The sequence below is a fragment of the Pseudophaeobacter sp. TrK17 genome (assembly GCF_042192375.1).
Classification (GTDB): Bacteria; Pseudomonadota; Alphaproteobacteria; order Rhodobacterales; family Rhodobacteraceae; genus Pseudophaeobacter.
In genome coordinates, this window is the sequence record NZ_CP071704.1 from 1 (window position 1) to 56,369 (window position 56,369).

Below are 56,369 nucleotides of genomic sequence, written 5' to 3' on the forward strand. Positions count from 1 at the left end.
ATGAACAAGACTTTCGTGCATCAGGACCTGAACGCGGTCATCCGCCAGCATTCCGAGTGGCTGGCCAACCAGTTGCATTCGCAACGCGAGAGCCTGTTTCCCCCTGACGCCACAAAGGAAATGCGCAAATTCACCTCCGGCGAGGCGGCAGCGCTTCTTGGTGTGAACGACTCATACCTGCGCAAAATCAACCTTGATGGCAAGGGCCCTTCGCCTGAACTGACGGCCGGCAATCGTCGCCTGTATTCCGCGCAGGACATTCAGGCCCTGCGTATCCTGCTGGAAAAGACCGCGCGCAAGCCTGGAGACTATATCCCCGGACGGCGTGATGGCGATCACCTGCAAGTCATCGGTGTGATGAACTTCAAGGGAGGCTCGGGCAAAACGACGACTTCGGCACACCTTGCACAACGGCTGGCCTTGCGCGGTTATCGCGTCCTGGGCATTGATCTTGATCCGCAGGCCTCATTCACGGCGTTACATGGCGTACAGCCCGAATTCGATCTGACAGATGGCGGCACGCTCTATGACGCGATCCGCTATGACGACCCAGAGCCGATCCGCGCTGTCATCCGCAAGACCTATATCCCGAACCTCGACCTGATCCCGGGCAATCTGGAACTGATGGAGTTCGAACACGAAACGCCGCGTGCTCTTTCACAAGGCAACGCAGGCCTGTTCTTTTTCCGCGTGAAAGAGGCGTTGGCGCAGGTTGACGGCGATTACGATGTTGTGGTCATCGACTGCCCGCCGCAACTGGGCTTTCTCACCATGTCCGCACTTTCGGCCGCCACCGGCGTGCTGGTCACAATTCATCCGGAAATGCTCGACGTGATGTCGATGTCGCAATTTCTGCGCATGACGGCTGATCTAATGGACGTGATCGCCGAAAGCGGTGCGGACATGTCCCACGACTGGATGCGCTATGCGCTGACACGCTATGAACCTCAGGATGCACCACAAAACCGGATCGTCGCCTTTCTGCGCACCATGTATGGCGATGCGGTGCTCAACTCGCCAATGCTCAAATCCACGGCGATCTCCGATGCAGGTCTGACAAAGCAAACCCTATACGAAGTCGAGCGGAGCGCCTTTACCCGCACGACCTACGATCGCGCCCTTGAAAGCCTGAACGCGCTGAACGATGAAGTCGCTGTTCTTATTCAGAAAACGTGGGGGCGGTCATGACGAGTGGCAAGAAAAAACGGATGTCGATGCTCGACAATCTCGCGGCAGCCGGTGGCCCGGCCCCTACCCCTCAGGCTGGTGCCGCGACCCCTATGATGACGTCCAACCGCGCCCTGCGCTCGGCCCGTGATGCGGTCGATTCACATCATGTCTGGGAACTCGACCCGGCCAGTATCGTCGACGACCGAATGGCCGACCGGCTTGATCCAGCCGATGTACATGATCTGCGCGCCGCAATCGAGGCGAATGGTCAGACCGTACCAATTCTTGTGCGCCGGCACCCGTCAGAGGCGGACCGCTATCTGCTCGTCTATGGTCGCCGGCGGCTCGAGGCGATCCGCCAGTCAGACAAGGTCGCCAAGGTGCGCGCACTGGTTGCCAATCTGGATGATGACAGTGCCCTGCGTGCGCAGATTTCCGAAAACATGGCGCGCCGCGATTTGTCCTTCATTGAAAAGGCGATTTTTGCGCAAGAACTCGTATCGTCGGGTTTTGGAAATCAATCACAGGTTGCAGAAGTTCTGACCGTGACCAAATCTTCGGTGTCCATGGCCATCGCCATCGCCGACATGGTCGGTACAGACCTCATCCGCGCCATCGGTGCTGCACACGGCATCGGCCGACCCCGGTGGGAGGCCATGGGCCGTGCCATCGCGGACAACGACCTGGATCGGGGCAGCCTGATCCGCCTTGCTGAGGAAACCCATGGCAAGGCCGATGTGGCCATGGTGATTGATGCCGCACCTGCGACCGACGACCCCTCTGTGCAGGCGTTCGAGGCCGTGTCGAAGGTTGTCACAAGGTTAGTCAAACCGGCCAAGGCCCCCTCCCCTTCTGCTGCATCCAGTCAGCCGCTCAGGATTGGGGGCAAACGTGGCGGCACGCTCAAACGCACCGCCAAAGGGATCTCGATCGAGTTGCAGAATAGTAAGTTTGCCGACTGGGTAGAGTCTGAAGCCGATGATTTGATTGAAGAACTTCACGAACGCTGGAAGCAGCGTTCAGAAGACTGAGGAAGAGCAGAAACCAAAAACAGGAGGCACGAAAAAGCCAAAGAAAAGGTCCCGCAAAGCGACCGCCCTACGAGACCCTGACTTGTTCTTAGCACTCTCAAGTTAGTCTCGGACGCCGTTTTTCGCAAGTCTTAAGTGATTCGCGGACCGTGATTTCTTTGTCTTCGTGAATGTAAAATGGACTACACCCCCGTAACGCCTTTCAGGCGACCCATAAATGCTGCCATTCTGCACTATCAGGCAGCGGCGCAACAGGACCTCCCGCCTTCTGGCGTCAACAAATGGGAAGCACTTCGCGAACTCGCCGCTGCCCGTATCGCCTTCGGCTTGTCCGACCGTGATTTGAGCGTGCTTCAGGCATTGGTCAGTTTCCATCAGGCCACGATCGTTGGCGGGAACCATAGTGAAACTGTCGTGCATCCGTCCAACAAGGCTATTTGTGAGCGCCTGAACGGTATGCCCTGCTCGACCATGCGGCGGCATTTGGCGAACCTGGTGCAAACCGGTTTCGTCGTGCGTCGCGACAGTCCCAACGGCAAGCGTTACACGCGCCGATATGGCGACGAAAAGATCGCTTTCGGCTTCGATCTGGCCCCCCTCGCCCAACGCTTCGTCGAAGTGTGCGAAGCCGCAGAGGCTGTCCGTGCTGCGGAGGAGCGCTACAAGCGGCTTAGAACCACTGTAAGCCTCATGCGCCGTGATCTAGCGGGTCTCGTCGACTACGGCCGCTCTCTGCGCCCTGACCACGCCATCTGGGACCAGGCGTCCGACCTATGCGTCCTGACGGCGCGTGACCTTCGTCGCAAGCTCGACTTTGCAGAGTTGCAGCAGATGGAATCTACGTTGTCCGAAGGCCTCAACGCAATTAGGGACCTGTTGGAACCAGTGCAATCACAAGATATGAGCACCAATGAAGTCACAAATGAGCAGCACTATCAGAGTTCAAATAAAGACTCTTATGATTTTGAACCACGCTTAGAAAAAGCGCAGGGCGAGGGCAGCGCCTCCGATCCGGCGACAGCACTGGTTGCAGAGGGTAGTACTGATGAGCCTGTCTCGGTCGACAACAATCTACCTAGAATACCCCTCGGTCTCGTTTTGGCCGCTTGCTCTGAATACCGAACTTATGCTGAACGACCTGTGCGCCACTGGCATGATCTAGTAAGGGTTGCCGATGTAATAAGACCTATGATGGGCGTCTCTCCTTCAGCGTGGGATGAGGCCAAAAAGTACATGGGCCCGGAAGAGGCATCGGTGGTCATCTTGGCAATGTTGGAACGCTTCGGCGACATTCGGTCACCTGGTGGGTATTTGCGGTCGCTGTCTGCAAAGGCTGCGCTCGGTGAATTCTCCTGTGGTCCCATGATCATGGCCCTTATGAGAAAGGACGCTGCATGAAAAGTTCACAGCTGTGAACTCCGTCTTGTTTCGTCGCGCAGAAGACAGGTTCACAGCTGTGAACTCATTGCTTAGGGGATTCGTCCACTTTCTCCCTGGGCCCGCTTTCCTGCGCAGAGCGCGGACTAACGAAAATCACTCAGTCAGGTCACCATCTCCAAAAAGGTTTGGAAAGAGCCGCTCTCGATAGTCCAACGGAAACGCCAACCGAACTGGCGTCTTCGGCGAGGCGGACGTCAGGTATCCAGCGGCGGTCAGTTTACTCAGCGTGTTGCGAGCAGTACGCTCGGACGTCTTGAGGACAATCTGCGCGTCGCCTCGTTCCAGTGCCCCATGACGAAGAACCGCCGAGATTAGTTCCGGCGCTCGCTTGTCATCGATGGTATCTGCAACAAGACGACGATACCGCTGATCCAGTCCGCCGAGATCGAACAATCTTGCTGAGAAGGTGATCTGGTCGAGCGTCACCTTTAGGAACCATTCACTGAACGTCTTCAGTGCCGCTTCTGACAGGTTGCCGCGCCCGTCGCGGTCTCCGCGGCGTGGACTGTCGGCCAGATCCATCATCCGTTTGTACTCGCCCCGATCGGTTAGCCCGCGGGCCAGCCCACGTGATACGGACCAGAGCCCTTGGCCACCAATCCCCGCTGTGAGGGCCATGGCATGAGACATCAGTCTGCTGACACGGCCGTTGCCATCCGGGAAAGGGTGAATGTAGTTCAGCCGGTGATGTGCAGACGCGATCGCGATGATCCGTCCGCTCGAAGACCGCGCCGCAATCTGAAATCGTTTGTCGAAATGGTCCATGAATGCCGCGACGCGCGACGATGAAGGAGGTAGGTGGCGCCCGACCGCAACTTCCCGATCGTCATCCTGGCGCATGCGTCCCGGAACGATGGGTTCTTGTGTGCCGTCGGGATGTTCGATGACCCGAAACTCATCCGGCATCTCGTCGTAGAAGCTCTTATGGACCCAAGTCAGGAATTCGACGGATGTAGGGCGGGGCAGGGTGCCTATGCGATGCATCTCATCGATGGCCCGTTGAACGATGACGTGCGCCCGGGCCTCAAGGGCGAGAGGGCGGGTTTCTTCCTCAAGCTCGGCACCAGCCAGCGCCCTTTCGATGTCGCGGGGGCGCGTGTTGTGTCCTTCGATCAGGTTGGAGTAGTAGCAGTTCATCACACGGACGAGATCGGCAAGTTCGGCTGCGCTGTCAGGATGCAACCCTCGTCCCAGCCCGGTGGCTTCCCTCTGGATGTCGACCGAAAGGTCTGCCAGTTCTGTAGGAATATGCTCCTCGAAGAAGCAGGGTTCGATCCTGGCGGGTGTTTCCAGCATTTTGCCGATCTTCCATGTTTGCAAAGTAATTGAAAAATAAACACATTTCGTACTTTCAAGCAAGGTTTTGCCGATATGCGTTGCCGATCTTGGCTGCCGATCTAGAATTGCTGCATGAAATCAATGACTTCGGCAGATGTGCCGGGCGTTTCGGTTTTGTTGTGTGCCCAAAGGGGCCGGAAAAAGGGAAAGTGCCCTTCGGGTTTTGTGACTGACGGATGAGGGCCTTTGGGGTCCCTCAGATGGGTCCGGGCCGGGTTCCGGTCTGCCGTTCCTGATGAAGGACATTCCCATGCAAACAGGTGTCTTGCGCGTGTTGCGCGCGACCGCTGCCTCCTGGTGGCGGCATAGAGAGCTGCGCAGAACTGGCCAGACGGCGCTGGCACAGCGGCTCGAACGCCAGACCGTCCTGCGTGATCTCGGCTATCTGAAGCAGGCGGCGTCATTGCCAAACGCGCATGTGATCTGCGGGGATGGTGGGACGTTCCTCCATCTCGGCTGGACCACCGTGTCGACCTTCGCGCCGATCGAGCGCTTTCCCTTGGCCGCCCTCGCGGTCGCACGAGGAACCCCGTTCATCGATATCCGACCCATCAGTGACGTCATCGCCTTCGCGAACTTGCCGTGCGTGGCGCGGGACGGATCGGTTGACCCTGACCCTTGCGGTCCTGGCAGGTCCGTCTCGCTGACCACCTACATCGACATGGTCGAAGCCCTCGGTGCCAGGATCGCCAACGATCCGCGCCCCCGCCAGTCAACCTGATCACCAATCCCTCTCACCAAAACTCGAAAGGAGGCCAGCCATGGCCCGATCCCGCACGCCCAAATTCGATGCCTCCGAGGTCATCACAAACGAAATCATCCGCATTATCGAGCGCGGCGTCCTGCCGTGGCGCAAGCCCTGGACCGCAGGTGGCAGCTCTCGTCCCCTGCGCGTGGGCGGTGAACCCTACCAGGGAGTGAACAACTTCCTGCTGACCATGCGGACCGTGATGGCGGGCCACAGCTCTCCCTTCTGGATGACGTTGCCGCAAGCCAATGCGTTGGACGCAAAGGTCCGTAAGGGCGAGAAGTCTGCTGTCGTCGTTTATTACGGTCAAAGCCGGAAAGACGCGGGCCGCGAGGACGACCGCAGCGACGGGGATGATCGCTCCGAGGAAGCCCGCATCTTCCGCTTCCAGAAATCCTACCGCGTGTTCAATGCCTGCCAGATCGAGGGCTTGCCCGACAGCTTCTTCCCCGACCCGGAGCCCGCGCCCGAGCATCCGCCGTCCGAGCCCATCCCGCACATGCAGGCGTTTTTCGATGCCATCGACATCACGACCGTCTTCACGGGCACGGAGGCGTACTATTTGCCGCCCGTGGACAAGGTCTACATGCCGTCCATTACGCGGTTCCAGGACCCACGCAATTTCTACGGGGTCTGGGCGCATGAGCTGGCCCATAATGCCGCGCTTCGGATTATGCCGCACTTGTTCGGACGAGGGCTTGTTTCCTACGGTTCTTGTCGTTTTCCGGCTGCATAAGACTGTAGTTCAGAACCGCCATGTGAGCGTGGCGAACTGCGCAATTGGGGCCGGCGATCTGCCATTGGTGCAACCTTCAACCACATGAAGGAAACACTCATGAGAAATGACACACCATCAGGCCAGACAACGAAGCGAGAACAACAAGTGGGCAACCATGCCGGTCGCTTTGCCCTACAGATCGAGGCTGAGGGATACAGTCTCCGCTCCATCGCCAATTACAGGGCCACAGCCGATGCGCTTTGGGCAGCGATGCAGTCCGCAAACCTCGGTCCAGCTGACCTGACCGACAATCGCATGGAACGACTGACGGTGCCGATCATCGACGCCGCGTCTGTGAAAGACAAAAAACACTGTCGGTACCGCGTCAATCGGTTCAGGGATTACCTGGTTGAGAATGCGAGCGCACCGCCGCGTTCAGCGCCGCCCCTCGACATGTCTCCGAGGGCAGTGCTGAAACGTGAATACGAAACCTACCTTCGCAGTCAGCGCGGCTTGTCTCAGGACACGATCTATCACTGCCTGCGGTTTTGTGACCGGTTCCTGACAGCGAAGTTCAGCACCGGTTTGGGTGATCTGAATACGATCAAACCCGGTGACATCACCGGGTTCATCCTTCGACTGCGTGAGGCGCAAAACGCGCCACGCGACAAGACCGGCCCGTCACATCTGCGTAATCTGTTCCAGTTCCTGTTCTGGAGCGGCAAGACGGAGCGCAACCTGAGCAACGCCGTGCCAAAGGCGCGGCAGCCGAAACCGACAGGCATTCCGAGGTATCTGGAGCCGGAACAGGTCAACCGGCTCATTGAGGTGGTGCGCGGCCACAAGAAAACGGGCCGACGCAACTATGCAATGCTGATGCTGATCGCCCGGCTGGGCCTACGGCCCCCAGAGGTGACGGCGATAGAACTGGACGATATCGACTGGCGCGCCGGTGAAATCCTGATCCGCGGCAAGAGGCAGTTGCATGATCGGATGCCGATGTCGGCGGAGGTTGGTGAGGCGATTGTCGATTACATCAAGAATGAGCGCCGGGGCCCGGACCGCGCGCTGTTTGTGTCGGTGAAACCGCCGTTCAAGAGGTTCAAGGACGCTCAAATCCTTCGCTGGATTTTGCGGGATGCCTATGACGCGACCGGCATCTGTCCGCCACAAGCCTATATCGGCACGCACATTCTGCGGCACAGCCTAGCCACCGACATGCTGCGAAAAGGTGCGTCGCTGGCCGAGATCGGGGATGTGCTGCGACACCGATCTGCGATGACCACTACAATCTATGCGCAACATGATGTCGATGCTTTGCGCTCGATCTCGCGTCCCTGGCCGACGGCGGAGAAAATACAATGAAGACGCTTTCTCAACGACTTGACGAGTATCTGGTTCTTCGGCGTTCGATGGGTTTTGATCTATCCTTCGATGAACGGGTCCTCCGCAAGTTCGTCAGCTTTGCCGACGACAACGGGTTCCAAATCATCTCGACGACCTTGTTCCTTGATTGGAAGGCAAACTACGGCAGCGCGGACAACAACACTTGGTCTCATCGCCTTGGTATGGTGCGCAGGTTTGCCTTCTGGCTTGCGGAGCACGATAATCAGACCGAAATCCCGTCCAGCCAACTTGTCACAGGCCGATACCGACGACGGGTGCCCTACATTTACGCGCCCAGTCAGATCGCAGACCTTGTCGCCGAGGCCGGTCGGCTGCCGTCACCCTATGGCCTTCGGGCTGCTTTATGGCAGACTCTGTTCGGCTTGATCGCGGTGACGGGCATGCGGGTGAACGAAGCTTTGTCTCTGGATCAGAAGGACGTCGATCTTGACCGCGCCGTGCTAACGCTCAGAAACACGAAGAATGGCAAGGATCGTCGGCTGCCCGTCAACGGTGATACCGCCCATCGGCTTGCCCGCTATGCCGAGTTGCGGGATCGGCTGGTCGCGCAGCAATCGCCGCGGTTCTTCATCAAAGAAGATGGCGACCCGGCGGGAGATTGCGGGGCACGCTACAGCTTCGCGCAGGTCAGTCGAAATATCGGCCTTCGATCGCCGCAAGCCTTCAACCGCCACGGCCATGGACCACGCATCCATGATTTGCGGCACACATTTGCCGTCCACACCATCCTGGACTGGTTCCGCGATGGCCGGGACATCGAGGCCGAAATGTACAAGCTCAGCACCTATCTCGGCCATTCCGAGCCCAAGCATACATTCTGGTATATCGAAGCCGTGCCCGAGCTGATGCAGTTGGCGGCAGAGCGGGCCGAACGACGGGTACTGGAGGGCGCATCATGATCGCGACCTACCCATTGCCCATCTACGTGCAACGGTTCTTCACCGAACGGCTGTTGACCCAGATGCAGGCCAGTCCAAACACGATCGCCAGTTATCGCGACACCTTCCGGCTCTTGCTGAAATACGCGACAGCAGAGACCAGGTTGCCGCCGACTGAGCTGCATGTAGCCCACATCGATGCCGACATCATCGGGCGGTTCTTGACCTTTTGCGAGGAGAAACGCGGCAACAGCGCGCGAAGCCGGAACACGCGGTTAGCAGCGATCCGTTCGTTCTTCAAATATGTCGCGGGCTGTGAACCCCAGTTGTTGCATCATTGTCAGAAGGTGCTGGCGATGCCTTCCAAACGGCATGAAAAACGCGTCGTGGACTTCCTGACCCGTGACGAGATGGAGGCCTTGCTGAAGGCACCTGACCAGACGACCTGGTTTGGGCGGCGTGATCGGGTGTTGCTCCTCACGATGCTTCAAACAGGCCTGCGCGTATCAGAGATGATTGGCCTTCGTATTGGCGATGTCGAGCTTGGCACCGGAGCGCATCTCAGATGCATGGGCAAAGGCCGAAAGGAACGCGCAACGCCGCTTCGGACAGACAGTCGGGATGCATTGAAGGCATGGCTTGCGCAGTGCCGGACTGAGCCCAGCGATCCCCTGTTCGCAACCATCCGTGGCAGGCCGCTCAGCAGAGATGCGGTTGAGCGAATTGTTCGAAAACATGCGGCCACCGCCGCCTCGACCAGCTCGACGTTCAGATTGAAGCGCGTCACACCGCACGTCTTGCGCCACACCGCTGCAATGCAGCTTCTACAGAGCGGTGTTGATCGGACAATCATTGCCCTTTGGCTGGGCCATGAATCGATTGAGACGACACAGGTCTACATCCACGCCGATATCGAACTGAAAGAAAGGGCGATGGCTCTGACAAAGCCGGTTGACCAGATGGGTGGTCGATATCGACCGGGTGACGAACTCCTGGCATTCCTCGAAGCGCTCTGAATTATGCCGACGCGCCGCGCCGATCTAACTGAAACGCAACTGGTCGTTTGGATCGGCGCGGCATAATCCGAAGCGCGGCATTATGGGCCTTATGCCGATGTCGGCATAAGGCCCATGCCACAAAAGCCCCGCATCGGCTGAACCGTGACTTCGGGTTCTCGAAGTTTGGCAACACATCCTATGCGCGCGAGGAGATCGTCGCGGAATTGACCTCGGTGTTCCTGGGTCAGACGCTCGGCTTCACGGCCCATACGCTCGAGATGAATGCGGCCTACCTGCACAACTGGTTGCGCGTTCTTCGGTCGGACAAGTGTGCGATCTTCAAGCACGCCGCGGACGCGCAGCGCGCCTGTGATTATCTGATCGCCAGATCGGAGGTGGGCAGGGCAGGTCGCAGTGCCGAGGCCGCCTGACCGCACGGAGAACGCAGACACCCATGTCACGTAGGGAACCCAAAATGCTGCGGGTGGCCTGCTTCAACGACGGCCGCCGCAAGATCATCACCTTCAAGCGCGGTGCCTATTGGTGGAGCGCTGCCGAGGGCGCTTATCCGCTCTCGGCAGCGCTCGAGAGCATCAAAGAACAAGGCGGCTGGATCGAAACCATCCCCAACCCGAATTACAGACCCAAAGGGCTGTTCGGGTAGGGCGCCTTCGGCCTCGATTCATCCGCCAAGCGGAAAAGAAAAAGCGGGCTTTGAGAAGGGTGTTTCAAACCTCTCAAAGGAGATCCCCATGTCCATGAATGTTCAACCCCAGCCAGACCGTCCGGATCCAAGCGTGATCGCGGCGCAAAACGACGCGTTTCGAAAGCTCGCGTGCCTCGGAGTGGCGCCCGCCCAGCCCACCCAGGGCCGAATGCATGTCACCCGCTCGCTTATGGAGGCCGGTGACGGCTTCATGGCCGAGGCGGTAAAGGCCACCGGTGCGTTCGATACATTCGAGCCTGAGAATGATCCCGAGGGATGGCACGATTTTGGCGCGGTCGAGATCCGGGGCGAGACCGTGTTCTGGAAAATCGATCTGTATGAAGCGGATTCCGACTTCCGCTATGGGGCTGAGACCCCGGACAATCCCGCCACCACCGTCCGCGTGCTCACCATCATGCTGGCGCGCGACTGGTAGAAGGGCAGGGGACGCCTCCCCGTGACATCTCAGACGACTAAGGCCAGCTGCCCCCAAAAAAGGCAAAGCGGGCCTTTTTTCGTGGTGATCCCCGAAGCCGGGGATTGGTCCCGCGCGTAGAGGCGCGGGCCACACCTAACCCATCTGGAAGGATATCCCATGACCACAAGTTTTGCCCCCCTCACCGTCGCCATCGGCGATCTGGTCCCGCATCCCGCCAACGTGCGCAGCAACTCCCCGGAAACTTATGAGCCCGAGAACATCGCGCATCTGAAGGCGAGCATCGCTGTGCTGGGCCTGCTCCAGCCGCTTCTTGTCCAGAAGCTCGACGGCAAGTGCGCCGTCCTCGCCGGCGGCCGGCGCCATGCAGCCCTGAAGGAGCTGATCGCCGACAATGCCAGCAAGGGGTTCACTGCGAAAACCAAGGTCGACTGTCGGCTTGTCCCTGACGACTGCGACGTCACCACTGCCCTGTCGCTCGCCGAGAACATCACCCAGGCGCCGATGAACGCCATCGACGAGTTCGAGGCTTTCGCCCGGATGATGGAAGTCGACGGCCAGACGCCCGAGACGATCGCAAAGACCTTCGGTACCACGGTGGCCGCCGTGAAAGGCCGGTTGCGCTATGGCCTGATCCACCCCGACATCCGCGCCGCGGCCCGGGCCAAGGTGATCACGCTCGACACGATGAAGGCCTTTGCGGAGCATCCGAGCCAGGAGGTGCAGCGCGAAGTCTTCGAGGCGCTCACCAAGGAAGATAGCTACCTGCAGGCCTATACGGTCCGCCAGGCGCTCAAATCCCGCGGCGTGCAGGTCAGTGACGATATCGGGGCCTTCGTGCGCGCGGACTACGAGGCGCGCGGCGGCGCTGTCGCCGCTGACCTTCTGGAAGAGCATTCCGTGCTCGAGGATGCGGCACTGGTCGAGACCATCCTGCTCGAGAAGCTCGGTGCCGCCGCCGAGGAGGCCCGTATGAGGCTGGGCTTTGCCTGGGCCGATGCGATGGTGCGCTATGATTACGCGACCATGGCCGACTACGGCCGCGTCTATCCCGGCCCGATCGAGCCCGACGAGACCGCCCGGAAGCGCATCGATGAGATCACCGCCGAGCTTGAGAAATTGCAGCTCGAGATGGAGGATGAGGGGCTCGAGGACGCTGCCTACAATGCCCTCTACGACCGCGTGGACGCTCTGGAAGAGGAAGCGCGCGATCTGCAGGAGGCCTACAGCGCCGAGGACCTAGCGCGGTCTGGGGTGATCGCGTCGTGGCAGGGTGGGCAGATCACGCTCCATGTGGGCCTCGTCCGCCCGGAAGACACCGTCAAAGAGGAGGGCGCGCTCGGCTCCTCGGCTAGCCCGACTGGGGATGAGGCCCCTGACCCGGACGAAATCACCTATCCAGCCTCACTGGCTGAGGACCTCAAGACCGAGCGAGCCATGGCGCTTGGGGCCGCGATGGCGCTGCATCCGGAAGCCACACTCGATCTGACGCTCTTCAAGCTGGTCAGTGACGTTCTGGCCAGCGGCATGAGTGTCACGCAGGCGATCAAGATCGATGCCCGCAAGGAATACCGCAGCCATGCCAAGATGGACGAGATCGACGAGACCTCGCTCGAGCAGGTGGCGGCGGCGCATGATGCGCTTGATCTCTCCTGGCTCGATGACACCCGCGCGCCCGCCGATCAGTTCGCGGCGTTTCGCGCGCTGGAGGCAGGCGAGAAGGCCAAGCTCGTCGCCTTTGCAACCGCCAGCACCACGCAGTCCTGCTTCGCGCGGGACCGCCAGCGCGACAGCCTGATGCATGCGTTCGAGATCGAGATCCTGCCCGACATCCGCGCCCACTGGACGCCGAATGCGGCGCTCTTCAACCGCTTCAAGAAGGCCTGGCTGCTGAAGATCCTCGGTGAGGATCTGGGTCTGGCCCAGGAGGCGGTGACGCTGGCCTCGTCGAGCAAGAAGGAGATCGTCGCCTTTTGTGACAAGCTCTTCGCCGAACCCTTCGCCACACTCACGGACGCGCAGCGCGCTGCCGTGGCCGCCTGGTGCCCCCCGATGATGCAGACCGCCGGTGTCGCCTTTGACGAGGCGGAACCCACTGCGGAAACCCCGGAGCCTGACAGCGAGGTCGCGCAAGCGGCCTGAGTCCTCACGCGATCCGCGCGAGGCGTTCCCCGCGCGGGTCGACCATTCCACACCCAACGGAAAGACATCCCCATGGCTATTCTCAAGTTCTCTGCCTCCGCAGTAGCGGCGCAGATAGCCCATGCGCGCGCCTGCAAAACCTTCCTGCCCAACTGGAACGGGCCCGTGGACAGGCCGGCCCTGATCCTCATCGTCGGCAATGGTGTGCATCTGCGCTCGAACGGCATCGATGGGACGACCACCCGCATTGTCACAACCGAACAGGCCGATCCCTCCTTCGCCTTCGCCGACGGCATGAACCCGTTTCGGGATACCGACTGGATGGCGCAGCGCCGCATGGCGTTTCGCGATCTGACCGGTCAGTTCTACACCGACATCCTCGACGATGTGCAGGTGCTCATCGACCGGGGGCGGGGGGCCATCCGGCTCGCCACCGATGGTCACAGCATCCGCGTCTTCGTGCGCCGGGCCTCGGATTATCTCATCGGCGGGACCTACGAGGTGCCGTCAGGCCTCGGCGGCACCTTCCGGGTCATCCTCAAGGATGCCTGCGATACCTTCGCGATCGTGCAGAACTGCGGCAATTGCGAGGATTTCGACGCGATGCAGCCCTACCGCGTGCCGCTCGATGCGCTCATGGAGCTCGATGATCGGAGGGCGGCGTAACGCGCCCTTTCTCAGACTCGCATCGCCAATACCCTGCCGCGCTTCGCGCTCTCGGGACATTGGCGACACATAATTCCTCCAGAGAGAAAGGACTCTGAAATGGGATGGCTTTTCTACACCGACCGCCGTGTCCAGACCTACGCGGATGAGAAAGCGGAAATCGCCCGGCTCTGCACCTCTCATGGCGATACGCGCAGAACCGAACTGGTCAAGGCATGCAAGGTCGGCTTCACCTGGTACGCGGCGGCAAAGGTCACAAGTATCGACGGCTCGCCAGTCGAAGACACGACCTATGTCACCGATGCGGATGGCTCCATCACTTTCGGGGCTGTCTTCCTCACCCGACACGATGACGGCTGCTGGGGCTACAAGGACATGGAGGAAAGCGCTGGCCCGAACGAGTCTCGTGCGCCGCTCAACCTTCTGGCGCTGCTCTCCGAATTGAAAGACCCAGACAGCTATGCTCATGCCTGGCGTCAGCGCTGCCGGGATTGGGCTGCGATCCCGGACTATGAGGAAGGCGACAAGATCAGGCTCGCCACGCCTGTGACGCTCACCGATGGCAGCACCTGCCAGGTCGTCACCGCGACCCACTACAGGCGGGGGCGGCAAAAACGCCGCTGCTACCGCATCGAGGAAACCGGCGGGCTCGTTCGGCTCTCGAAGGCCTCGCTTGCCGGCTCGGAGCTGCTCAGCTCCGCGAAGGGCGCGGCCAGTCCTGTGCTGGCGGAGTTCCTGGCGGGGCGAGAATAGGTGCTGCGCCGGACAGTTGATCGACCTGCCCGGGGACAGCAGATCCTGCGGCTTGTCTTGACAGGGCAATGCAAATGCATTACCTATCGCAGGCAGCAAAGACCCCCATTCTTTCAGGAGACTGCCATGACAGCGCTCGCACAAGATGTCTCGAAACTCACGGATCGATATCAGACGACCGTGCCGGCGGGTGTGCGCAAGCAGCTCAAGCTGGGCAAGGGCGACCAGATTCGCTACTGTACCGAGCCGAGTGGCAGGGTCTATATCGAGCCCGTGCGCGGCGACGAGGAAGATCCCGTGCTCGGAGCTTTTCTCGATTTTGTCGAGGCCGATATCAAGGCGCATCCGGACCGCATTCGGGCGTTCGATGGGGCTTTGCATGACCGTCTTGCAGCACTGGTCGGAGACGTTGACGTCGATCTCGATGCGCCGCTATCGCTCGAGGATGAATGAGCGGCGATAGCGTGCCCGCCCAAGCGCCCCTTGTCGTAAACGGGTGGTCGATTTATGCGCATCCGCTCTTTCTGGACCAGCTCGAAGGGCTGACCCTGGAGGTCGAGGCGCGTAAGGCACGCGATCCCAAGACCTGGCACAAGAAAAATTCCACGAAACGGCTGGCCGCCATCTTCAAGCTGGTGACCGAGGCCATACCGGCGGATCCGGGTGCCGCAGCCTTCCGGCAAGGCGGCACACTCGGCGATCACCGCAAGCACTGGTTCCGGGCGAAATTCTTCCAGCAGCATCGGTTGTTCTACCGGTTCAACAGCGATGCGAAGGTCATCGTGGTAGCCTGGGTGAACGACGACAAGACCCTGCGCGCCTATGGCAGCAAGACGGATGCCTATGCGACGTTCAAAGGGATGCTGGAAGATGGCAATCCACCTGACAATTTCGACGCGCTCTTGAAAGAAGCAGCGGCGGCGAACAAGCGGTTCGAAACTTCCCTTGATGCGGTGCCTGACCGGTAAGTGAGATCGAATGCCGGAGGGGGCGGAAACCCTCGTTAAGGCTGCCAGTAAGGGGGTCGTTCTGCGTTTCAATCTCCCTTCACCATTCGGCCGAGTGAAATAGGCGACATTGGTTTATCACATGGCTGGTAGGTGAAATTCTCAGAAGTCCCAGCATATCAGTACACCTGCCGTTCGCTGCATCGTGTACGAACTGGTAAGATGCGGGACAAAGGATGAATTCGCTGCAACTGCAAGTTTGGCAGCAATACCATTCATTGCGGAAGTTGACTCTGCGTGTCTGAAGTCAGCACGTTTTGGACAGATTTGAGGATTAGAACAGCGGCTGAGTTATGGTTCATCATCGTTTTCAATGAGTGAAGCTGAGCAAGACCATCCGCCGGAAGAAAACATCCGCATTGATTTCAAAAAAGATATCGAACCGGATGTACTTCGCTAAACCTCAACTACCTTGGGTTTTGCTGCCTTGTATATCCGAAATCACCAAGGCTTTTGAGCGATAGCGTGTCTTCGCTATGGGGACGAAATTTTTAGCCAGCTGCAACCCCGAAAACCGTACCCACAATAGCAGTCGCGGCCATGGCAAGCGCCCCCCAGAATGTCACGCGTACGGCCCCCTTGATGATCCCAGCTCCTCCAGCAGATGCGCCAAGCCCACCCAGAACGGCCAACGCAACAAGAGTTGTCACAGCGACGACCGAAGTGATCTGTGCCGTTGGCGACAGCGCGGCCATGATCAGGGGCACAACCGCGCCAAAGCTGAAGGTAGCCGCAGAAACAAGGGCTGCTTGAATGGGATGCGCTACGACTGTCTCTGATATCCCAAGCTCATCGCGCACATGCGCGCCCAATGCATCCTTCTTGGTCAGTTGAACAGCAACCTGGCGTGCGAGCGTTTCATCCAGCCCGCGCGCAACATATATCCCGGTCAATTCCTCCAACTCAGCCTCAGGCGTTTCCGCCAACTCCTTGGTTTCGCGCGCGATATCTGCCTGCTCCGCATCGGTTTGCGAACTGACCGAGACATATTCACCTGCCGCCATGGACATGGCACCCGCTACAAGCCCCGCAAGTCCAGCGATCAGAATCTCGGGGCGTCCCGACCCCGCAGCGGCCACGCCGACCACGAGGCTCGCCGTCGAGACAAGGCCGTCATTTGCACCAAGGACCGCGGCCCGCAGCCAGCCGATCCGATGCACCATATGGGTTTCCGAGTGTGTCAAGCGGCTCATGATGCTTTACCTTTTCGTTCAGTTTGATTTGGAAACCTATCGATCAAGTCCCGAAATGCCCTCTGACGGCTGTTCCGAAAACAGGCGACCAACGGCTTTGCTGTGAAAGCCGTTCTGGTCATCGCGCACCAGAAACAGCACATCCAGTCCACGTTGCTCGGCTAGCGTCGCCCCTGCATCAACCCCAAGAACCATCAGCGCAGTGGCCCATGCATCGGCTTCGGCACAGGTCTGCGCGACCACGGTCACCGAGGCGGGCGGCGCAAGGAGCGGCGCACCTCGTGAAGGGTCCATGGTATGCGACAGCCGGCGGCCCTGCACTTCGACCCAATGGCGGTAATCGCCCGACGTGGCGACGGCGGCGTCTTGTAATGCAAGCACCGAATACGGCGCGCGGCGCGCAGGGTCAGGTGCTTCGACGGCGATGGTCCATGGCGAGCCATAAGGCCGCAACCCCACCGCGCGCATTTCACCGTCGATCCCGACCAGAGCCGCCGGAATACCGAGCGCAACCAACGTATCAGCCAGACGGTCAACCCCATATCCCTTGGCGATACCGTTCAAATCCAGTGTAATATCGGCGGTCTTGCGGACACGGGCGCCAGCAACATCAATCTCGAGCGCAGTCTCAACTCGACTACGCGCCATCGCAGCCCTGATGTGCGTAGGGTCGGCTTCATCCGCGCCGAAACCCCAAGCCGCCACCGCATCACCAAGCCCCATGTCAAACGCCCCGCCAGAGGCCCGCCCGACATCGCGCCCGAGCACCAAGACATCCAGCAACCGCGCTGGGACCGCCTGCCATACGCCGACAGGTGCCGCATTCAGGCGCATCAGGTCGCTGTCGGGTTTCCACGTGGACATCTGTGCGTCCACTTCATCCACTGCAGTCTGTAGCGCCCCGCGCGCGGACTCCGGATCAAAGCTTGGGTCTGCATGGAACTGCGCTGACCAGCGCGTGCCCATTGTTGGCCCATGCAGCGCGTAGCGAGTTGGATCAGTAGACATCTTCGACATAGCGGCCCTCTGCCCTCAACGCCTGCGGCGTCAGTCCCATTGGTTTCAGAATATCAGCCAGCGCATCCGTGACGCCGGTCGCCATGCCGCGCCCGCCGCAGACCATGATGCGTGCTCCGTCTCGGATCAGGCGGGCCACTTCGGTCCCTTCAGCACGCAGCGTGTCCTGCACGTAGCTTGGGTTGGCCGCGCGAGAGACCGCGGTGTCCAGACGGGTCAGACGACCCTCGGTCTGCCAATCTGCAAGGTCTTGCCCGTACAGAAAGTCATTCTGTGGATGGCGCATGCCAAAGAACAGGTGAATAGGACGATGTCGTTTGTTGCCACGAATGAACCCCGCCAGCGGGCCGATGCCCGTGCCGGCACCGATCAGGATCAGAGGCGCGCGGCCCTTGCCCGGTTTGAAGCCGGGATTGCGACGGATATATCCCTTGGCCGTATCCCCTGGCGCAAGCTGCGTCAGTTGCGCAGAACACAGCCCGCTTGGCTGACGCTTCACGACGATCTCGACGAACCCGTCGCGCCGGTCAGAAGCCAGAGAATACAGACGCGGGATTGCGGAACCTTCTGGCACGATACCCAAAAGGTCACCCGCCTCAAACCGGGCAAAGCCTTGCCCTGTCAATTTTTGCCAAAGTGTCACGCGTGGCAGTGCAAAGCGCAGGATTGCGGTAGGTGCCTGCATTTCCGCCCCGTAGTCGCGGCGCGAAACCAGGGTCAGCATCTCGGTTGGGGGCACAATGGGCTGGTGGACCAGTTCAAGGTTAATGCCAAGCGCCTGACCCAACAGACGCCCCCAGCGCGCGAAATCCTGCGGCGACTGGCGGTCGATGGTGTCGAAGGGCAAAAGCATGTTCCAGCCCCGCGTTTTAGCCATTTCCGCAACCCTTTGGGCGTAGCCGCAATACTCCGGATAGCTGCGATCGCCAAACCCAAGCACTGCAATCGGTGCTGCGGGCGCGGTTCCCAGCGCTTTCAGACGATCAAGGAACCCTTTGGCGGTTTCCGGCGCATCGCCGTCGCCATAGGTTGCCGCAAGGATCACGAACCGCTGTGCCTTGGCGTGGTGCGCCAGATCAAAGTCGGACATTGGCCCGACATGCACTGTTTGCCCTGCCGCTCTCAGCGCCTGATGAAGCGTCGCCGCAAAACCCCAGGTGCTGCCCCCTTCGCTACCTACCAGAAGGATCGTTTCCGCCTTGGCGGCAGGCAGGTTGCCGGGAATGCGCGGTCTGCTGCGTCGTCCTGCCAGCCAGACAAGGACACCCGTGACCCCCAACACTGGTACGCCCAGTGCCATCAGTCCTAGGAGGATCCCAAGAAAGGCCGCCCCCTGACCGGTATGCAGCATGTAGATCGTTTCCGACACATTTTCCCAACCGGTCAGATCGGTCCAGCCCAACGCCGCACCTGTCCCCTGATCCAGATATCCTCTGCCCTGATCCGTCTTCAGGGTGAAGACGTCGCTGGCATCGCCCGGATAGGGAAAGTTCAGTTCGCGCAGTTCGGCCACAGGGGTCTGTCCCAGCAACTCGATGGATGTAATCGATATTCCAGTCTCGCCGCTGACATCATTCGGGAAAGCCGGTGCGGATGACGTGATGGGAAGCAGGTCGAAGGTCGAGGCCGACATCCAAAGCGCCGTCATCGACGATAAGGCAAGACCCAGAACCGCGACGCGCGCAATCTCGACATGCAGTCGTCCTGACAAAGGGCCGCGCAAAGGCGCGAACCAGCGCCGCCAGCCTCCGGCACGGCGCGCAACGAGGACAGACCCCGAAACGGAAAGGATCAGCATCGCCGCCGCACCAAGGACCATGGCAATCCGACCGCCATAACCCAGAAACAACGACCGGTGCAGGTTGGTCAGCCAGCGCTCGACCTGATTGGGGTCGGCAGACCCCACGCCCGCGCCCGTCGCCGGATCAATCACCGCCGCCCCCGGCGTGCCATCCAAAAACCAATATGCCGTGATCTGACCCGGCGGGGACCGCCGGATCTGCTCGACACCGGGATAGGCGGTCTGGATGCGGGCCGCGAGCGTCGCCACGCTCAGCCCGGTTTCCGCCTGCGGCGCGGTCAGGCGCTCTGCCGCCGGAAAGACCGAAAGCGCAGCCCCACTCAGCGTCAGAACAATGAGAAGGGCAGCGGCCAGAAGACCCGGCCAACGGTGCAAAGCGCGGATCATCGCCGGGCCTCCTTACATGTCGTAGGTGAAATCAGCGATGTAGCGGCGCCCTGTGATCGGCGTGCCTGCACCGCCTGTCGTCAGGGGCACCGCGACCTCGTTCGGGCTGTCGCGCATGTCCTCGACGGCGGCGTCGATATGAAGAGTATAGCCCGCATCAAACAGCGCATCAGCCAGATCAAGCGTGATTTCAAGCGTCCGTCCGGCCCCGACACTGGCCCCGGTGATCCCGTTGATTTGTGCGGTGTCACCGGCGGTGGCCCGGTACCACTCGCTCAGGTGTTCATAGTATTTCGACTTGCCGCCAGCCATCCAGAGGCTGCCAGCGTAGGCCCCCGCGGCATCAGTGACATAAAGCGCAAGATAGGCCCCATCGCCTCCGTAATTGTTCATCGTCGTGGTCAAGGTCACCGGACGCGCCATTGCGAGTCCGGGGAGCGTGAGCGCCGTGGTCAGCGCCAGTGTTGCAAGAAGTGATTTCATGGGGAATGTGCCTTTCTAAGGACATGGGAATGTAAGGATAAGCGTCAATTCATTTGAACGACTGGCGGAGTGCCATTGCCGAACAGGCCATTTTGCGGCGGAGGGGTGGTGCCTGCGGGTGCTGCATTGCGGGCGCTGTTGCCGCAATCTTCATCTTCATCTTCATCTTCATCGTCGTCGCAGTCATCATCATCGTCGTCGTCTTCATACCGCGCGCCATTGTGATATTCGCGGTCGTCATCATCATCGCTGCTGGCAAAAATCAGCGGCATGGCGTCCTGATCGGCTTCGAGAACTGCTGCGAAAGGTAGAAATTCGCTATTGCTTGTGCGCATCGCGCTCCAGGCCGGTGCGGTGATGGCTGCGGATAGCGCGGTTGTTGCTGCAAGAAGGGCGAGTGTCTTTTTCATGGTCATGTCTCCGTTTGTGTGCTGAGAACAATCTGGAGACACCACCTGAGGTCTTCCTGACGTGACACGGTTTTTTGCTTCAGCTTGCCGTCAGAAAGACGTCAGAACGACGCCGGAAAGTAAAAAGGCCCCACCTAAGATAGCGGGGCCAGGGAAGCGTCGAAGGGACATTCGGCGCGGGGGAACGTTCAGGAAATATCGCCGGGCTCTGGCGCGCGCTTGTCGCCGGTGACCATGGACCGCGCGAGGTTTTCTTTATGGCGGAAAGAGGTCAGCACAACCCCGCCGACATGGACGGCGATCAGGAACAACATGACGTTAGCCAGCACCTCATGCGCCTCTTCGACGGCTTCCGACCCGCCTCCGCCATACCCTTCTTCGTCGCCATCGGCATAGGCCGGAGAGACAATCTGTGGCAGGTCAGGCAGCATTGCAAAACGGCCCTCATCTTCAAGCAGCCACCCCGTAAAGGCGGTGCCTGCGAGTGTCAGGAGCAAGGCGACGGTCATTGCGGCGCCAGCAGGGTTGTGGCCAAGATACCGATGCTCCTTGCCGCGCACGACATCTCCGATATAGCCAATCGTTTGCGACGGTCCCCGCAGGAACTGCGAGAAACGGGCGTATTTGCTGCCGACAAGGCCCCAGATCAAACGGAACGCAATCAGTCCGGCGACAATGTAACCCGCGATTTCGTGCACCGTGCCAAGCTCCTCGGCGCTCAGATAGGCCACGACAAACGTGACAACCAAACTCCAGTGAAAGACCCGGACCAAAGGATCCCAGACACGGACCTTGGCCGTAGATCCTTGCGCGGTTGAAGACGCATCATGTGCAGAGGTCTCAGTCATCGTCGTCATCCTCGTATTCGAATTCGATCATTTGAAGGGTCTGCGGATGAACGGTCACTTCGATCCGACGCCCCTGTGCATCGCGGCCATCAATTTCGTAACAGCCATCATCGATCTTGATCCGACGCACGGTCCAACCGTTGTCCAACGCCATCTGCGCCACCGCTTCGCGCGGCTGCCAGTCGGCCATGGGGACAAAACAGTCATCATCGTCGGCAATCGCAGCGCCCGCCGAAAGCGTGGCGAAAACGGCGAGCATTGTCAGTGTCTTCTTCATGCGGCAAACTCCGGATTGCGGCCAATTTCACCAGACCATGCGCCACCAACCTGACAGGTTCCTGAAGCTCGCGGGCTGATGTGCGTCAGTCTCGCGTAAGCTGGATTGTTCAAGATGACTTGTGAAACAAAGGAATCCGACACCCATGCGCATTCTGCTGATCGAGGATGATACCGTTCTGGGCACCGCCGTGCGCGACCAGATCGCCGCCGATGGCCACTCCGTGGACTGGGTGACACGGCTTGATGCGGCGGGCGATGCAATGGCGGTTGCCGCCTATGATCTCCTGCTGCTTGACCTCATGCTGCCCGATGGTCGTGGCATTGGATTTCTGAAGACGATCCGAAATCGGGGGGACGTGACCCCGGTGATCATCCTGACAGCCCTTGACCAGATTTCGGATCGGATCGAAGGGTTGAATGCGGGGGCTGACGATTATCTGGTCAAACCGTTCGACCTGTCGGAACTCACCGCCCGGATCGGATCGGTCGCGCGCCGGTATAGCGGCAATCCAAACCCGATCATCACCCATGGCGCACTCGACATCGATCTTGCCTCCCGCAGCATCCACCGGAACGGCAAACCGGTCCAACTGACCGCGCGCGAATGGGCGCTGTTCGATGCGTTTCTGGCACGCCCGGGTCAGCTGCTGTCGAAAACGCAGCTTGAAGACAAACTTTATGCCCACGGGGCCGAAATCGAAAGCAACACCATCGAAGTCCATGTCAGTCGCCTGCGCAAGAAACTTGGGGCTGACGTGATACAGACCGAGCGTGGCATGGGTTATCGTCTGGGACCTTCATGAGACTGCCACGTAGCCTCCAGGCCCGTTTGGGGCTGTCATTGGGTATCGGGTTGACGCTTCTGTGGATCGCGACCGCCACGGTGACGGCGGTAAACCTGCGCCACGAAATGGATGAGGTCTTCGACTCCGCCCTGCAAGAAACGGCGCAGCGCCTTCTTCCGCTGGCCGTGCAAGAGATTGTCGGCCGCGAAGATGACGGTGTGACCCAACGCCTTGGCGCGATCCGCGAACATACCGAGTTCTTCACTTACATCGTGCGGGACGCGCGGGGGCGCATCCTGCTGCAATCGCATGCCGCCGATCCGGATATATTTCCTGCCTATAACGGGACGGGCTTCCGTCAGACAGCAACCCACAGGCTTTACAACGAGGATGCCTTGCAGGGCAGCGTTCGCATTTCGGTGGCCGAACCGCTGGACCACCGCGCCACGGTCGCGCGGGAAATCCAGATGGGGCTGGGCCTGCCGCTTCTGGTAGTAATACCGCTTGCGCTGCTCGCCATCGTGCTGGCGGTCCGGGCAGGCCTTGGACCCATTCGCCGTTTTCGCGAACGCTTGGAGGCTCGGGATGCGCGCGACCTTTCACCTGTTCCGACGACAGGAATTCCGTTGGAAATTGTTCCGATGGCGACAACCCTGAACGGACTTCTTGGGCGCTTGAAAGAGGCGTTCGACGCCGAACGCAGCTTTGCCGCCAATGCCGCACATGAGTTGCGAACACCGCTCGCCGGAGCCATCGCGCAGGCGCAACGGTTGCAGTCTGAAACAGGTGACCCGGCTGCTGCTGCCCGAGCGGCAGACATCGAAGCCACGCTGAAACGGCTAACACGCCTGTCGGAACGCCTGATGCAACTGGCCCGCGCCGAAGGAGGTCGCCTGCGGCTGGACCAAACCTCGGACCTGCGCGGCATCGCGCAAATTATCGTGGACGAGATAGAGCGCACCATATCGCCGGGGCGCATCGTGCTGACGCTTCCCGACGGACCGGTCGTTTCAGATCTGGACCCGGACGCCTTTGGTATCCTGTGTCGCAACCTGATTGAAAATGCGATCCGGCATGGCGCAGAAACAGAACCCATTGATGTTTCGCTGTCACCAGATGGCACATTGCGCGTGGCAAACGCAGGACCCGTCGTGCCGAAAGAGAAACTGGAGAACCTGACCACCCGTTTTGAACGTGCAGGCCCGAACACCATCGGAAGCGGTCTCGGCCTTACGATTGTCGCGGCAATTTCGGAACGGATCGGGAGCCAGTTCATCTTCAATTCCCCCCGCGTGGGCAAGGAGGATGGTTTCGAAGTGTGCATCAAGCTTCCGATCGCTGGTTCGAGGCGTTAGCGCTCAGCGATCAAGAGGCATTCTGTCGCCGCAATCGCAAAGCAAGACCGAGTGAGACTCCGATCACGATGGTGAGGTCCGCGAACGCGGTCAAAGCAAGCTTTAGAAATAGAAGGGTGCGATCCGACGCCTGCGTCTACATTTGACCACGCCATTTGCTCGGCTCGCGACAACGTATTTTTGGGTCGAACGACAACTTTGGACCGCTTTTCCGACCTCGGTTGTTAGCGCAGCATCCGGTGGTTTGGGCTCTGAGTCAGATTTCGCCGCGCTTTCAATGAACGGCGGCTTTGAGCTTCACGTAGGATTCTGCCCCCTCCGGCATTCGATTCCTAAGTGGCCCGACTTGATTTGACCACAATGGCATTGCCGTTTATGCCACCACGCTGGATGATGTAGTAACAACCCATAGTAAAGTGGGAGAAATCGCAATGGACCCAACGGATAAGGAAGGGCCGGATTTCGGCACTGATGAACAAGGCGCGCCTCATCTGACGGGGCACCGTTTCCCAATTGATGTGCGCGTTGCAGACATGCCCGATGACCTCGGCAAGCTGCTGGATATGGGTCTTGAAGAGCATTTCCGTGGCTGCTGAAGCGGACGCGTATGACGCGTGGTTTTGCGCGCAGGTACAGGCCGCGCTGGAGGATGCACGCTCGGGAACATCTCAGGTTCAGGTGATGCAGGCTGCACAGGCATTGATTGATGCGAAGCGGCAGGTCGAACCCAAGTCCTGACCAAGCCTTGGAGGTCAGCGCGGTCTGACCCCCGTCACCCTGAAAAGCGAAAGCGGGCTTTTTGTCCTTTGGAATTCAGACCCTGATCCAAAGGAAAATCCCCATGTCCAAGCCCAAACCGGCAAACCCGGCTTTCCCAATCTCTGACACTGATCTCGCAAATGCCATCGCGCAAATCGGCGCGGAGATCGACCACCAACCCCTACGTAGCTCAGCGCTCGCGCGCATCATGCGCGAGACGTTTCATGGCAGCGCTGCTGGCGGTTCCTGGGACTGGCGCATGGCATATGACCTGATGCAGGCCGCGGCTGTCCAAGTGCTGCTGCGTGGGAACGGCGTGGCAGATGACATCGCCGCTGCAAAGCTGCTTGCCTCGCGGCTGCTGACGGAAACCCGCCGGTCAGAGCAGCAGATCCGGCTGCAGCAGTTTTCCACGCCGTTGCCTTTCGCGGCAATGGTCGTGCGGGCGGCCGCCATTCGCAAGGGCGAGACTGTGCTGGAGCCCTCGGCTGGCACCGGTGCCCTGGCCGCCTTCGCCGCCCGGGCCGGTGCCACGCTTGTGCTCAATGAAATCGACGCCTTTCGCCAGCGCCTCCTGCGCGCAGTTTTCGGCGGCGAGGTCACGGCAAAGACGTGATCGGTGAAGCCCCCGGTGTCGGCATACTGCTCTGTGATCTTCCGCCCCGTCTCGTTCATCAGCAGCCCATCCAGGATGTAGGGTGCCTCGCTCACGGTGGCCGGAATGTTCTGGGTTGCGAAGGGGCCGAACTGGTCGGAGACATGGGTATAGGCCTTGAGGCCCGGCTCGGAGCCGTATTTCGCGTTGATGAGGTTCATGGCTTCGCCCTGCCGGGCGGCGGGGAAGAATTGCCCGTCACTGGACGCGGTGACGCCCCCGCCCCAGAACTGGGCCATGGGCAGCTGGGCCTGTGCCTCGATCACCATGGCGAGGGCCTGGTTGATGGCCTCGCTCTCTACGTGCCATCGTGACAGGCGCGAGAGCTGGAAGTAGTCGTGTGTGCTGGTTGCCTCGGCCATCTTGCTGAGCCCGAGGTTCAAACCCTCAGCCAGCAACACCGTCAGCATGCCGATCTGGTCTTTGCAGGGTGCGCCGGTCTGCAAATGTGTGAAGGCTTCCGTGAAGCCGATATCCGCATCGACCTCCTGGAGCAGCTCCGTGATCCGTATGGCCGGCAACCGGTCATAGAGATCGAGTACCAACTCGTCCGCCTCTTGCGGCACCGCCGCACTCAGGCGGTCAATTTTCAAGACGCCATTCTCGATCGACCCGCCCGGGATGGTCCCTGCGCGAGCCGCCTTTGCCAGTCGCGCGAGGCCATCCGTCATGCGAGCCTTGCGATCGGCAAGCCAGGTCTCCGGGTCGAGCGGCACCGTCAGCCTTGGCGCGCCCTCTACCGCCTCCGCGGGAACTAGGGCCTGCTTCAGATCGGCGAAGCGCCGGGAATGGGGGAGCCAGATGTCACCCGACCGGAACGCCTCCCGCAAATGAAACAGCACCGCAACTTCCCAGAGCCGATGGCCGTCACCGTCCTCAGCGTTCAGATGGCTGTGCCATTTCGAACCTCGCCGTAGAAAGCCAACTGGCCATGTCTCGGGCTTCTGATCATGTGCGATCAGCTCGGCCGCCTGAAGCAAGGGAGCCGCGACACCCGCCGCCTCGATGTCGAGAACGCGCAGCATGCGCGGGGCATAGCGCCGGAACCGATGATAGCCTTGGCCAACATGGGCCAAGGGGTCAGCGGCCATCGTGTTGGTCAACTCGGCGGCGGTGGCGACCAGCCCTTCGAGTTGCTCCCATCCACAGGCCAGTTCTGTCGCCTGATCCAGGGAAACCCCATCGCTTCTGGCGTCCAGCAGGGCCGACCCGAGAGATTTGAAGGCGCGCAGCGTGTCCTGCACCGCCGCCTTTGCATCAGTGATTTTGGCGTCGCACAGCCTCTTCGCGCCCTGCCATGTCTTGCCGACGATGCGGTCATGGGTCTCGACCACCGCGTCGGAAATCGCGGCACGCCACTCGACGGCGCAAACCGCGAGAATGGCCACGCGACGGTCGCTGCCGATGTCACGCAGGCCATCGGCAAAATAGCGTTCGCCCTGACGCCGCAGGCGGGTCACCCGATGGGTTGGAATACCAGCGAGGATATCCGACGAGACGTTCAGGCCCCGCAGAACCTCGAGCCGATCGAGGAGACGGCCAACATCGGCCGAGTTCTGCCCCACCTCGAATTGGCGTAGCCAGACGAACCGGCTGACCGTAGCGTCGACCATCTCCGTGAGCAGGGTGCCCAGGCGGGTCTTTGTCTCCGCATCCAGCCGGGCCACGATGGCGCTTTCGAGCCGGCGTTCCGCCGCCACGAGCGCATCCGCGCAGAGGCGTTCAATTACGGACACGCCCGGCAGGATGGTCTGGGTCCGGCGACACTCTTCGATAAACCGGCGGGCCAGATCATGGTTGGAGGTTGCCACTTCCGCCTCGCCTGACAGCCAGGCTTTCAGTTCCCGCGCGCGATGCCCGGAGAACATCCTGAAGCCGTAGAACTGGCGCAAGTCGACCAGATGCCTACGCCGCGTTACGTCGGTCTCAGCGTAATGGGAAAGCTCTTCCATCTCTTCGCCAAGCTGTGCGGCGATGAAGCGACTGACGGCCTCCGGAATGACTTCACCCGACGCCAGCAGTCGGCCAGGATACCGGAACGCACAAAGCTGAAGGGCAAAGCCGAGGCGATTGCGTGCATGGCGACGGGTTCGAATGAATTCGAGGTCATCGTCCGCCAGTGTGTAGTGGTAGAGGATGGTGGCTTCGTCTGTTGGCAGATCGAACAGCGCCGCACGTTGGCGCGCGGTCAGAATAGAGCGTCTTGGCATGTGGGATTGTCCTTGTTAGTCATTAGTCTGTTCAGGACAAAATCCGCACCAGCAATATCAAAGGCTTGCAAGGCCAAATTCCGAGGGGGTTCAACTGGGACACATCCTCAAGCAGCAGAGCGATAGGATATGAACAACCGTGCAGCCATCTACGCCAGAGTTTCGACTTCTGATCAGTCCTGTGAGCGGCAGGTCGCGGAACTGACCGCATTTGCGGAACGCGGCGGCTATGACGTTGTCGGCATGTTCAAGGAAACGGCCTCCGGGGCCTCAGCCAATCGCGCCGCCCGCAATCAGATCCTCAATCTCGCGCAGGCCCGGCATATAGACGCCATTCTGGTCAGCGAGCTTTCCCGGTGGGGGCGCTCCACTCAGGACCTGCTCGATACCCTCAATCGGCTCGCAGGCTGGAAGGTCTCGGTCGTGGCTATGAACGGCATGACCTTCGAACTCGACACGCCACATGGGCGGATGATGGCCACAATGCTCGCAGGGATTGCCCAGTTCGAGCGCGACCTTCTCAGCGAGCGTGTGAAATCCGGTCTCGCCGCTGCACGGGCCCGCGGCAAAAAGCTTGGGCGACAGCCGGGACAGCGACCCAAGTCTGATAAGCTAGCCCCGAAGGTGCTGCAGGCCGTTCAAGACGGCAGATCATACCGATGGATTGCGCGCGATCTCGGCATTTCCAAAAACACCGTCACTGACATCGTTAAACGGCACAGAGATCACGCTTAGGGCGTCATCTAGGGTCTGCCCCAAAATGGTGCGCGCCGAAGCCCATCTCCCGGTCCATCGGTACAAGACCTGTTTCGCCTTGTGTTATTCTCTCTTCCCCTACTGCCCCAAACGCACCGCGGAGAAGCCCCCGGCGCCGACAAGTTGCACCATCCTGCGAGAAGAAGACACCTCGGTGTCGCCGCCGCTGCTGGATCAGGGGGGACGGTTTACCGTCGCCATACCCTGCTAAGGGCAGGGTGATCCCGGAAGGAGATTCCGAAGATTTATTTTTGTATTTTCACGGTCATCGAAGAAACTTGCTGTGTAGCTCAAGGATAGCATCATGGCACTCAAAACGGAACATCTGAAAGAGGCAAAGTCAGCCCTCAAATCCATGTCGAAGCGACGGGAGAAGAAACTGACGAAGGCGGATTTCGTCGCCAGCCTGATCCAGGACATCCACACAAAGATGACGACTGGGTTCTCTCTGGAAGAGATCTGCGCGGAACTCAACAAGACCCTTCCGGACGGCGAACAGCTCAACATGAATACATTCAAAACATACGTTCGCCGCGCTCGGACCCAGGCCGGAATTGCGCCGACCAGGTCATGGACGCGCCGGGTCAGTACCGCAGAAACAAAGATAAATACCATCCCGGACAAGGGGAGAAAAAAGGTTCAGAAAGAGTATCCAGGATCGGATTTTCGTGATCAAGGAGGTGAACTGTGAAACATATTTTTTTCATACACGGCGACAAAGGGGGCGTCGGCAAAACCGAGGTCGCAAAGCGCATGGCCGCGGTGATGCTCCAAGCCAAAGAACCGGTCACCCTGATCGATGGCGACAATAAAAACCCGGGCCTTCACGCCGCGTTCCAAAACGGTGAACTGGATGTTCACTGTATCAACGTCATGACACCCGCTGGCCGCGATGCCCTCTTTGACATCATTGCGGAAAGTCCCGGCGATGTCCTAATTGATCTTCCCGCGCGCGGCTCTGACGTCACGGAGAGGCTGACCGAGGACGGTGCTTCCGAGGACGGGTTCAGCCTCGAATTGCTTCTCGCCGAGATCGAGGCCGAACTGACCATCATCTTCGTCATCGATCAGACCAGGTCGCCGCTCGTGGCGCTCAAGGATGAGCTGGCAGCCCTACCGGATGCCACCCGCTGGATCATCGTGCGCAACTGGCGCGAGGACCGTGAATTCACATTGTTCGACACGACCAAGATCAAAGCCGATCTCGAAGCGCGCGGGGCCGCCGTTATCGACATGGTCCGGCTCGACCCCCGTGTGAATGACATTCTCGAAAATGCCAGCCTCAACCTGATCACGGCGCAGACCTCGGACAAGCTTTCCATGCTCCAGAAGATGCGCGTAAAGGCAGCGGTCCGGTCGTGGTCCGAACAGATGAAGATCGCAGGGCTGCTTGAATGACCGACCTTCCGGAAGACCTGTTCACCCAGGTCTACCGCCGCGCACCAACGGAGCAAGACCGCGCACGCCTGATGGCGGTCAAGGCGGGGCTGGGGCTTTCCCCTCGCGACGAGCTCTGGCCTGTAATCCTAGTGCTCGATCACTATGACCGCGCGATCAGAGCGGGCCGGGTCGCCTCCTTGCGCGACGTCCAGCGCGTCCTGGACGAATTGAAGGCCATCCCCGAACGAGCCGGGCCGATCGCGGCAGCCGAAGCCCGAAAGGCCATCGCGCGGCTCATCGAAGATGCATCTGAAAAGATCGCCCGAGACGCCGCGCAGAAATCGATCACGACAGCCGATCGCATCTCCCGACGGCAACTTATTGTCGCGGCCGTTGTCGGCGCACTCAGTGCCGCCTGTCTCACCGCTGCCGCAGCTTGGGGCACGTATGTCGTCCTCGACGCGCGCGGTATCTGCGCCGAGCCGCCCGGTCGGGCCCGGGATGGCTCCATCGTGTGCTTCGTTCAGCGGTAATGGGCTGATCTCCTTCTCCGCCGGATGGCGTCGGCGGGATCAGCTATGGGCGTTAGGGGAGAAGGTGTGCGTTAGGGATTTTCAGGGCGGGGTCATAAAAACGAAAGAGGACTAGATTGGGGTTGAGCAGGTATGGCACGCGCAGGAGACGGAAAGCAGAGGTCAAACCGCCGAAGGCGGCACAACCTCCTTCAGCAGCGGGTGGATGATGAGGAACTGGCCGGGTTCATCGCGCGGGCGCGCAAGGCAGGGTACGAAGACCACCGCGAGTTCCACAGCGCTCTGATCTACGGTGATGCAGGCTTTGATCGCCGCGAGCGCCATGACCTCCTGCGCATACACGGCGAGCTGGGAAAGCAAGGCTCGAACCTGAACCAGCTCGCATACGCCGTCAACGCAGGGCGCCTCACCGCGGTGTCGGCCGATGATCGGCGCGTGATCGATCAGACGCGCATCGCGGTTGAGACCGCCACCGCGCTGATCCGGGCCCTGCTGGCATGATCGGCGAGGCCATCAAGAAAGAAGGGGAGAAAGGGTCCGGTGGCGGCGCAGATGCCTTCAAGCCCGGCGTGGCATATGTCTGCGGCAAGGCCACCCGGGTCGCACTGCGCAACCTCGCCTCGCGCGACTGGCAGAACGCGGCTGGGGACATGCGCCTCACGTCAGAGCTGAACAGCAGAGTCCGGAAACCATATTACCATTTGGTCCTCAGTTGGCATGAGCTGGAACAGCCAAGTGATGACCAGATGGTCGCGGCGGCCGACCATATGATCCGAAGCCTCGGGCTGGAGGAACATCAGATCGTCATCGGGACACATCACGACACGATGCGGCGGCATGTGCATCTGGTTTGCAACACGGTTCACCCCATCACCGGAAAGGTCTGGTCGAAATCGAACGATCATCTCCGCATCGAGAAGGCCTGCCGGGAAATCGAGCTGGCACAAGGCTGGTCACATGACCGGGGCCGGTGCGCGTTCGATGTGTCAGCGGATGGCACGGTCGAGTTGAAACCCAACCCAGCGGCCTGGGACAAGAAGAAAGCGGACCGGGACGCCGGGAAGAGACCCAAAACCTCCGGCGCGCGCAAGTTTGAGAAATCGACAGGGGTCGAGACATTCGAACACGGCATCCCCGCCGCTCTGAAGGCTCGATTTGCACAGGTCGTTAGTGCCGCGCAGGACTGGGAAGGCCTTCACACCGCCGTCGGAGAGCTTGGGCTATGCTATTACAAGGCCGGGTCCGGTGCGCGGATCGGCATCCTGGGCAGCACCGAATTCGCAAAAGCGTCAGCGTTCGGATCGAAGTTTTCCATCCGTAAGATGGTGGCCGCCCTTGGGGCATATAAAGATCCGGAAGGCGCATACGTCAATGATCTCAAAGAGGATCACAAGGATATTGAAAGCATATCCGGGGTAGTCTGGAAAGAGGACCGCAAAGCGACCGCATCATCGGCGTTCAAGCTGACGCTCTTGCGCCGCATCTACTGCGATCTCCATCTCGATCACGCCGTGTCTGACGCAATACGTTTTGTCGATCTGCAGGATGTGCCTCCTCAGATCACGTTCCGGGATAACGCAACACTGGTCGATCATGGCAGCCGTCTCTCGACATCGCGTAGCACCCACGAGACGCGCGCGGCCATGATCGCGATCGCAAAAGCCAAGGGGTGGTCCTCGGTGAAGTTCTCCGGTTCACCTGACTTCGTGCGTCTTGCGTCTCTCGAGGCCGCCCGTGCAGGTCTCCCCGTGCATGGTGCCCCGCAGGACATTCAGACGCAGTGTGATGCGATCCTGGACCGGCTGGAGCGCCAACAGTGCCGGATCGAGGCCGAGGCCCGGGCCGGGCAGCAAGCGGCCCATGAGGCCACTGTAGACCGCAAGCAGGGGATCCGGGTGAATGACGCGGAGCGGGCAGAGGCCGCAGCCCGGGTCGATGTCAGGACCGCCGAGGTCAGAGCCGTGATCGATGCCATCGGCCCCGGGCGTGATCCCGTCCGGACGGCCTTGCGGACTGTGGCGCGCCAGGAAGAGAAGCGGATCAAAGCAGAGCTGCCGGATCGCCGGAGCGTCTCGAACCCGCAAGCCGCCCCGGACGCGGATCGCAGAGGCAGTAGCACACATCGTCGGATCGCAAGAGCGGTCAAAGAGAACGATCATCACGAGTTGGACCGGATGCGGACGGTCCACATCAACGAGATCGCCTCGCGCGGTGGCTGGTCCTATGACCCCAAACACAAGGACGGGCATAACGACCCGCAGGGCCGGGATCGCCGGACCTATGTGCGCGGTGGCGAGACAATCAAGGCGACGCGGAAAGGGTCGCTCTGGGTCTGGACGAATAACAAGACGGGCGCATCCGGATCGGTCATCGATCTTTGGCTATCCGACAATGCGGGATCGACACTTGGCGATGCGCGCAAGGCGTTCCGCGAGATCATGGGCACTGACACACCGATGCTCGTGCCCCCAGCAGCGCCGCGCCTGGGCGACACCCCTCAAGACCACACCGAGGCCCGGCGCCGATGGGAGGAAGCACCTTATATCGACGATCACCGGACCTACGCAGAGGATCGGGGCATCTCGAAAGCGACCCTGCACCGCTTCCAGGAGGATGTGCGCTGTGGCGCTTTTGGCGGCATATACTTCGCGCATCGCAACCCCGAGACCGGAGATATTCAGGGGTTCGAACAGCGGTGGGAGAAGGATGGTCAGAAGAACGCTGCACGCTTTGCCAAAGGCGGCCTGAAGACCGTCGCGATTCTCGGCGATCCGAAAACCGCCAAGCGTATGGTGGTGTTCGAAGGCGGCCTCGACGCCCTCGCACTTGCGGAATTTGAGGCCCGGGATGACACGATCTACGTCAGCACAGGCGGCGGGTTCGGGCCGAAGACAGAGGCCGCCCTTCTCAAGCTCGCTGAGGGCCTGAAGCCGCTGTCAGGCTTCGATAACGACGCGGCAGGGGAAGCACTTCACAGGCGGCTCACCGGGCTCCTGCCCCGCGCCACGCGTCTTGCGCCGCCATCGCAGGTCGAGGGCGCAAAGAAGGTCTGTAAGGACTGGCTCGATGTTCTCAATGCGTCCAAGGGTGTACTTTCGCCAACCATGTCGTCGAGCGGTCTTGCGGCTCACAGTGAAAGTGCCGGCCTTGCCGAGCAGTTGGTGCAGGCACCGCATTTGCGTGAACCCGAGATGCCGGAATTTGGCTGACCTAACAAGCGCTGCAGCGCGACAAACAGAGATGAGGTCGCGTCAGATCCCATCGTCGCCACAAAAGTGATCACAGCGCTTCTTAAAATGAAGAAAAGAAGAGGACGTCAGGGCCTTGTGATACAATCCGGCCCCCTACCGGAATTGATGCGGTGGATGCCCCCTCCTCGAACGGCATCGCGATGTGCCATGGTGGTTATTCAACCACCACCAAAGAGAAAGGGAGCACCCATGGAAGAAGATATCATCATTGGCGTTGATCTGGCAAAGAACGTTTTCCAGCTGCACGGCGCGCGCCGGGATGGACAGGTTGTGTTTCGGAAGAAATTGAGCCGACCACAATTTGCCAAGTTTTGCGCCGAACATCCACGCAGCCTTTTCGCCATGGAAGCCTGCGCGACAGCCCATTATTGGGCACGCGAACTGATGTCGTTGGGTCATGAAGTGAGGCTCATTCCACCGATCTATGTCAAGCCATTCGTAAAGCGCCACAAGAATGATGCGGCAGATGCGGAGGCCATCACCGAAGCTGCGCTGCGGCCCAACATGTCCTTTGTCGTGCCAAAATCCGCTGAAACCCAGGCACTGACCATGATGATGCGCACACGGGACCAGCTGTTGGAGCAACGCACTGCAACCGTGAACGCCTTGCGCGGCCATCTTGCGGAATTCGGGCTGATTGCACCTGTTGGGTTGAAGAATGTTGAGCGGCTCCGGGAGCTGGTCGATGTCCATCCTGATCTTCCGGAACTGGTCGTGACGATGGCCAAGTTGCATTTCAACCGCATCGACCAGCTCTCGGAAGAGGTCGATACGCTCACCGGGCGGATCAAGAGCCATTGCGCCGACAGTCCAAAGGCACGACGGTTGCAAACCATGCCCGGCATTGGGCCGATTGCCGCGATGGTGATCGAAGCGTTTGCGCCAGACATGAAGTGCTTTGAAAAAGGGCGGGACTTCGCGGCTTGGCTTGGTTTGGTCCCCAAACAGCATTCGACGGGAGGCAAAACCCGACTTGGACAGACCAGTAAAATGGGTCAAAAGGACATTCGCCGCGCGCTGATTATCGGCGCGATGAGCTGCATTGCCGCCGCCGCGCGGCGCGGCAAACGCTGCCATCCTTGGCTACAAGACAAGCTGGACCGCAAACCAAAGATGGTGGCCGCTGTGGCACTCGCCAATAGAATGGCCCGCCAGATTTGGGCGATGATCACCAGAGAACAAGGCTACCAGTCAAATCAGGAGGTGGCCGCATAAGCTTCTGTCCCGCTTGCATTAAGTGGGCAGATGGCAAGGAATGCTCTGAAGTGATGGACGTCGATTGAACAGATCCTGATTGGAAAGCCAGATAGGGGTAGGGCGCTTACAGCCCGCGGAATCGAATTGGACCCAATCAGCGAACTGACCATCATGGCCCGCGGCGCGTAAAAGCCGCAACACGAGGCCGAATACACGACCGCAATCAAATCGCTGGAAATCAGCTCAGGAAATCCTTGCAAAACCGGGGGCATCCATACACGACCCCTAGAAGCCCTCAAAAAGGCCCAGAGAGAGGCAGAGATGGGATATCGCCGGTCATGTGCGGAAATGATTGAGGCAGCCTTCCAGGCCCTTCCTGAGACCCAGAGAGACCTTGTTACGAAAGAGTTTCAGCTCAGTCTTGGAAGTCACATTTATGTGGATGCCTTCAAAAAGGCTGGTTGGAAAGATCGGCTGAACGCTGTGGAGATCAGAGGGTTCTGGAGTGCTCGCGGTGTAAGCTTCCCCTCTCCTGATGAGTGGGCACAAAAAAACGGCTTAAGTGAGCCGGTCGTCCTAAAATCGCAGATTGAAGAGCTTGAAGCAGAAATCAAGAAACCGGTTGTTTCGGTTAAACCAATATAACAGGTTTAATCGATTCAATCGAAAAGGTCAGTTTTGTTCCTTAGGATGTGTTTGAGATAGGTAGACTTCGGAACGAGGCCCGCCTTTTCTTCGAGCTTTGTAAGCTCTGCTTTTGTGAGCTTTATGGCTACGATCTCAGACTCCTTGTCTTCGGGCTTCTTGGCCTTACGACCCACGGTTTTCGGCGCGAGAATTGATTTCGGTTCATTTGGCTTAACCGAATTACCCGGTTCAACTTTTTTGAAGATGGAGAGGTCATTTTTCTTAGGCATAATGTTGCTCGAGGTAAGAAAGTAAGGTGTCGAACTGCGCTGCAACATCCCGGTAGGTATAGCGAGCGAGAGCATCCTTTTCCATCATTTGACGGATGGAAAGCTCTTGTTCGAAGATGGTGTCAAACACGCGGGAGAACTTCAGCGGAAGGACCGGTATCCCCTGCCCTATCGCGTGATCCACTACGGCTTTGATATTCTTCGCGTCCTCACTGTCAGCCCAGTCTTTGAAGGCTTCACCTTTCCGCTTCACCAGTTTCGTCGCCACGACGACGATGTTCTTGTTGTATGGCAAAAGTTCGTTGATCGTGTGTATCCCCGCATGGATGCACTTCAGCTCATTGTAGATGGGCACCAGCACCACATTTGATTGTGAGACTGCTGAGACAATACTGGGCCGCGCATCACGCGACATGAGACCCGCCAGGTCGAACACCACGTCGATTCCTTCAGGAAAGTCCGGAAACTCTTCATCGGGTTGCAGCGAGAAAAGCCGCTCTTCGGGCAAGATGGTATCTAGGAGGTTGTAGGGTTCGTTGGTCGCCAAGGCGTATTCCCGGTCGAGCGCGATGTTCACGGCGAGCGGGGTTTTCCCTGCTGAGCCCTTCATGTTGTAGATGGTTATTTTCATGCTGCTAAGTATATGGATAAACCAAAATAACGCAAATAACTTGTTGTTTCGATATTATTGGTTAAATCAGTTTAACCGAAATAACCGCTTTACCTGATGCTTCTACCATGGTCACCGGAATTCAACAGCAGGTGAGATGTATTTAATAGGTTAAATCGGTTTACCCGAATTAACTGAACTCAAGAATACGTGATGATGTCTCTTCGTGGCGACTAAAGCTCAGGCAGGGTGACTTTTGGGTCGGCCAACTCTTGGTTCAGGCTGATCGAGCCGTCAATGATGAACAGGACGAACACCTCTTGGTCACGTATCGTGTAGTAGATGTTGAAGGCCTTGGCATAGATAAGACGAAACAAACCCCGCTCGGGGTTGTAGACGTGCCCGAGGCGGGGGAACTGCGACAGGTTCTCAGTCGTGAACGCGTAGATGTTGCTTAAAAACTCATCAGCGTGAGCCACGCTGTATTCGCACTTGTAGCGGTAGATTTCCCCAAGGGAATCTTCCGCTGATTGGGTGATAATGACCTTCATGCTTAGCTGGTTGGTGCCTTAAAATTCGCTCGCATGGTCTCCAGGTGAGTTGGGGTCATCTCCCTATAGCGTCCTGCGGCAACATCCTCGAGGCCACGCGCGATGCCAGCTTCAACCTGCCCTCTGAAGAGGCGCTCAACCTGCTGAATCGACATGGTGATAGCTACCGGGCGGTTCTGCTTGGTGATCACTACAGGTTCGTGCTGCGCAGCGTCTAGGTAGCGCCCGAACTCTTTGCTCGCGACCGAAGCGGTCATAGTCTTCATGTTCATAGTCCTTACACTTAGAGGGTAGTATCCACATTATACGGAAAATCCGGAAAACGCAAAGTTTTCCGGTTCAAATCATTGGCGGTCAGAGAGTAGGGAAGGAGTCTAATCCACGCCCTCAATAAACGTCTGCACGAAGGCCTTGATCTTCTCGATCACCCGGTCGGCAACGCTGCGGCGCTCGCGCAGGGCAGGGCGGGTCTCCATAATCCCAATGACGTCATCGCGCATTGGGGTTTTTTCGGTGAATAGGCCCCATCGCAAGGTTTGTTCGTAGGGTTACCCTAGACGTGAACAAAGAGGGAACTTTTGCTATTTGATGTTATGAAGCCCACTTTCTCGTGGCGCTGAGGTGCAATGGACGGGCATTCATGCGTTCAGCAGCCCCAGAATTCCATACAAAATCACCTGTAAGATTGATGTGCATCCAGCCCAATGGCGAAACGTGCCGGAGCAAACTGGGGTCAGCCAATTGGCCCGCCTTCAGAAGGTGTTGAGCTGCCTTATCCATGTACATGGTATTCCAGTAGACGATAGCGGCAATAACAAGGTTTAACGCCCCCAGTTTCTTCAACATGGCAGACGGTTTTATGTCGCCGGTCCTGGCGCTCGCCGCCAGTCGGATGACTTCATTATCCCAGTGGCTGAGAATAACCTCGTCATTGATTGGTTTTCCCATAATCGGGGCCAGCCCCTTCCACTGGCTGGCCTTTCCAAAACACGCAAGTTTTCGGTTTGGGAAGTCCCTTAGCCGAGGTGCAAGCCGCAAACCCAAAAGATGAAACAGGGCGAAGACGTGATCGGAAACGCCGCCTGTATCTGTGTAATGGACAAGCGGGTTAAACTGCGCTGCATTCCCCATCAAACCGTCCAGAACGTAGGGCGCTTCACCTGCCGTGGCCCCAATAACACTTGAATGGAATGACCCATATTGTCCCGACAGAAAGGAATATATTTTAAGGCCCGGGTCTGGACCATACTTGGCATTGATTTCGCCAGAATTCCGGGCGGCAGTAAAAAACTGCCCATCTGAAGATGTATGATCTGCATCGCCCCAAACCCGCGCGAGCGGTAAAGCGTGGTGGGCATCAACGATCTTTGCCAGTGCGTCTGAATAGGTTTCGGGGCGAAGATACCACGAGGAGGCCCATGACAACTGGGCGTGGCTCACATCTTTTGATGCCTGTGCCATCCGCTCAAGCCCGAGATTACTTGCACCTGCCAATATCGCCGCAAGGACAGCCGGTGGGTTGGTGGGGAGTGGGCAAAACCTGGGGGTGTTCGTCTATGATGGTGGTTTCACAGTAGAGGAATTGCCATGGATGTGCGGATCATCGTCGAGACGACATTTGAGAACGGAACCACGAAGACGCGGCGCGTGGGACGCCTTTCCCGCCCATTTCGAAGTACTCAGCCCGAGGGCTTTGGACTGTTGCTCGAAGATGCGAAATCCATGCTTTGGCAATTGCAGCAAGCGATCCTCCTTGACCAGATCGAGGAGATCTCTGAGGCGATCAGGGTCTGTCCTGACTGCAACAAGGTCAGAGCCATCCATGACTATCGACCCAGAGTCCTGGACACATTGTTCGGTCGGTTCCAAGTCAAGGCGCCACGCATTCGTCGTTGCGCCTGCAACGCCAAGTCTGAGGTCACCCTGGGCGGACCACTCTCGCCGCTGGCCCTTTTCTTCCCAGACCGATCAACACCTGAATTGCAGCGCCTTCAAGCCGAGCTTGGGGCGCGGCATTCGTTTCGAGAAGCAGCGCGTATCATGGAGATATTTCTGCCATGCGCCAAGCAGGCGAACACTTCGGTACGTAACCGCCTCGGCAAAATCGCGAGGGAGATCGGCGATAGCGAGTATGCGGAACCGGCTGTCTCGTCGGCACGAAATAGTGCAGCTCCCGTGACGGTCTTTCTGGACGGTGCGCATATTCGGAGCAGACCGGAATACCAGAAGCGGCACCTTGATGTTGTGGTTGGCAAGATCGAGAGTTCGCAAATGTGCCGCCGTTTCGGGCTTGTACAGCAGGCAGCTCAAGCGCCATCCAGGCAAGTAAGGCAAGTAAGGCAAGTAAGGCAAGTAAGGCAAGTAAGGCAAGTAAGGCAAGTAAGGCAAGACCTTAAAGAAATTGGCTGGGACGGCGAGAGCCCTGTTACCGTGATTTCGGATGGAGAACCCGCATTGCCCAATCTTGTGCGCTTCGCCGTCGGTGGGCCGGTTCGCCATATCCTCGATTGGTGGCATATTTCGATGCGGGTCAAACACGTTGAGAACGCTGTAAGGGGGCTGCTGCAAGCCAAGAATTTCCCTGGCATCCCGGTGTTGTTCGGGCGGCCCGCAGAGCGGCTGCGATGGTATCTGTGGCATGGAAAAATTCGAGTGGCCACCACAGGCCTTCAGTGGCTGATGGCCGATTGCGAGAGGCTTAGCAAAGATGATCCCGAAGTGCGCGATGCCACCAACCGCGTCCAAGCGCGTTGCCGGGAACTCTACACCTATCTGGCAAACAATATGGATAGCCTGACCGACTATGGTTGGCGGTACCGCAATGGTCTTCCAATCTCTTCGTCCCGTGCAGAAGGCTGCGTGGATGACATCGGCAACACACGCATGGGAAAACGTCGACGCATGAGATGGTCACCCAAAGGCGCACACAGAGTCGCCGTCGTGCGGGCTGCCGTTCTTGATGGAAGGTTGATCGGCGCATACCGCAGGGCCGCTGCATGACCCCCAAGTTTTTCCCACTCCCTCGTGTTTCAGATTTAAGGGCAACGCGACAGGCGGTTCCGGATGTGGCGGATTGCAGCTTAGTATCTGCCGGGGTGACGGCTCAAAAACGTATTAGCCCGCTTATGTACCAAGCGCCTTGCAATGACCGCTTTGGCTCAGGTCTGAAGCTGTTAAGTTCCAGCCTGCCCAATATTCCTCAAGCAATTTAATCCGCATAGGGTGAGCGAGTGGCGCCTCTTTTTCATCACAGAAGCATGCACAGCATCTTTTGCGCTCCGGCTATTCCTTCAGGACCCAGAAAACGAGGAGTGGAAGATCATTGGACCGCATCGCGTGCGGGATATTATGCGGATTGTAGAAGGTTTCGCCCTTCGCCACATGAACCCATTCGTTCCGACCTTGACGAAAGTCGCCCGTGTTCATGACAAGATAGGTTTCTTGGGGTGGGTGCCTGTGATTGGGATACTGCACGTTTGGCCCGAGAAGCGACACTCCCAGCCAAACGCCCTCTCGCGGTTCGAGGCCACCGGGACCGACAATCATCGCGTTTGCATGGTTTTCGGCAAAACCTTCGCTTGCACCGCTGCAATCCCCTTGACGGCGCCGCCACCGGAGCGTCGGTTCGATGCTAAAGAATGTCGTCATCACCTGTCGAAGATCAGGTTCGTCGGAGACGGACGGGTTCGCAATATCCGTGAGATACTTGCAGACCGGAAGTCGACCGCTGTCGGACTGTGATTGTGGTGCGGGAGACTCAAGGGTGGCAAAGACTTGTTCAACCAAGCTGACAGAGTTCGGATCTCGCGCACGGGCAGAATAGGCAATTCTTGCCGCATCTAGAAACTCTTGTAGGGCTCGGTTTCGCATTTTTACATCAGGGTTTCAAAATGATTGAAGTTGTCTGACGGCCAATGCCGCCAGACGACGAAACGGTAACGCCAACCATTATGTCCTGCATGGATTAGTAGGCGCTGTTCGTTTGGATGAAGATCGGTAGGCCCCCGCCGCGCGCAATCACTGTGTAGCCATGCTTTTGGGTTTCACGCGATAGGAAGGTTACCGCTATGACCAGCGCCAACAGGGCGCTGATCATAGCAATATTGTTTGCTACCGAGATAGCACTGATCTTAGTTCTTGATGACATTGTGCTCGGGGCCGAATGGGAATCCGGTGATGTTCTCGACTGTGTTGTCCTCGCCGATCACTAGGATGTCATGCTCACGGTAGCCGCCAGCGCCAGGCTGACCTTCCGGGATCATGACCATGGGCTCCATGGACACGACCATTCCTGGCTTGAGCTCCGTTTCAATGTCTTCGCGAAGTTCTACGCCAGCCTCGCGGCCATAGTAATGGCTCAGAACGCCAAAGCTGTGGCCGTATCCGAACGAACGATACTTCAGCAGGTCCCATTCGCGATACATCTCGTTGAGCTCGATCGCGATATCCATGCAGCGCGCGCCCGGCTTGATCAACTCGAGTCCACGCTCGTGGACCTTGACGTTCTTCTCCCAGATATCGAGGCTTGCATCATCAACGTGGTCGCAGAACAGTGTGCGTTCCAGCGCCGTGTAGTAGCCAAAGATCATCGGGAAAGTGTTGAGGCTGAGGATTTCACCCGACTGCACTTTCTTGTTCGTTACCGGGTTGTGCGCGCCGTCGGTGTTAATGCCGGACTGGAACCAGGTCCAGGTGTCCATCAATTCGACGAAGGGGAAAGAGTTGGCAATCTCGCGGATCATCGCATTGGTACTGGCAATGGCGACTTCGTGTTCGGGAACACCGGCTTTGACCGCAGCGGCCACAGCAGCACCGCCAACGTCGGCGACGCGGGCGCCTTCTTTGATCAGCTTGATTTCTTCGGCCGACTTGATCGTCCGCATCCACATCGCGGGCTGACCGACGTCAACGAACTCGACGCCCGGCAGGGCATCCTGAAGCAGTTGGCGGTATTCCAGCGACACGTGGTCGAATTCGATACCGATGCGCTTGGCACCCGGTGTCAGTTGCTGGATCGCGCGGTAGAAGTTGTCACGACGCCAGTCAGTATACGTGATGTTGTTGCCGAAGCTGCGACGGAAGGGTTGGCCGCCGTCGATGCCGGCAGAGATCGTAGTGGCGTTCTTCTGGTCGATGACCATGCCGTATTTACGACCGAAATAGCAGTACAGCCATCCGCTATAATAGTTGATGCAGTGATAAGAGGTGAAGAGTGATGCATCGACATCGTTCTTGCCCATCCAGTCGCGCAATTCGTTCTGGCGACGGGCCATTTCGTTATCTGAAAAGGGCGAGAACTCCTTCTCGCCGTTGTGCCATTCCATGACGTGGAGCATGTCGTCCATTGTCGATATTCCTCTCTGCTAACAGTGACCTTGTCTGCGTAGCAGTGTGGCGATGCGACGAAAAATTAATTGCAATCATCTTACCATAAGAATTACAAATTTACCCTGTGGGCGTGCCCATTATCCGGCGCGAGCACGCGTCGGCAAGCGGAAGGATGACACATCCTCCGTGATCTGCTCGATCAGTTTCAGCGCGGCATCGGACATCTTTATGTGCTTGTAGAACAGCCCAATGTGGATCTTTGACAACTTCGGGAAGCCATCGCTGGCGGTGAGGACCCGCATACCGGGCAGCAACGTCTTCTTTGTTAACGCGGTGACGCCCATGCCATCCAAAACTGCCTTTTGAAGAGCTGAGACGCCGAGGCTTTCAAAGGATACGCGCCAATCGCGCCCTTCGGTATTCAGCGCGTCGATCATACGCTTGCGATAGAAACAGCCGTCGCGATGCGCGATCACCTTGAGTGGCTGGTCCGGATCTATCTTGTGATCGCGGGCGCAAACCCAGACCGGACGTTCCGACCAGTAGATGGAGACGTGGGGCGCGGGCATTTCATCTGTGATGGCAATGGTCATATCCAGATCATCAACATGGAGGGCTGCAAGAAGCTCACGGCTTCGGTAACAGCGAATGTCCAACAAAACAGCAGGGTTCTCGTGCGAGAACTTGGCAATAACGCTTTGGAAATACTCAATTGAATAGTCGACCGGCAGGCCAATCCTGAGCGTTCCAAGAAAGGCTGCCTGCTGCAAATTGGCTACCGCCCGGTCATTGAGGCGCAGCATCTCCCGTGCATAGCCCAGGAGAGTCTGCCCGTCCGGCGTCAACTCTACCTGCTTGCCTTCATGCTTTAGTAATTTGGCACCGACAACCTCTTCAAGGCGCTTAATCTGCAACGATATCGCCGGCTGCGTCCGCCCGAGAATATTCCCGGTTTCCGTATAGTTGCGTAGGTCGACCACAGTCACGAAGGTCCGAAGAAGGTCAGTTTGCAGGTTGGTGAATTTGCGCATCATTAACAATCCTTATCCAAGCATTGTTACTATGAATTTCTGTGGCAAAGCAAGCTGCCCTAAGGTCTGACGATCTTCAGATGCAGGGGGTGCAATGTCACATTCTACAGTTTTCGCCGCCGAAATGGCTTGGCCCGACTACCAGAAGCGAGTCCAGAACGGCGATGTGCCCATCCTGATCCCGCTCGGATCAATGGAGCAGCACGGCCATCATATGCCGATGCATGTCGATGTGCTTTTGCCGACCGAATTCGCCCGCCGCGTGGCCGAGCAGGTCGGCGCCCTTGTCGCGCCGCCGTTCACCTACGGATACAAATCGCACCAGAAATCCGGTGGCGGAAACTTCTTTCCCGGCACGACCAGCCTTGATGGCGCGACTTTGGTGAACGCGCTCAAGGACGTGGTCAAGGAATTCGTGCGTCACGGCGTGCGCAATCTGTGCATCGTCAATGGCCACTTTGAGAATTCCTGGTTCATTACGGAAGCGATTGACCTTGCCTTGCGCGAGCTGGGTTGGGGCGACATTCATGACGTCAAGGTCGTAGTCCTGTCCTATTGGGACTTTGTGGATCAGGCGTCGATCGAGAAGCTGTATCCGAACGGCTTTCTCGGATGGGACATCGAGCATGGAGGGGTTCTGGAAACGTCCCTGATGCTGCGTTTGCACCCCGATCTCGTGTCACTTCAAAGCGCGGTAGAGCACGCCCCGGCAACATTTCCGCCCTACGACGTCTACCCGGCTAAGCCGGAATGGACACCAGCAAGTGGGACGCTGTCCTCACCAAAAGAAGCTACCGCCGAAAAGGGCGATATCCTTCTGGATGTGTGCACCAAGGGTATTATTGCGGCGCTCACAAACGAGTTCGGCAAAGCCGCCGCACTGGCGAGTGCAAGCTGATCCTCCCATCAAAAGAAGAAAATGATCCCAACAAGGAGTAACCCGATGTCCACTAAATTGATCCGACCAAGTCGCCGCAGTCTGCTGAAGATGACAGGTGCCGCAGCCTTGGCTACGCCTTTCCTGTCCATCCGTGCCGCGGCGCAAACGACCGAATTGTCGATGCTTGCTTGGTATGGTCACGCAGAGCCCGATATCGTTGGTGAATTCGAAGAGGCCAACAACGTCAAGTTCGTGCCTAAATACTACACCGGCGGTGACAACATGCTGGGCCTGATTGCGCAATCCCCGCGTGGTACTTTTGATGTGATCCTGTCGGATGGCGAATATGTGCAGCAGCTTAACGCTGCTGGCTATATCGAAGAGCTGGATCCGGCTGACTACGCCTTTGACGACTTCTTCCCCGAATTCCAGAAGTTCCCTGGCCATTGGCAGGACGACAAGCTCTATTCCGTTATTACGCGATTTGGCTTCCTCGGCGTAGCCTACAATACGGATGCCTTCACCGAAGAAGAGGCCTCCAGCTACGATCTTTTTGCAGACGAGCGGTTGACTGGAAAGCTCGGCCATTTTGACTGGCACCTGCCCAACCTGGGTCAGATGAGCCTCCATGTCGGCAATTCATCGCCTTACGACATCGACGAAGCGGCTTGGGAAATAGTGCAGGAGCATACCATGGGCCTGCGCCGTCAAGCTGGCGGCTTCTTCGATTATGGCGGCACCTTCTCGTCGCTCGACAACGGGCAAATGCTGGCCTTTGCAGGGATTGGTGACTGGATCACCGGTACCCTGGAAAAGAACGGCAGTCCGGTACGCAGCGTCATTCCAAAGGAAGGTGGCTTGCAGTGGACCGAGAGCTTCTCGATCGGCAAAGGCTCACAAAATCAGGAAATGGCCAAGAAGTGGATCCAGTACATCACCTCCCCGGAAGGCCAGGCGAAATCTGCTGACATGGCAGCCTATCCGGCTATCGTGCCCTCGCAGGCAGGATGGCGCGTGCTCAATGAGACCAATCCCGCCGAGGCACAGCGCCAAAACATGGTTCTGGGGCAGCGCAATGCGATGGACATGATCCGTGAAGGGCTGATCCAGTATCGTCAGCTTCCGGTTCAGCAGAGCCTCGAAGACTGGAATGATTTTTGGTCCGACTACAAAGGCGCGTAAGGCGCTTTTGAGTTGGGGCGCATGGTTCTTTGCGCCCAAACAAGACGCCCGATTGCTCAGCTATGGGATCTGATATGACCAAGCGACCAACACTTTTTTCATTGATCTTGTCGATGCCGCTGCTGCTCTGGCAGTTATTGTTTTTTCTTTTTCCGCTCCTGTTTCTGGTCGCGATCAGTTTCTGGACAGTGCGCAACTTTCAGATGACGCCCGACCTCAACTTTGGAAATTGGGAGCGTGTCCTGTCACGTGGTGTGTTTTGGGACGCCTATTTCCGGACCATGGTCCTTGCTACGACGGCAGCCGTGGTCACCAGCATTATCGCTTTTCCGGCGTCCTATGCGATTTCATTCAAGATGAGTGAGAAAGCCAAGCGGTGGATGATCTTTATTCTCATCATTCCGTTCTTCACCAGCTATCTTGTCCGGGTCTATTCGCTCCAGGTCTTCCTGTCTGATGCGGGCATCATAAACGCGGCATTCGCGTATATTGGTCTTGGGCCATTCCCGATGTTGAACAACGCATTTGGGATCATCGTGGGCATGGTGACGCTGACTTTGCCCTTGGTTGTTCTGCTGCAGACATTCAGCCTGAACTTCGTCAATCGCGACCTAATCGAGGCTGCGCATAACCTGCGCTGTGGTAGATTGCGGACGGTTTTTGCGGTGATCGTTCCATCAGCCAAAGTGGGTCTTGTGATCGCTGCGCTGTTTGCATTTATCCTCAGTTTTGGAGACTTCGTCAGCCCGCTGTATCTTGGGGGCGGCAACCCTCCGACACTGTCGATCATGATCACCGATTTCACCAAATCCGGTCAGCAATGGCCCCGCGCGGCGGTGGTTGCGATCATGATGATTATCACGCTGCTCACCGCAGCATTCGCGGCAGTCACCTATGCGTATAAAGAGCGGGGCAAATAAGATGGGTAACGAAAACCGCATAATCAACGCGCTGCTAAAACTGCACATCGTGCTTTGCCTGCTGTTCATCTTTGCCCCGATCGCCGGAAGCTTTGTATTCTCGCTCAACTCCGACCGCTTCCCGTCGCTGCCTCTGGGCGAGTTCTCGACCGAATGGTACCGCCTGATCTGGGAAGACCCGCTGGTTTGGCAGGGCTTCGGCAATACGCTGGTCGTGGGGCTGACCGTCGCTGTCATTGCAACCATCCTGGGCTTCGGCGGGGCGTATACGGATTTCCGGTACAACTTCACCGGTAAATCCGTCTACGTAGCTCTTGCACTTTTGCCACCGACCATTCCGGTCGTGATCATGGGGTTGGCCATGCTGGCCTTCCTGAGCCGTGTTAACCTGTCCGGTACGACCATTTCCGTCATCATCGCGCATGGTGTGATGTGCAGCCCGTTTGCAATGGCCATCATCCGCTTGCGCCTGTCGCAGATGGACCCTGACCTTGAGGCGGCATCGTGGAACATGGGCGGCAATCAATGGCAGACTCTTCGCTATGTGATCATCCCGTTCACCAAGCCTGCGATCTTTGCCGCGCTCTTCATCACCATGGCAGTCTCGTTCGATGAATTTGCGGTCGCGTGGTTCGTGTCAGGCCTCAACGAAACATTGCCTGTGAAGATTCTCGGCTTCCTGCAAGGTCAGGTCAGCCCGCGTATCAACGCCATCGGCTCACTCGCCTTCCTAAGCTCAATGACACTGATCATTCTGGCCCAGCTTCTGCTGCGCAGCCCGGAGGAGGAAAAATAATGAAAGCGAACGCACAAATGGAACAGCAATCAGAAGCGATCGTGAAGTTCGACAACGTCGTAAAGCGGTTCGGAAACTTCACTGCAGTCGAAAAAGCTGATTTCGAGATTGGTCGCGGAGAGTTCCTGGCCATCATGGGATCATCTGGTTGTGGCAAAACCACGACGCTGCGTATGCTTGCAGGCTTGGAAGATCCCACTGAAGGCGCAATCTATCTTGATGGCGAGAAGGTGAACGGCAAAGCCACGTGGGATCGCGATACGCCGATGGTTTGGCAATCTTTGGCCTTGTTCCCGTTTCTGACTGTTCAGGAAAACGTCGAGTTTGCGCTCAAGATGCGGGGTGTCGGCAAAGAGGAACGTCGGCAGCGCGCGGAAAAGTGGCTTGAGAAGATGCAGATCACAGAGTTTGCGAACCGCAACATCAATCAGCTGTCTGGCGGTCAAAAGCAACGTGTGGCCTTGGCCCGTGCCTTGGTGACCGAGCCGAAGATCCTGCTGCTGGATGAACCTCTCTCGGCGCTTGATGCACACCTCAAAGTGCGCATGCAGGCTGTCTTGTCAAATCTGCAAAAGGATCTGGGGATTACATTTGTTTATGTGACACACTCCATGTCAGAAGCGTTTTCCATGGCCGATCGTGTGGTCATCATGAGCCGGGGTCAGATCGAACAGATCGGAACGCCTGAAGAAATTTATCGCGAGCCTTACAATCGCTTTGTCGCGGAGTTTTTGGGCTCGGCCAACATCTTTGATGGTGTGGTTCAGGGCCCGGCCGGTGCAGATGGCTGGCAGGTCGCCTATGAGGGTGGAGAGACCATCTTGCCAAAGAGCGAGCGGCCGGATGCCAGGCAGGGTCAAAAGGTCACTTTCATCGTCAGCGCGGAGAACATGCAACTGAGCTTGCCAGACAGTGGTCAACCCGGGATAGAGGCCAGCGTTGCAGGTGAGGAATTCATTGGCGGCACGGCAATGGTCTTTCTCGAGACCGCTGGCGGCCAAGAGCTTAAAGTACAGAAAAGCCATGACGAATTGTCGGTGCTCAATCTGCATCCCGGCTCGAAAGTGGTCGTGCATTGGGAATCCGGAAGCTGTCACGTGCTGCCTGGCGAGAACAAGTGAGTTTGGTCTAACATCAGCGCGCGCGTGAGATTACGATCCGCGCAATCAATTCGAACAACGGGGCCGGTTATCATGCTTATTCGATCTGGAGTCTTCAGAGGCGTAAATCCGTACTCGTCCTTAATTTCGGCGGGCGTCATACTGCTTTTCGTCTTTCTGGTGCTGGCGTTTCCGGCCAGTTCGGCAGATTGGATTGATTCAGCCCGGACATTCGTTACCTTCTACTTCAACTGGTGGTACGTTGTCCTATCGGGTGTTTTTCTCGTCTTTTTGATCGCGATTGCCGTCAGCAAATATGGCTCTCTCCGGCTTGGTGATGCGGATGAGCGACCGAAATACAGCTACTTCACCTGGTTCGCCATGCTCTATGCTGCTGGGCAGGGGATTGGCATTATCTTCTGGTCGATCGCCGAGCCGATGTTCCATTATGCCGGGGGCACGCCGTTTGCTGAAGGCACAGGCAATCAAGCAGCGGCGGATATGGCGCTTCAGGTAACCTTCTTCCACTGGGGCCTAAACGCTTGGGCAATCTATTGCATAGTCGCACTGGCTCTTTGTCTTGTCAGCTATCGCCTGAAAAAACCGCTAGGAATTCGTTACACCCTCTACCCGCTGTTTGGGGATCGGGTCGAAGGGGCGCTCGGCGTCGTGATCGATGTGATTGCAGTATTCGCGACTATTTTCGGCATCGCTACTTCGCTTGGCTTAGGAGTTACGCAGATCAACGCGGGTCTGAACCACATCTGGGACGTCCCGATTTCGGATGCAGTCCAGCTTGTCTTAATCGCTGTCATCACCGCCGTTGCATTGTGTTCGGTTCTTTCTGGTTTGGACCGGGGCATCAAGTGGCTGTCTCAGGTCAACATGTGGCTGACCATCGTCCTATTGATCTTCTTTTTTGCCTGGGGGCCGACGCGGTATCTGATGCTTAGCTTGGGTGATGCCACGTTGTCTTACGCAAAGAGCCTGTTTTCGTTCAACGTTTATGTCGAAAGCGTGCCCGCCGAAGCGGCCCGTTGGAGCGACATGTGGCAGGGCTGGTGGACAACCTTCTACTGGGGCTGGTGGATATCCTGGGCGCCGTTTGTTGGGGTGTTTGTCGCGCGTGTATCTCGGGGCAGAACCGTGAGGGAATTCATTTTCGGTGTTGTTGGGGTGTCCTCGCTTGTGTCTTTCGTCTGGATCGTGGCCTATGGCGGCACGGCGTTGTGGACCGAACTATTTGGGCCGGGCGGCGTATCCGATGCGGTCAGCGCAAATGTGTCCATGGCGCTTTTCGCAACCTTTGAGGCCATGAATGTCGGCTTGATCGGCGTGATCGCGGGTGTGCTTGGAACGATCCTGGTGACGACCTATTTCGTCACGTCGTCGGACTCTGGCACGCTGGTCGTGGCCACGATTCTGAGTGAAGGCAATGAGCACCCGATGTATCGTCACCGCTTGATCTGGGGCACCTTTGAAGGCGTCGTGGCTGCGGTCTTACTGATCGTAGGCGGCAGCGCGGCGCTGAGCACCTTGCAAACGGCGGCGATTATTGCCGCGATGCCGTTCTCGATAATCATGGTTCTGATGTGCGTCGCCATCGTTCGCTGCCTGTCGCTTGAGCACAAAACAGAAGCATCGGCAGAGCTCGGCGAGACCAACTGAGCAACGCGTCTTAGGCGGGTGGCAAAGTGCCCGCCGGACGCGGTCATTTTCAAGCCAAAAGATCGCGCGCAGCAGTCGCGCGATCTTTTTGTCTCCAGGCATCCGGGGGAACGCCTTCGCGGGTGCGAAACACCTTGCCGAAATGCGATGCATCGCAAAATCCCGTTGCCGCGGCAATCTGTGTGATAGAGGTATCAGTGCCACTCAAAAGATGACGCGCAACTGAGAGTCGGACCGACAAGCCTACCTCTGCAGGCGAAATTTGAAGCGCCTCTCTGAAATGGCGCTCCAGCATCCGACGACTGACTTTCAAGCGTTCTGATAGCCGATCGACCGTCATCGGTGTGGCCACATTCTGGCGAATGAGGTGCAACGCTTTCCTGACAAGCTTGTCCGACGTGGCAAATTCAAGCGGTAAACCAGGCTGAGGATTTTCGGGCGTCTGCGCTTCGTCGATGATCATGATATTCAAGCTTTTGCGTGCTGCCGCCGACCCAATGTGCCGCTCCACCAGGTAGGCGGCGAGGTGCGCCGAGCTAACACCGCCGGAACAGGTCAGGCGATTGCGGTCAACCACGAATATCTGATCGGACACCGGAATGAGCCCCTCGAACTGTTCCAAAAAGTCATTGTGATGGAACCAGCTCACGCAGCAGCGATATCCTTCCATCAACCCTGCTTTGTAAAGGATGAACGCGCCGGTACAGACCCCAACAATCGGCACGTTAGCCAGCGCCGCACGTTTAAGATAGGCAATGTAGTCAGGATTGAGGTCTTGAATGGCGGGGATCAACCCGCCGACTACGACCACATAATCGAACTTTTCTGGGTCGCCAAGGCGTTCATCGGGGTGCACGGGAATGCCACAGCTGGAAACCACCGGGTTCATTGTCGCAGACACGATGCGCCATGAACACCGTATCGGGCGCGAGCGGTCTCCCTCATCTGCCGCCAATCGCAGGACATCCGCAAAATTTGCGAAAGCTGACAAGGTAAATCTCCGTGCCAGGATGAACCCAATTTTGAGAACGGGTTTGGATTCCATTTAGACCTCTTCATTAAGCGTCCCGAGACGCAGATATACTATGTTTTTGGCGTAAAAATACAATGTCGAAATGGGGTGATATGCGACCAAAAGGAGGACAGGTTCCATATAGATTCGAGGCTACCTAAAATGACACATTTTTCCGGCTTTTCGCTGTTAAAAAACGCGCTGAGCGGCCACAAGAATTGGCCCGAACAGTGGCCCGACAAACAACCCAAAGCCGAATATGATGTGATCATCGTCGGGGCAGGGGGCCATGGTCTGGGTGCGGCCTACTACTTGGCCAAGGAACATGGCATAACGAATGTCGCAGTCATCGAAAAAGGCTGGCTTGGCGGGGGCAATACTGGGCGCAACACGACAATTATACGCTCGAACTACCTATATGATGAAAGCGCAAAGCTCTACGATCACGCTCTGGATCTGTGGGACAACCTGTCGACCGAGCTAAACTATAACGTCATGTATTCCAAGCGCGGCGTGATGATGCTGGCGCATAACGTGCATGACGTGCAGTCATTCCAGCGCCACATCCACGCCAATCGTCTTAACGGCGTCGACAACCAGTGGCTGAACCCGCAGCAGGCCAAGGAATTTTGTCCGCCGCTGAACATTTCGCCTGATGCGCGTTATCCGGTGATGGGCGCTGCGTTGCAAAAGCGCGCTGGCACCGCGCGGCATGATGCTGTCGCTTGGGGTTACGCACGGGCTGCAGCCAAGCGCGGCGTCGACATCATCCAGAATTGCCCGGTCATCGCGATCCGGCGCGCGCCCGACGGGTCGGTCGAGGGCGTAGATACCGCCAAGGGCTTCATTAAGGCCAAGAAGGTCGCGGTCTCCGCAGCCGGTCACACGAGTGTCGTGATGGAGAGCGCGGGTGTGCGGATGCCCCTCGAAAGCTATCCGCTTCAGGCGCTTGTTTCCGAACCGATTAAGCCTGTGTTCCCGTGCGTCGTGATGTCAAACACCGTGCATGCCTATATCAGCCAGTCCGACAAGGGCGAGCTAGTGATTGGGTCTGGCACGGACCAGTACACCAGTTATTCGCAGCGCGGCGGTTTGCCGTTGATCGAGCACACCGTGGCTGCCATTTGCGAGGTGTTCCCGATCTTCAACCGCATGCGGATGCTGCGTAAATGGGGCGGGATTGTCGATGTGACGCCAGACCGATCGGCGATTCTCGGCAAGACGCCGGTCAAAGGGCTGTATGTCAACTGCGGCTGGGGCACGGGGGGATTCAAGGCCACACCGGGCGCAGCGCATACACTGGCTTGGACGGTTGCCAAAGACGAACCGCACCCGATCAACGCGCCGTTCACGCTTGAGCGCTTCACCACCGGCCGTCTAATCGACGAAGCCGCCGCAGCCGCCGTTGCTCACTGAGGAGACAGACCCATGCTTTTGATTCACTGCCCCTACTGCGACGATACGCTTCCCGAGCTGGAATTTTCTTATGCTGGCGAGGCACATATCGCACGCCCCGCTGATCCATCGAAACTCAGTGATGAGGAATGGCGCGATTTCCTGTTTATCCGCACCAACGTCAAAGGCGTTCACGCCGAACGCTGGCGCCACATCAATGGATGCGGCCGCTTCTTCAACGCGCTACGCGACACGGTGAGTGACCGTTTCCTGACCACCTACAAGGCAGGTGAGGCCCGCCCCGACACCACCACATTGGAGGCTGCAGAATGACCGATTTTCGCGTAAAAGGCCGAGGCCGTGTGAACACGGACAAGCCGATCAAGTTCACATTCGACGACCAGACGTTTCAGGGCTTTGAGGGCGACACGGTCGCTTCGGCGCTGCTCGCCAATGGCGTGCACCTGATGGGACGCAGCTTCAAGTATCACCGCCCGCGCGGGGTGGTCACAGCCAGTTCCGAAGAACCCAACGCGCTGATCGGCACGACCCGTGGCAAAGGCCGGTTCGAGCCGAACACGCGTGCCACGATCCAGGAAATCTACCCCGGTTTGAAAACCGAGAGCCAAAACAAGTGGCCGTCACTCAAGTTCGATCTGGGCGCGATCAATGACCGGCTCTACATGCTGTTCTCGGCGGGTTTCTACTACAAGACCTTCATGTGGCCACGCAGTTTCTGGGACAGCGTCTATGAACCGATCATCCGCAAGGCGGCCGGTCTTGGGAAAGCCCCAACCGAGGTCGATCCCGATATCTATGCAAGCCGTTATATGCACTGCGACGTGCTGGTTGTTGGCTCTGGTCCCTCAGGCATCGCTGCTGCGCTGACCGCTGGGCGCGCAGGATCCAAGGTGGTTCTGGTGGATGAAAACTCGGAAATGGGCGGCACGATCCTGTCCGAACCCTCTGTGTCGATCGACGGACAGTCCGCTTGGGATTGGCTTGAGGGTGCTATGGCAGAGCTTGACCGCATGCCCAACGTCCGTCGCATGACGCGCACAACTGCGATGGGGTATTACCATCAGAACATGATCGGGCTGGTTCAGAAACTGACCGATCACATGGGCGATGTGCCCGACGGTGCACCGCGCGAACGGATGTGGCGGGTGCGCGCAAAAGAGGTTGTGCTGGCGCAGGGGGCGATTGAACGTCCGATGGTCTTTGATGGCAACGACACGCCCGGCGTGATGATGGCCGGGGCCGCACAGACGTTCCTCAACCGCTTTGGCGTGCTGGTCGGAAAGAAACCTGTTGTCCTGACCAGCCATGACAGCGCGTGGTACAGCGCGTTCGACATGGCCGACGCAGGCGCAAGCGTGGTTGCGATTGTCGATACGCGCAATGAATTGCCAAAAGCGCTACAGAATGCGGCGAAGGCCCGTGGGATCAAAACCTATCTGGGATACACGGCCACAGGGACAAAGGGTCGCCTGCGCGTCAGCGCTTTGCGCGTCAATCCTGTGCGCAACGGCAAGGTCGGCGCCGGGCATATGCTGTTCTGCGACGCGGTCCTGGTCTGCGGCGGGTGGACGCCCTCGTTGCATCTTTTCTCACACACCAAAGGCTCACTCGATTGGGATGCGGACGCCAAGGTCTATTTGCCGGGCCACAAAACCGAAGACGTGCATATCGCAGGTGCCGGCCGCGGGCTCTGGGGCATCGCTGCCGCGCTTGACGATGGTACAAAGGCTGGCATGGATGCGGTCAAGTCGCTCGGTGGCAAAGCGGGCAGCGCAACCTACGAAGTTGCTGAAGATCGTACCGGCACCGGCATAACTCAAAAGGAACTGCCCACCGACCGCAACCCCGGCAAAGCCAAGGCTTTTGTGGATTTCCAGAATGACGTGACCGCCAAGGACATTCGTCTGGCCGTGCGTGAAGGCATGAAATCCATCGAGCATGTCAAACGCTACACCACCAACGGCATGGCGACCGATCAGGGCAAACTGTCAAACATGAACGGTCTGACCATCGCGTCCGACGCGCTTGGAAAAGAGGCGCCGAAAGTGGGTCTCACGACCTTCCGACCGCCATATACACCGACGACATTCGGGGCGTTCGCGGGCTATCACAAAGGTACCCATTTCGAGGTGACACGTTGCACGCCGATCGACAGCTGGGCCGAGGAAAATGGCGCAGAGTTCGAGCCGGTCGCTCTTTGGCGGCGGGCATGGTACTTCCCCAAAGCGGGCGAGGACATGCACAAGGCCGTGGCCCGCGAATGCAAGGCGACCCGTGAATCCTTGGGCATTTTCGATGCTTCCACCCTCGGCAAGATCGAGGTCTCCGGCCCCGATGCGACCGAGTTCATGAACCGGATGTACACCAATCCGTGGACCAAGTTGGGTGTAGGGCGTGCACGTTATGGTCTGCTGCTGGGCGAGGACGGGTTCATCCGCGATGACGGTGTCATTGGCCGTATGCGCCATGATCTGTTTCACGTCACCACAACAACCGGCGGTGCCGCGCGTGTGCTGAACATGATGGAGGATTACATCCAGACGGAATGGCCCGATCTCAAGGTCTGGCTGACCTCCACGACCGAGGAATGGGCGACCATTGCACTCAACGGTCCGAACGCGCGCAAGGTGCTAGAGCCGTTTGTCGAAGGCGCGGATATTTCCGCCGAAGCGTTTCCGCATATGTCGGTGCGTGAATGTACAGTCGCCGGTTTCCCGTCGCGGCTCTTCCGGATCAGCTTCACTGGAGAGCTTGGCTTTGAGATCAACGTGCCCGCCCGTCATGGCCGCGCGCTTTGGGAAAAGCTGTGGGAAGAGGGCAAGAAATACGACATCTGTCCTTATGGCACTGAAACCATGCACGTTCTGCGCGCCGAAAAGGGCTTTATCATCGTTGGTCAAGACACCGATGGCACGGTGACACCGCTGGACGCGGGTATCGGCTGGGCGATTGGCAAGATGAAGTCCGACTTCGTCGGCAAACGATCGCTCGACCGGCCCGACATCGTGGCGCCGAACCGCAAGCAGCTTGTCGGCCTTCTGACCGAGGATCCCAAAACCGTTCTGGTCGAAGGCGCACAGATCGTGGACAACCCAAACCAGCCCAAGCCCATGAAGATGATCGGGCATGTGACGTCATCCTACTGGTCGGAATCGCTGGGCCGCTCCATCGCGATGGCGGTGGTCGAGGGCGGGTTCGATCGGATGGATGACACCCTGCACATCCCAGCCGAGAATGGCGCGATCGTTAAAGCTAAGGTTACAGGAACCGTTTTTTATGACCCCGCGGGCGACCGCCTGAAGGTCGAATGAGGAGAACAAGATCATGAATGCTCCGGTGACATCTTTTGACGCGGTATCGGTTTCTGTACTGCCACCAGTGGCGCGCTTTAACCTGCGCATCGCGCCTGCCGATTTGGCGACAGTCTCCAAGGCTTTTGGCCTGACCTTGCCCACCAAGATCGGGCAGGGCGAACAGAACGGGGATCGCGCAGCCTATTGCATTGGTCCTGACGAGTGGCTGCTACACGCCGCAGAGGCTGACCAGCAGGCGATTGTCGCGGCCTTTAACGCCGTGCGCGAAAAGACACCACACAGCCTTGTGGTGATCTCGGACCGTGAGTTGACCATCAGCGTCACTGGTCCTGCTGCCTTGGATTTGCTGTCCGTGGCGTGCCCACTTGACCTGTCGCGCATGGCCAACGGCAGCGCCAAGCGGACGGTGTTCGATTATGCCCAAGTTGTGCTGATCCGCGATGGCGAAGACGCTTTCCGCATTGAAGTCTGGCGGTCGTTCTTTCCGCATGTGCACGGCCTGCTTGAAATCGCTGCGCGCGAATTGGCTATCGGTCTTTAACGCCCGACCTCAACCGTACAATTGACGCGCCCTGACAAAGGGCGCGACCCCTTCCTTATGTCTGAAAGGACCCATCCCATGCTCGATTCCGCTAAAACCACCCGCATCACCGACACCGCCATTGCTGATGCCGTCAGCCTTGAGCTTGACCGTCAGCAGACCCAGATCGAACTGATCGCATCTGAAAATATCGTCAGCCGCGATGTGCTTCTGGCGCAGGGATCGGTGCTTACCAACAAGTACGCCGAGGGCTATCCGGGTCGTCGCTACTACGGCGGGTGTGAGCATGTCGACACTGTCGAGCAGATCGCCATCGACCGTCTCAAAGAGCTCTTCGGCGCGGGTTTTGCCAACGTACAGCCGCAT

The 56,369-nt window shown here is 58.4% G+C and carries 56 protein-coding genes and 4 pseudogenes (1 of these 60 running past the window's edge); 41 read left to right on the forward strand and 19 right to left on the reverse strand.

Features of this window, described 5'->3' with window-relative positions; translation table 11 throughout:
* From repA to repC, 3 genes are all read left to right on the forward strand, one after another.
* Positions 1 to 1,188: a plasmid partitioning protein RepA gene (gene repA, locus JZI28_RS23145; RefSeq protein WP_375700414.1), complete on the forward strand. Its 1,188-nt coding sequence runs from the start codon at positions 1 to 3 to the stop codon at positions 1,186 to 1,188.
* The gene (repB, locus tag JZI28_RS23150) at positions 1,185 to 2,201 is read left to right on the forward strand and encodes a plasmid partitioning protein RepB (protein ID WP_055296344.1); all 1,017 of its coding nucleotides are present in this window, start codon (positions 1,185 to 1,187) and stop codon (positions 2,199 to 2,201) included. Before repA ends, repB begins: the two co-directional genes overlap by 4 nt.
* 177 nt (positions 2,202 to 2,378) lie before the next feature.
* Positions 2,379 to 3,599, forward strand: a complete 1,221-nt coding sequence (gene repC, locus JZI28_RS23155) for a plasmid replication protein RepC (protein WP_375700415.1) — start codon at positions 2,379 to 2,381, stop codon at positions 3,597 to 3,599.
* Positions 3,600 to 3,734: 135 nt separating this feature from the next.
* Here repC and JZI28_RS23160 read toward each other — a convergent pair whose 3' ends face one another.
* Positions 3,735 to 4,937: a Fic family protein gene (locus JZI28_RS23160; protein ID WP_375700416.1), complete on the reverse strand. Its 1,203-nt coding sequence runs from the start codon at positions 4,935 to 4,937 to the stop codon at positions 3,735 to 3,737.
* Between the two features lie 277 nt (positions 4,938 to 5,214).
* On the opposite strand from JZI28_RS23160, the gene JZI28_RS23165 reads away from it, so the two are divergent.
* The 13 genes and pseudogenes from JZI28_RS23165 (at position 5,215) to JZI28_RS23225 (ending at position 15,399) form a co-directional block, all read left to right on the forward strand.
* Positions 5,215 to 5,700 carry a hypothetical protein gene (locus tag JZI28_RS23165; protein WP_375700417.1) on the forward strand — a complete coding sequence of 162 codons (486 nt, stop codon included), beginning with the start codon at positions 5,215 to 5,217 and terminating at the stop codon, positions 5,698 to 5,700.
* 40 nt (positions 5,701 to 5,740) lie between these two features.
* Positions 5,741 to 6,386: pseudogene (locus JZI28_RS23170) on the forward strand (ArdC family protein); the annotation flags it as partial.
* A 176-nt stretch (positions 6,387 to 6,562) separates the two neighbouring features.
* Entirely contained in the window at positions 6,563 to 7,810 is a 1,248-nt protein-coding gene (locus JZI28_RS23175) for a tyrosine-type recombinase/integrase (protein ID WP_375700280.1), read from the forward strand.
* Complete coding sequence (locus JZI28_RS23180; RefSeq protein WP_375700279.1) at positions 7,807 to 8,751, forward strand: tyrosine-type recombinase/integrase; 945 nt, start codon at positions 7,807 to 7,809, stop codon at positions 8,749 to 8,751. The genes JZI28_RS23175 and JZI28_RS23180 overlap by 4 nt, the downstream gene beginning before the upstream one ends.
* Positions 8,751 to 9,746, forward strand: a complete 996-nt coding sequence (locus JZI28_RS23185; RefSeq protein ID WP_375700305.1) for a tyrosine-type recombinase/integrase — start codon at positions 8,751 to 8,753, stop codon at positions 9,744 to 9,746. Before JZI28_RS23180 ends, JZI28_RS23185 begins: the two co-directional genes overlap by 1 nt.
* Positions 9,747 to 9,808: 62 nt before the next feature.
* Complete coding sequence (locus JZI28_RS23190; RefSeq protein ID WP_375700451.1) at positions 9,809 to 10,159, forward strand: zincin-like metallopeptidase domain-containing protein; 351 nt, start codon at positions 9,809 to 9,811, stop codon at positions 10,157 to 10,159.
* Between the two features lie 23 nt (positions 10,160 to 10,182).
* On the forward strand, positions 10,183 to 10,392 hold the full coding sequence (locus JZI28_RS23195; RefSeq protein WP_375700418.1) for a DUF6330 family protein: 210 nt from the start codon (positions 10,183 to 10,185) through the stop codon (positions 10,390 to 10,392).
* A gap of 88 nt (positions 10,393 to 10,480) precedes the next feature.
* Positions 10,481 to 10,870, forward strand: a complete 390-nt coding sequence (locus tag JZI28_RS23200; RefSeq protein ID WP_375700419.1) for a DUF3768 domain-containing protein — start codon at positions 10,481 to 10,483, stop codon at positions 10,868 to 10,870.
* A gap of 159 nt (positions 10,871 to 11,029) precedes the next feature.
* The gene (locus tag JZI28_RS23205; protein ID WP_375700420.1) at positions 11,030 to 13,012 is read left to right on the forward strand and encodes a ParB/RepB/Spo0J family partition protein; all 1,983 of its coding nucleotides are present in this window, start codon (positions 11,030 to 11,032) and stop codon (positions 13,010 to 13,012) included.
* 72 nt (positions 13,013 to 13,084) lie between these two features.
* Entirely contained in the window at positions 13,085 to 13,678 is a 594-nt protein-coding gene (locus JZI28_RS23210; RefSeq protein WP_092765105.1) for a regulator, read from the forward strand.
* Positions 13,679 to 13,777: 99 nt separating this feature from the next.
* Positions 13,778 to 14,431 carry a DUF6927 domain-containing protein gene (locus JZI28_RS23215; RefSeq protein WP_375700421.1) on the forward strand — a complete coding sequence of 218 codons (654 nt, stop codon included), beginning with the start codon at positions 13,778 to 13,780 and terminating at the stop codon, positions 14,429 to 14,431.
* Between the two features lie 126 nt (positions 14,432 to 14,557).
* Entirely contained in the window at positions 14,558 to 14,884 is a 327-nt protein-coding gene (locus JZI28_RS23220) for a type II toxin-antitoxin system PrlF family antitoxin (RefSeq protein ID WP_375700422.1), read from the forward strand.
* Positions 14,881 to 15,399 carry a type II toxin-antitoxin system YhaV family toxin gene (locus JZI28_RS23225; protein ID WP_375700423.1) on the forward strand — a complete coding sequence of 173 codons (519 nt, stop codon included), beginning with the start codon at positions 14,881 to 14,883 and terminating at the stop codon, positions 15,397 to 15,399. Before JZI28_RS23220 ends, JZI28_RS23225 begins: the two co-directional genes overlap by 4 nt.
* Positions 15,400 to 15,929: 530 nt before the next feature.
* Here JZI28_RS23225 and JZI28_RS23230 read toward each other — a convergent pair.
* From JZI28_RS23230 to JZI28_RS23260, 7 genes are all read right to left on the reverse strand, one after another.
* Positions 15,930 to 16,631: a VIT family protein gene (locus JZI28_RS23230; RefSeq protein WP_085310931.1), complete on the reverse strand. Its 702-nt coding sequence runs from the start codon at positions 16,629 to 16,631 to the stop codon at positions 15,930 to 15,932.
* 36 nt (positions 16,632 to 16,667) lie between these two features.
* Positions 16,668 to 17,648 (reverse strand): FAD:protein FMN transferase, encoded by a 981-nt coding sequence (locus JZI28_RS23235; RefSeq protein ID WP_375700424.1) that lies wholly within the window; start codon positions 17,646 to 17,648, stop codon positions 16,668 to 16,670.
* Positions 17,629 to 19,836: a PepSY domain-containing protein gene (locus JZI28_RS23240; RefSeq protein ID WP_375700425.1), complete on the reverse strand. Its 2,208-nt coding sequence runs from the start codon at positions 19,834 to 19,836 to the stop codon at positions 17,629 to 17,631. The genes JZI28_RS23235 and JZI28_RS23240 overlap by 20 nt, the downstream gene beginning before the upstream one ends.
* Before the next feature lie 12 nt (positions 19,837 to 19,848).
* On the reverse strand, positions 19,849 to 20,319 hold the full coding sequence (locus JZI28_RS23245) for a DUF2271 domain-containing protein (protein ID WP_109384009.1): 471 nt from the start codon (positions 20,317 to 20,319) through the stop codon (positions 19,849 to 19,851).
* 44 nt (positions 20,320 to 20,363) lie between these two features.
* Positions 20,364 to 20,729 (reverse strand): hypothetical protein, encoded by a 366-nt coding sequence (locus JZI28_RS23250; protein WP_375700426.1) that lies wholly within the window; start codon positions 20,727 to 20,729, stop codon positions 20,364 to 20,366.
* A 188-nt stretch (positions 20,730 to 20,917) separates the two neighbouring features.
* The gene (locus JZI28_RS23255) at positions 20,918 to 21,577 is read right to left on the reverse strand and encodes a cytochrome b/b6 domain-containing protein (RefSeq protein WP_109384010.1); all 660 of its coding nucleotides are present in this window, start codon (positions 21,575 to 21,577) and stop codon (positions 20,918 to 20,920) included.
* Complete coding sequence (locus JZI28_RS23260) at positions 21,570 to 21,854, reverse strand: PepSY domain-containing protein (protein WP_109384011.1); 285 nt, start codon at positions 21,852 to 21,854, stop codon at positions 21,570 to 21,572. The genes JZI28_RS23255 and JZI28_RS23260 overlap by 8 nt, the downstream gene beginning before the upstream one ends.
* 145 nt (positions 21,855 to 21,999) lie before the next feature.
* On the opposite strand from JZI28_RS23260, the gene JZI28_RS23265 reads away from it, so the two are divergent.
* The 5 genes and pseudogenes from JZI28_RS23265 to JZI28_RS23285 form a co-directional block, all read left to right on the forward strand.
* A complete protein-coding gene (locus JZI28_RS23265; RefSeq protein WP_085310917.1) occupies positions 22,000 to 22,659 on the forward strand; it encodes a response regulator transcription factor in 660 nt (219 codons plus the stop codon).
* The gene (locus JZI28_RS23270) at positions 22,656 to 23,996 is read left to right on the forward strand and encodes an ATP-binding protein (protein WP_375700427.1); all 1,341 of its coding nucleotides are present in this window, start codon (positions 22,656 to 22,658) and stop codon (positions 23,994 to 23,996) included. Before JZI28_RS23265 ends, JZI28_RS23270 begins: the two co-directional genes overlap by 4 nt.
* A gap of 431 nt (positions 23,997 to 24,427) precedes the next feature.
* On the forward strand, positions 24,428 to 24,592 hold the full coding sequence (locus JZI28_RS23275; RefSeq protein WP_375700428.1) for a hypothetical protein: 165 nt from the start codon (positions 24,428 to 24,430) through the stop codon (positions 24,590 to 24,592).
* Complete coding sequence (locus JZI28_RS23280) at positions 24,567 to 24,734, forward strand: StaA (RefSeq protein ID WP_235604742.1); 168 nt, start codon at positions 24,567 to 24,569, stop codon at positions 24,732 to 24,734. Before JZI28_RS23275 ends, JZI28_RS23280 begins: the two co-directional genes overlap by 26 nt.
* A 103-nt stretch (positions 24,735 to 24,837) precedes the next feature.
* Positions 24,838 to 25,359 (forward strand): annotated as a pseudogene (locus tag JZI28_RS23285) (SAM-dependent methyltransferase); the annotation flags it as partial.
* On the opposite strand, the pseudogene JZI28_RS23290 reads toward JZI28_RS23285, so the two are convergent.
* A pseudogene (locus JZI28_RS23290) lies at positions 25,350 to 27,620 on the reverse strand (Tn3 family transposase); the annotation flags it as partial. The pseudogenes JZI28_RS23285 and JZI28_RS23290 overlap by 10 nt on opposite strands.
* Before the next feature lie 129 nt (positions 27,621 to 27,749).
* On the opposite strand from JZI28_RS23290, the gene JZI28_RS23295 reads away from it, so the two are divergent.
* The 8 genes from JZI28_RS23295 to JZI28_RS23330 all read left to right on the forward strand — a co-directional run bounded on the left by JZI28_RS23295 (position 27,750) and on the right by JZI28_RS23330 (position 35,382).
* Complete coding sequence (locus tag JZI28_RS23295) at positions 27,750 to 28,355, forward strand: recombinase family protein (RefSeq protein ID WP_154155170.1); 606 nt, start codon at positions 27,750 to 27,752, stop codon at positions 28,353 to 28,355.
* A gap of 325 nt (positions 28,356 to 28,680) precedes the next feature.
* Positions 28,681 to 29,067: a hypothetical protein gene (locus JZI28_RS23300; protein WP_375700429.1), complete on the forward strand. Its 387-nt coding sequence runs from the start codon at positions 28,681 to 28,683 to the stop codon at positions 29,065 to 29,067.
* On the forward strand, positions 29,064 to 29,774 hold the full coding sequence (locus tag JZI28_RS23305; protein ID WP_375700430.1) for a hypothetical protein: 711 nt from the start codon (positions 29,064 to 29,066) through the stop codon (positions 29,772 to 29,774). Before JZI28_RS23300 ends, JZI28_RS23305 begins: the two co-directional genes overlap by 4 nt.
* Positions 29,771 to 30,289 (forward strand): hypothetical protein, encoded by a 519-nt coding sequence (locus JZI28_RS23310; RefSeq protein WP_375700432.1) that lies wholly within the window; start codon positions 29,771 to 29,773, stop codon positions 30,287 to 30,289. The genes JZI28_RS23305 and JZI28_RS23310 overlap by 4 nt, the downstream gene beginning before the upstream one ends.
* Positions 30,290 to 30,421: 132 nt before the next feature.
* Positions 30,422 to 30,790: a hypothetical protein gene (locus tag JZI28_RS23315; protein WP_375700433.1), complete on the forward strand. Its 369-nt coding sequence runs from the start codon at positions 30,422 to 30,424 to the stop codon at positions 30,788 to 30,790.
* Positions 30,787 to 33,498, forward strand: a complete 2,712-nt coding sequence (locus JZI28_RS23320) for a relaxase/mobilization nuclease domain-containing protein (protein WP_375700434.1) — start codon at positions 30,787 to 30,789, stop codon at positions 33,496 to 33,498. Before JZI28_RS23315 ends, JZI28_RS23320 begins: the two co-directional genes overlap by 4 nt.
* A 231-nt stretch (positions 33,499 to 33,729) precedes the next feature.
* A complete protein-coding gene (locus tag JZI28_RS23325; protein ID WP_375699407.1) occupies positions 33,730 to 34,755 on the forward strand; it encodes an IS110 family transposase in 1,026 nt (341 codons plus the stop codon).
* A gap of 303 nt (positions 34,756 to 35,058) precedes the next feature.
* A complete protein-coding gene (locus JZI28_RS23330) occupies positions 35,059 to 35,382 on the forward strand; it encodes a hypothetical protein (RefSeq protein ID WP_375700435.1) in 324 nt (107 codons plus the stop codon).
* 14 nt (positions 35,383 to 35,396) lie between these two features.
* On the opposite strand, the gene JZI28_RS23335 is transcribed toward JZI28_RS23330, so the two are convergent.
* The 6 genes and pseudogenes from JZI28_RS23335 to JZI28_RS23360 form a co-directional block, all read right to left on the reverse strand.
* Positions 35,397 to 35,654, reverse strand: coding sequence for a hypothetical protein (locus JZI28_RS23335; RefSeq protein ID WP_375700436.1), 258 nt, complete (start codon positions 35,652 to 35,654; stop codon positions 35,397 to 35,399).
* Positions 35,647 to 36,285: a hypothetical protein gene (locus JZI28_RS23340; RefSeq protein ID WP_375700437.1), complete on the reverse strand. Its 639-nt coding sequence runs from the start codon at positions 36,283 to 36,285 to the stop codon at positions 35,647 to 35,649. Before JZI28_RS23340 ends, JZI28_RS23335 begins: the two co-directional genes overlap by 8 nt.
* Before the next feature lie 212 nt (positions 36,286 to 36,497).
* On the reverse strand, positions 36,498 to 36,815 hold the full coding sequence (locus tag JZI28_RS23345) for a type II toxin-antitoxin system RelE/ParE family toxin (RefSeq protein ID WP_375700438.1): 318 nt from the start codon (positions 36,813 to 36,815) through the stop codon (positions 36,498 to 36,500).
* A 2-nt stretch (positions 36,816 to 36,817) separates the two neighbouring features.
* Entirely contained in the window at positions 36,818 to 37,081 is a 264-nt protein-coding gene (locus JZI28_RS23350) for a type II toxin-antitoxin system Phd/YefM family antitoxin (protein ID WP_375700439.1), read from the reverse strand.
* A gap of 108 nt (positions 37,082 to 37,189) precedes the next feature.
* Complete coding sequence (locus JZI28_RS23355; protein WP_375700440.1) at positions 37,190 to 37,315, reverse strand: hypothetical protein; 126 nt, start codon at positions 37,313 to 37,315, stop codon at positions 37,190 to 37,192.
* 91 nt (positions 37,316 to 37,406) lie between these two features.
* Positions 37,407 to 38,333, reverse strand: a pseudogene (locus JZI28_RS23360) (Tn3 family transposase); the annotation flags it as partial.
* 69 nt (positions 38,334 to 38,402) lie between these two features.
* Between JZI28_RS23360 and JZI28_RS23365 the strand changes: the two are divergent.
* Positions 38,403 to 39,815 (forward strand): ISKra4 family transposase, encoded by a 1,413-nt coding sequence (locus JZI28_RS23365; protein WP_375700441.1) that lies wholly within the window; start codon positions 38,403 to 38,405, stop codon positions 39,813 to 39,815.
* A gap of 282 nt (positions 39,816 to 40,097) precedes the next feature.
* Here the strand turns inward: JZI28_RS23365 and JZI28_RS23370 are convergent, their stop codons facing one another.
* From JZI28_RS23370 to JZI28_RS23380, 3 genes are all read right to left on the reverse strand, one after another.
* Entirely contained in the window at positions 40,098 to 40,685 is a 588-nt protein-coding gene (locus JZI28_RS23370) for a dimethylsulfonioproprionate lyase family protein (RefSeq protein WP_375700442.1), read from the reverse strand.
* A gap of 260 nt (positions 40,686 to 40,945) precedes the next feature.
* Positions 40,946 to 42,160: a M24 family metallopeptidase gene (locus JZI28_RS23375; RefSeq protein WP_007206147.1), complete on the reverse strand. Its 1,215-nt coding sequence runs from the start codon at positions 42,158 to 42,160 to the stop codon at positions 40,946 to 40,948.
* A 120-nt stretch (positions 42,161 to 42,280) separates the two neighbouring features.
* Positions 42,281 to 43,177 carry a LysR substrate-binding domain-containing protein gene (locus tag JZI28_RS23380; protein ID WP_375700444.1) on the reverse strand — a complete coding sequence of 299 codons (897 nt, stop codon included), beginning with the start codon at positions 43,175 to 43,177 and terminating at the stop codon, positions 42,281 to 42,283.
* A 91-nt stretch (positions 43,178 to 43,268) separates the two neighbouring features.
* On the opposite strand from JZI28_RS23380, the gene JZI28_RS23385 reads away from it, so the two are divergent.
* The 6 genes from JZI28_RS23385 (at position 43,269) to JZI28_RS23410 (ending at position 49,720) form a co-directional block, all read left to right on the forward strand.
* Entirely contained in the window at positions 43,269 to 44,072 is an 804-nt protein-coding gene (locus tag JZI28_RS23385) for a creatininase (protein WP_040482930.1), read from the forward strand.
* A 45-nt stretch (positions 44,073 to 44,117) separates the two neighbouring features.
* Positions 44,118 to 45,236 carry a spermidine/putrescine ABC transporter substrate-binding protein gene (locus JZI28_RS23390; RefSeq protein WP_316776546.1) on the forward strand — a complete coding sequence of 373 codons (1,119 nt, stop codon included), beginning with the start codon at positions 44,118 to 44,120 and terminating at the stop codon, positions 45,234 to 45,236.
* 74 nt (positions 45,237 to 45,310) lie between these two features.
* On the forward strand, positions 45,311 to 46,156 hold the full coding sequence (locus tag JZI28_RS23395) for an ABC transporter permease (RefSeq protein ID WP_040483269.1): 846 nt from the start codon (positions 45,311 to 45,313) through the stop codon (positions 46,154 to 46,156).
* Position 46,157: 1 nt separating this feature from the next.
* Positions 46,158 to 46,952, forward strand: coding sequence for an ABC transporter permease (locus JZI28_RS23400; protein WP_007206142.1), 795 nt, complete (start codon positions 46,158 to 46,160; stop codon positions 46,950 to 46,952).
* Complete coding sequence (locus JZI28_RS23405; protein ID WP_007206141.1) at positions 46,952 to 48,073, forward strand: ABC transporter ATP-binding protein; 1,122 nt, start codon at positions 46,952 to 46,954, stop codon at positions 48,071 to 48,073. The genes JZI28_RS23400 and JZI28_RS23405 overlap by 1 nt, the downstream gene beginning before the upstream one ends.
* 72 nt (positions 48,074 to 48,145) lie before the next feature.
* Complete coding sequence (locus JZI28_RS23410) at positions 48,146 to 49,720, forward strand: BCCT family transporter (RefSeq protein ID WP_007206140.1); 1,575 nt, start codon at positions 48,146 to 48,148, stop codon at positions 49,718 to 49,720.
* Positions 49,721 to 49,769: 49 nt separating this feature from the next.
* On the opposite strand, the gene JZI28_RS23415 is transcribed toward JZI28_RS23410, so the two are convergent.
* Positions 49,770 to 50,765 carry a GlxA family transcriptional regulator gene (locus JZI28_RS23415; protein WP_347510244.1) on the reverse strand — a complete coding sequence of 332 codons (996 nt, stop codon included), beginning with the start codon at positions 50,763 to 50,765 and terminating at the stop codon, positions 49,770 to 49,772.
* 129 nt (positions 50,766 to 50,894) lie between these two features.
* On the opposite strand from JZI28_RS23415, the gene JZI28_RS23420 reads away from it, so the two are divergent.
* From JZI28_RS23420 to glyA, 5 genes are all read left to right on the forward strand, one after another.
* Positions 50,895 to 52,148: a sarcosine oxidase subunit beta family protein gene (locus JZI28_RS23420; protein ID WP_007206138.1), complete on the forward strand. Its 1,254-nt coding sequence runs from the start codon at positions 50,895 to 50,897 to the stop codon at positions 52,146 to 52,148.
* A gap of 12 nt (positions 52,149 to 52,160) precedes the next feature.
* Positions 52,161 to 52,460: a sarcosine oxidase subunit delta gene (locus tag JZI28_RS23425; protein ID WP_007206137.1), complete on the forward strand. Its 300-nt coding sequence runs from the start codon at positions 52,161 to 52,163 to the stop codon at positions 52,458 to 52,460.
* Positions 52,457 to 55,459, forward strand: coding sequence for a sarcosine oxidase subunit alpha (locus JZI28_RS23430; protein WP_375700445.1), 3,003 nt, complete (start codon positions 52,457 to 52,459; stop codon positions 55,457 to 55,459). Before JZI28_RS23425 ends, JZI28_RS23430 begins: the two co-directional genes overlap by 4 nt.
* 13 nt (positions 55,460 to 55,472) lie before the next feature.
* Positions 55,473 to 56,003 carry a sarcosine oxidase subunit gamma gene (locus tag JZI28_RS23435; protein ID WP_040482928.1) on the forward strand — a complete coding sequence of 177 codons (531 nt, stop codon included), beginning with the start codon at positions 55,473 to 55,475 and terminating at the stop codon, positions 56,001 to 56,003.
* A gap of 78 nt (positions 56,004 to 56,081) precedes the next feature.
* A protein-coding gene (gene glyA / locus JZI28_RS23440; RefSeq protein ID WP_040482927.1) for a serine hydroxymethyltransferase crosses the window boundary here: on the forward strand, positions 56,082 to 56,369 show its 5' end (the start). It continues 987 nt past the right edge of the window; 288 of the gene's 1,275 nt are visible here — the first part of the coding sequence; its start codon is at positions 56,082 to 56,084; the stop codon falls past the right edge of the window.

Coding starts and splice junctions, on each gene's coding strand:
- repA (WP_375700414.1), top strand. CDS start 1: ATGAACAAGACTTTCGTGCATCAGGACCTGAACGCGGTCATCCGCCAG.
- repB (WP_055296344.1), top strand. CDS start 1,185: ATGACGAGTGGCAAGAAAAAACGGATGTCGATGCTCGACAATCTCGCG.
- repC (WP_375700415.1), top strand. CDS start 2,379: ATGGACTACACCCCCGTAACGCCTTTCAGGCGACCCATAAATGCTGCC.
- JZI28_RS23160 (WP_375700416.1), bottom strand. CDS start 4,937: ATGCTGGAAACACCCGCCAGGATCGAACCCTGCTTCTTCGAGGAGCAT.
- JZI28_RS23165 (WP_375700417.1), top strand. CDS start 5,215: ATGAAGGACATTCCCATGCAAACAGGTGTCTTGCGCGTGTTGCGCGCG.
- JZI28_RS23175 (WP_375700280.1), top strand. CDS start 6,563: ATGAGAAATGACACACCATCAGGCCAGACAACGAAGCGAGAACAACAA.
- JZI28_RS23180 (WP_375700279.1), top strand. CDS start 7,807: ATGAAGACGCTTTCTCAACGACTTGACGAGTATCTGGTTCTTCGGCGT.
- JZI28_RS23195 (WP_375700418.1), top strand. CDS start 10,183: ATGTCACGTAGGGAACCCAAAATGCTGCGGGTGGCCTGCTTCAACGAC.
- JZI28_RS23200 (WP_375700419.1), top strand. CDS start 10,481: ATGTCCATGAATGTTCAACCCCAGCCAGACCGTCCGGATCCAAGCGTG.
- JZI28_RS23205 (WP_375700420.1), top strand. CDS start 11,030: ATGACCACAAGTTTTGCCCCCCTCACCGTCGCCATCGGCGATCTGGTC.
- JZI28_RS23210 (WP_092765105.1), top strand. CDS start 13,085: ATGGCTATTCTCAAGTTCTCTGCCTCCGCAGTAGCGGCGCAGATAGCC.
- JZI28_RS23215 (WP_375700421.1), top strand. CDS start 13,778: ATGGGATGGCTTTTCTACACCGACCGCCGTGTCCAGACCTACGCGGAT.
- JZI28_RS23220 (WP_375700422.1), top strand. CDS start 14,558: ATGACAGCGCTCGCACAAGATGTCTCGAAACTCACGGATCGATATCAG.
- JZI28_RS23225 (WP_375700423.1), top strand. CDS start 14,881: ATGAGCGGCGATAGCGTGCCCGCCCAAGCGCCCCTTGTCGTAAACGGG.
- JZI28_RS23230 (WP_085310931.1), bottom strand. CDS start 16,631: ATGAGCCGCTTGACACACTCGGAAACCCATATGGTGCATCGGATCGGC.
- JZI28_RS23235 (WP_375700424.1), bottom strand. CDS start 17,648: ATGTCGAAGATGTCTACTGATCCAACTCGCTACGCGCTGCATGGGCCA.
- JZI28_RS23240 (WP_375700425.1), bottom strand. CDS start 19,836: ATGATCCGCGCTTTGCACCGTTGGCCGGGTCTTCTGGCCGCTGCCCTT.
- JZI28_RS23245 (WP_109384009.1), bottom strand. CDS start 20,319: ATGAAATCACTTCTTGCAACACTGGCGCTGACCACGGCGCTCACGCTC.
- JZI28_RS23250 (WP_375700426.1), bottom strand. CDS start 20,729: ATGAAAAAGACACTCGCCCTTCTTGCAGCAACAACCGCGCTATCCGCA.
- JZI28_RS23255 (WP_109384010.1), bottom strand. CDS start 21,577: ATGACTGAGACCTCTGCACATGATGCGTCTTCAACCGCGCAAGGATCT.
- JZI28_RS23260 (WP_109384011.1), bottom strand. CDS start 21,854: ATGAAGAAGACACTGACAATGCTCGCCGTTTTCGCCACGCTTTCGGCG.
- JZI28_RS23265 (WP_085310917.1), top strand. CDS start 22,000: ATGCGCATTCTGCTGATCGAGGATGATACCGTTCTGGGCACCGCCGTG.
- JZI28_RS23270 (WP_375700427.1), top strand. CDS start 22,656: ATGAGACTGCCACGTAGCCTCCAGGCCCGTTTGGGGCTGTCATTGGGT.
- JZI28_RS23275 (WP_375700428.1), top strand. CDS start 24,428: ATGGACCCAACGGATAAGGAAGGGCCGGATTTCGGCACTGATGAACAA.
- JZI28_RS23295 (WP_154155170.1), top strand. CDS start 27,750: ATGAACAACCGTGCAGCCATCTACGCCAGAGTTTCGACTTCTGATCAG.
- JZI28_RS23300 (WP_375700429.1), top strand. CDS start 28,681: ATGGCACTCAAAACGGAACATCTGAAAGAGGCAAAGTCAGCCCTCAAA.
- JZI28_RS23310 (WP_375700432.1), top strand. CDS start 29,771: ATGACCGACCTTCCGGAAGACCTGTTCACCCAGGTCTACCGCCGCGCA.
- JZI28_RS23315 (WP_375700433.1), top strand. CDS start 30,422: ATGGCACGCGCAGGAGACGGAAAGCAGAGGTCAAACCGCCGAAGGCGG.
- JZI28_RS23320 (WP_375700434.1), top strand. CDS start 30,787: ATGATCGGCGAGGCCATCAAGAAAGAAGGGGAGAAAGGGTCCGGTGGC.
- JZI28_RS23325 (WP_375699407.1), top strand. CDS start 33,730: ATGGAAGAAGATATCATCATTGGCGTTGATCTGGCAAAGAACGTTTTC.
- JZI28_RS23330 (WP_375700435.1), top strand. CDS start 35,059: ATGGGATATCGCCGGTCATGTGCGGAAATGATTGAGGCAGCCTTCCAG.
- JZI28_RS23335 (WP_375700436.1), bottom strand. CDS start 35,654: ATGCCTAAGAAAAATGACCTCTCCATCTTCAAAAAAGTTGAACCGGGT.
- JZI28_RS23340 (WP_375700437.1), bottom strand. CDS start 36,285: ATGAAAATAACCATCTACAACATGAAGGGCTCAGCAGGGAAAACCCCG.
- JZI28_RS23345 (WP_375700438.1), bottom strand. CDS start 36,815: ATGAAGGTCATTATCACCCAATCAGCGGAAGATTCCCTTGGGGAAATC.
- JZI28_RS23350 (WP_375700439.1), bottom strand. CDS start 37,081: ATGAAGACTATGACCGCTTCGGTCGCGAGCAAAGAGTTCGGGCGCTAC.
- JZI28_RS23355 (WP_375700440.1), bottom strand. CDS start 37,315: ATGCGCGATGACGTCATTGGGATTATGGAGACCCGCCCTGCCCTGCGC.
- JZI28_RS23365 (WP_375700441.1), top strand. CDS start 38,403: ATGGATGTGCGGATCATCGTCGAGACGACATTTGAGAACGGAACCACG.
- JZI28_RS23370 (WP_375700442.1), bottom strand. CDS start 40,685: ATGCGAAACCGAGCCCTACAAGAGTTTCTAGATGCGGCAAGAATTGCC.
- JZI28_RS23375 (WP_007206147.1), bottom strand. CDS start 42,160: ATGGACGACATGCTCCACGTCATGGAATGGCACAACGGCGAGAAGGAG.
- JZI28_RS23380 (WP_375700444.1), bottom strand. CDS start 43,177: ATGATGCGCAAATTCACCAACCTGCAAACTGACCTTCTTCGGACCTTC.
- JZI28_RS23385 (WP_040482930.1), top strand. CDS start 43,269: ATGTCACATTCTACAGTTTTCGCCGCCGAAATGGCTTGGCCCGACTAC.
- JZI28_RS23390 (WP_316776546.1), top strand. CDS start 44,118: ATGTCCACTAAATTGATCCGACCAAGTCGCCGCAGTCTGCTGAAGATG.
- JZI28_RS23395 (WP_040483269.1), top strand. CDS start 45,311: ATGACCAAGCGACCAACACTTTTTTCATTGATCTTGTCGATGCCGCTG.
- JZI28_RS23400 (WP_007206142.1), top strand. CDS start 46,158: ATGGGTAACGAAAACCGCATAATCAACGCGCTGCTAAAACTGCACATC.
- JZI28_RS23405 (WP_007206141.1), top strand. CDS start 46,952: ATGAAAGCGAACGCACAAATGGAACAGCAATCAGAAGCGATCGTGAAG.
- JZI28_RS23410 (WP_007206140.1), top strand. CDS start 48,146: ATGCTTATTCGATCTGGAGTCTTCAGAGGCGTAAATCCGTACTCGTCC.
- JZI28_RS23415 (WP_347510244.1), bottom strand. CDS start 50,765: ATGGAATCCAAACCCGTTCTCAAAATTGGGTTCATCCTGGCACGGAGA.
- JZI28_RS23420 (WP_007206138.1), top strand. CDS start 50,895: ATGACACATTTTTCCGGCTTTTCGCTGTTAAAAAACGCGCTGAGCGGC.
- JZI28_RS23425 (WP_007206137.1), top strand. CDS start 52,161: ATGCTTTTGATTCACTGCCCCTACTGCGACGATACGCTTCCCGAGCTG.
- JZI28_RS23430 (WP_375700445.1), top strand. CDS start 52,457: ATGACCGATTTTCGCGTAAAAGGCCGAGGCCGTGTGAACACGGACAAG.
- JZI28_RS23435 (WP_040482928.1), top strand. CDS start 55,473: ATGAATGCTCCGGTGACATCTTTTGACGCGGTATCGGTTTCTGTACTG.